This is a genomic window from Clostridium tetanomorphum, from assembly GCF_017873215.1.
In the GTDB taxonomy this organism is placed as follows: Bacteria; Bacillota; Clostridia; order Clostridiales; family Clostridiaceae; genus Clostridium_AO; species Clostridium_AO tetanomorphum.
Genome location: NZ_JAGGKA010000017.1, coordinates 1 through 57,671, shown reverse-complemented (window position 1 = coordinate 57,671; position 57,671 = coordinate 1). Strand labels below are relative to the sequence as shown.

At 28.4% G+C, this 57,671-nt stretch carries 57 protein-coding genes, 2 tRNA genes and 5 pseudogenes (1 of these 64 running past the window's edge); 38 read left to right on the top strand and 26 right to left on the bottom strand.

Annotated elements, in window-relative coordinates:
• Nucleotides 1-411, top strand: the 3' end of a protein-coding gene (locus tag J2Z24_RS15555; RefSeq protein ID WP_035145527.1) for a M20 family metallopeptidase. It extends 783 nt beyond the left edge of the window; the window shows 411 of its 1,194 coding nt (coding positions 784-1,194); its start codon lies off the left edge, out of view; it ends in the stop codon at nt 409-411.
• Nucleotides 412-530: 119 nt separating this feature from the next.
• On the opposite strand, the gene J2Z24_RS15550 is transcribed toward J2Z24_RS15555, so the two are convergent.
• Nucleotides 531-1,511: a DUF5667 domain-containing protein gene (locus J2Z24_RS15550; RefSeq protein WP_035145530.1), complete on the bottom strand. Its 981-nt coding sequence runs from the start codon at nt 1,509-1,511 to the stop codon at nt 531-533.
• 140 nt (nt 1,512-1,651) lie between these two features.
• Between J2Z24_RS15550 and J2Z24_RS15545 the strand changes: the two genes are divergently transcribed.
• Nucleotides 1,652-2,335, top strand: a complete 684-nt coding sequence (locus tag J2Z24_RS15545) for a sigma factor (RefSeq protein ID WP_035145532.1) — start codon at nt 1,652-1,654, stop codon at nt 2,333-2,335.
• Nucleotides 2,325-3,185 carry an anti-sigma-I factor RsgI family protein gene (locus J2Z24_RS15540; RefSeq protein WP_111947645.1) on the top strand — a complete coding sequence of 287 codons (861 nt, stop codon included), beginning with the start codon at nt 2,325-2,327 and terminating at the stop codon, nt 3,183-3,185. Before J2Z24_RS15545 ends, J2Z24_RS15540 begins: the two co-directional genes overlap by 11 nt.
• Before the next feature lie 95 nt (nt 3,186-3,280).
• Here the strand turns inward: J2Z24_RS15540 and surE are convergent, their stop codons facing one another.
• Complete coding sequence (gene surE, locus J2Z24_RS15535; protein ID WP_035149916.1) at nt 3,281-4,033, bottom strand: 5'/3'-nucleotidase SurE; 753 nt, start codon at nt 4,031-4,033, stop codon at nt 3,281-3,283.
• 124 nt (nt 4,034-4,157) lie between these two features.
• Here surE and J2Z24_RS15530 point away from each other — a divergent pair, with 124 nt between their 5' ends.
• Complete coding sequence (locus J2Z24_RS15530; protein ID WP_035149913.1) at nt 4,158-4,571, top strand: acyl-CoA thioesterase; 414 nt, start codon at nt 4,158-4,160, stop codon at nt 4,569-4,571.
• 122 nt (nt 4,572-4,693) lie between these two features.
• A pseudogene (locus J2Z24_RS15525) lies at nt 4,694-5,398 on the top strand (alanine/glycine:cation symporter family protein); the annotation flags it as partial.
• 138 nt (nt 5,399-5,536) lie between these two features.
• On the opposite strand, the gene J2Z24_RS15520 reads toward J2Z24_RS15525, so the two are convergent.
• Nucleotides 5,537-6,466 (bottom strand): DMT family transporter, encoded by a 930-nt coding sequence (locus J2Z24_RS15520; RefSeq protein ID WP_035149909.1) that lies wholly within the window; start codon nt 6,464-6,466, stop codon nt 5,537-5,539.
• 212 nt (nt 6,467-6,678) lie between these two features.
• Between J2Z24_RS15520 and J2Z24_RS15515 the strand changes: the two genes are divergently transcribed.
• From J2Z24_RS15515 to J2Z24_RS15500, 4 genes and pseudogenes are all read left to right on the top strand, one after another.
• Complete coding sequence (locus J2Z24_RS15515; protein ID WP_035149906.1) at nt 6,679-7,323, top strand: hypothetical protein; 645 nt, start codon at nt 6,679-6,681, stop codon at nt 7,321-7,323.
• A 21-nt stretch (nt 7,324-7,344) separates the two neighbouring features.
• Nucleotides 7,345-7,896: a hemerythrin domain-containing protein gene (locus J2Z24_RS15510; RefSeq protein ID WP_035149904.1), complete on the top strand. Its 552-nt coding sequence runs from the start codon at nt 7,345-7,347 to the stop codon at nt 7,894-7,896.
• A gap of 270 nt (nt 7,897-8,166) precedes the next feature.
• A complete protein-coding gene (locus J2Z24_RS15505) occupies nt 8,167-8,562 on the top strand; it encodes a hypothetical protein (RefSeq protein WP_372440090.1) in 396 nt (131 codons plus the stop codon).
• A 618-nt stretch (nt 8,563-9,180) separates the two neighbouring features.
• A pseudogene (locus tag J2Z24_RS15500) lies at nt 9,181-9,243 on the top strand (IS200/IS605 family transposase); the annotation flags it as partial.
• A 175-nt stretch (nt 9,244-9,418) separates the two neighbouring features.
• Here J2Z24_RS15500 and J2Z24_RS15495 read toward each other — a convergent pair.
• The 5 genes and pseudogenes from J2Z24_RS15495 to J2Z24_RS15475 form a co-directional block, all read right to left on the bottom strand.
• Entirely contained in the window at nt 9,419-10,018 is a 600-nt protein-coding gene (locus J2Z24_RS15495) for a manganese catalase family protein (protein ID WP_035149901.1), read from the bottom strand.
• A 3-nt stretch (nt 10,019-10,021) separates the two neighbouring features.
• Entirely contained in the window at nt 10,022-10,309 is a 288-nt protein-coding gene (locus J2Z24_RS15490; protein WP_035149898.1) for a spore coat protein CotJB, read from the bottom strand.
• A gap of 14 nt (nt 10,310-10,323) precedes the next feature.
• Nucleotides 10,324-10,566 (bottom strand): spore coat associated protein CotJA, encoded by a 243-nt coding sequence (locus J2Z24_RS15485; protein WP_085059125.1) that lies wholly within the window; start codon nt 10,564-10,566, stop codon nt 10,324-10,326.
• A 372-nt stretch (nt 10,567-10,938) separates the two neighbouring features.
• A pseudogene (locus J2Z24_RS21475) lies at nt 10,939-11,037 on the bottom strand (MerR family DNA-binding transcriptional regulator); the annotation flags it as partial.
• Nucleotides 11,038-11,134: 97 nt separating this feature from the next.
• A pseudogene (locus tag J2Z24_RS15475) lies at nt 11,135-11,428 on the bottom strand (winged helix-turn-helix transcriptional regulator); the annotation flags it as partial.
• Between the two features lie 134 nt (nt 11,429-11,562).
• Here J2Z24_RS15475 and J2Z24_RS21470 point away from each other — a divergent pair.
• The 3 genes and pseudogenes from J2Z24_RS21470 to J2Z24_RS15465 all read left to right on the top strand — a co-directional run.
• Nucleotides 11,563-11,712: pseudogene (locus J2Z24_RS21470) on the top strand (radical SAM protein); the annotation flags it as partial.
• Nucleotides 11,713-11,986: 274 nt separating this feature from the next.
• Entirely contained in the window at nt 11,987-12,589 is a 603-nt protein-coding gene (locus J2Z24_RS15470; RefSeq protein WP_035149893.1) for a TetR/AcrR family transcriptional regulator, read from the top strand.
• Nucleotides 12,590-12,618: 29 nt separating this feature from the next.
• On the top strand, nt 12,619-13,659 hold the full coding sequence (locus tag J2Z24_RS15465) for an amidohydrolase family protein (RefSeq protein ID WP_035149891.1): 1,041 nt from the start codon (nt 12,619-12,621) through the stop codon (nt 13,657-13,659).
• 279 nt (nt 13,660-13,938) lie between these two features.
• Here J2Z24_RS15465 and rlmH read toward each other — a convergent pair whose 3' ends face one another.
• The 6 genes from rlmH to J2Z24_RS21815 form a co-directional block, all read right to left on the bottom strand.
• A complete protein-coding gene (gene rlmH / locus J2Z24_RS15460) occupies nt 13,939-14,418 on the bottom strand; it encodes a 23S rRNA (pseudouridine(1915)-N(3))-methyltransferase RlmH (RefSeq protein WP_035149888.1) in 480 nt (159 codons plus the stop codon).
• Nucleotides 14,419-14,519: 101 nt separating this feature from the next.
• Nucleotides 14,520-15,020 carry an SEC-C metal-binding domain-containing protein gene (locus J2Z24_RS15455; RefSeq protein ID WP_035149886.1) on the bottom strand — a complete coding sequence of 167 codons (501 nt, stop codon included), beginning with the start codon at nt 15,018-15,020 and terminating at the stop codon, nt 14,520-14,522.
• A gap of 96 nt (nt 15,021-15,116) precedes the next feature.
• Complete coding sequence (locus J2Z24_RS15450) at nt 15,117-15,680, bottom strand: GerMN domain-containing protein (RefSeq protein ID WP_035149883.1); 564 nt, start codon at nt 15,678-15,680, stop codon at nt 15,117-15,119.
• A 15-nt stretch (nt 15,681-15,695) separates the two neighbouring features.
• Nucleotides 15,696-16,481 (bottom strand): MBL fold metallo-hydrolase, encoded by a 786-nt coding sequence (locus tag J2Z24_RS15445; protein WP_035149879.1) that lies wholly within the window; start codon nt 16,479-16,481, stop codon nt 15,696-15,698.
• 14 nt (nt 16,482-16,495) lie between these two features.
• Complete coding sequence (murA, locus tag J2Z24_RS15440) at nt 16,496-17,755, bottom strand: UDP-N-acetylglucosamine 1-carboxyvinyltransferase (RefSeq protein WP_035149877.1); 1,260 nt, start codon at nt 17,753-17,755, stop codon at nt 16,496-16,498.
• Between the two features lie 176 nt (nt 17,756-17,931).
• Complete coding sequence (locus J2Z24_RS21815) at nt 17,932-18,117, bottom strand: hypothetical protein (protein ID WP_035149873.1); 186 nt, start codon at nt 18,115-18,117, stop codon at nt 17,932-17,934.
• A 128-nt stretch (nt 18,118-18,245) separates the two neighbouring features.
• Between J2Z24_RS21815 and J2Z24_RS15430 the strand changes: the two genes are divergently transcribed.
• On the top strand, nt 18,246-18,794 hold the full coding sequence (locus J2Z24_RS15430; protein ID WP_035149870.1) for a 2'-5' RNA ligase family protein: 549 nt from the start codon (nt 18,246-18,248) through the stop codon (nt 18,792-18,794).
• Between the two features lie 23 nt (nt 18,795-18,817).
• Here J2Z24_RS15430 and J2Z24_RS15425 read toward each other — a convergent pair whose 3' ends face one another.
• Both J2Z24_RS15425 and J2Z24_RS15420 read right to left on the bottom strand, forming a co-directional pair.
• A complete protein-coding gene (locus J2Z24_RS15425) occupies nt 18,818-19,318 on the bottom strand; it encodes a hypothetical protein (RefSeq protein ID WP_035149868.1) in 501 nt (166 codons plus the stop codon).
• A gap of 118 nt (nt 19,319-19,436) precedes the next feature.
• Entirely contained in the window at nt 19,437-21,335 is a 1,899-nt protein-coding gene (locus J2Z24_RS15420) for a type I glutamate--ammonia ligase (protein WP_035149866.1), read from the bottom strand.
• Between the two features lie 270 nt (nt 21,336-21,605).
• Here J2Z24_RS15420 and J2Z24_RS15415 point away from each other — a divergent pair, with 270 nt between their 5' ends.
• The 3 genes from J2Z24_RS15415 (at nt 21,606) to J2Z24_RS15405 (ending at nt 23,438) form a co-directional block, all read left to right on the top strand.
• A complete protein-coding gene (locus J2Z24_RS15415; protein ID WP_035149864.1) occupies nt 21,606-22,268 on the top strand; it encodes a hypothetical protein in 663 nt (220 codons plus the stop codon).
• Nucleotides 22,269-22,334: 66 nt separating this feature from the next.
• Complete coding sequence (locus J2Z24_RS15410; RefSeq protein ID WP_173679885.1) at nt 22,335-22,745, top strand: DUF3783 domain-containing protein; 411 nt, start codon at nt 22,335-22,337, stop codon at nt 22,743-22,745.
• A 24-nt stretch (nt 22,746-22,769) separates the two neighbouring features.
• Nucleotides 22,770-23,438 (top strand): helix-turn-helix transcriptional regulator, encoded by a 669-nt coding sequence (locus tag J2Z24_RS15405; protein WP_035149861.1) that lies wholly within the window; start codon nt 22,770-22,772, stop codon nt 23,436-23,438.
• Nucleotides 23,439-23,496: 58 nt separating this feature from the next.
• Here J2Z24_RS15405 and J2Z24_RS15400 read toward each other — a convergent pair whose 3' ends face one another.
• Entirely contained in the window at nt 23,497-25,275 is a 1,779-nt protein-coding gene (locus tag J2Z24_RS15400; protein ID WP_035149859.1) for a SpoIID/LytB domain-containing protein, read from the bottom strand.
• 151 nt (nt 25,276-25,426) lie between these two features.
• On the opposite strand from J2Z24_RS15400, the gene J2Z24_RS15395 reads away from it, so the two are divergent.
• Nucleotides 25,427-27,226: a heme NO-binding domain-containing protein gene (locus J2Z24_RS15395; RefSeq protein ID WP_035149856.1), complete on the top strand. Its 1,800-nt coding sequence runs from the start codon at nt 25,427-25,429 to the stop codon at nt 27,224-27,226.
• A gap of 42 nt (nt 27,227-27,268) precedes the next feature.
• Here J2Z24_RS15395 and J2Z24_RS15390 read toward each other — a convergent pair whose 3' ends face one another.
• Both J2Z24_RS15390 and J2Z24_RS15385 read right to left on the bottom strand, forming a co-directional pair.
• Nucleotides 27,269-28,159, bottom strand: coding sequence for a radical SAM protein (locus J2Z24_RS15390; protein WP_035149923.1), 891 nt, complete (start codon nt 28,157-28,159; stop codon nt 27,269-27,271).
• A 97-nt stretch (nt 28,160-28,256) separates the two neighbouring features.
• Entirely contained in the window at nt 28,257-29,303 is a 1,047-nt protein-coding gene (locus J2Z24_RS15385; protein WP_372440091.1) for a YkvI family membrane protein, read from the bottom strand.
• 133 nt (nt 29,304-29,436) lie between these two features.
• On the opposite strand from J2Z24_RS15385, the gene J2Z24_RS15380 reads away from it, so the two are divergent.
• From J2Z24_RS15380 to J2Z24_RS15355, 6 genes are all read left to right on the top strand, one after another.
• On the top strand, nt 29,437-30,561 hold the full coding sequence (locus J2Z24_RS15380; protein ID WP_035149851.1) for a hypothetical protein: 1,125 nt from the start codon (nt 29,437-29,439) through the stop codon (nt 30,559-30,561).
• 84 nt (nt 30,562-30,645) lie between these two features.
• On the top strand, nt 30,646-31,578 hold the full coding sequence (gene mnmL / locus J2Z24_RS15375) for a tRNA modification radical SAM protein MnmL/YtqA (RefSeq protein WP_035149850.1): 933 nt from the start codon (nt 30,646-30,648) through the stop codon (nt 31,576-31,578).
• A gap of 89 nt (nt 31,579-31,667) precedes the next feature.
• Nucleotides 31,668-32,777: an ABC transporter ATP-binding protein gene (locus J2Z24_RS15370; protein ID WP_035149848.1), complete on the top strand. Its 1,110-nt coding sequence runs from the start codon at nt 31,668-31,670 to the stop codon at nt 32,775-32,777.
• Nucleotides 32,778-32,789: 12 nt separating this feature from the next.
• A complete protein-coding gene (locus J2Z24_RS21810) occupies nt 32,790-33,740 on the top strand; it encodes a PucR family transcriptional regulator (protein ID WP_035149846.1) in 951 nt (316 codons plus the stop codon).
• 84 nt (nt 33,741-33,824) lie between these two features.
• A complete protein-coding gene (locus tag J2Z24_RS15360; protein WP_035149844.1) occupies nt 33,825-34,562 on the top strand; it encodes a 2-phosphosulfolactate phosphatase family protein in 738 nt (245 codons plus the stop codon).
• 29 nt (nt 34,563-34,591) lie between these two features.
• On the top strand, nt 34,592-35,056 hold the full coding sequence (locus tag J2Z24_RS15355; RefSeq protein ID WP_035149842.1) for a helix-turn-helix transcriptional regulator: 465 nt from the start codon (nt 34,592-34,594) through the stop codon (nt 35,054-35,056).
• Between the two features lie 49 nt (nt 35,057-35,105).
• Here J2Z24_RS15355 and J2Z24_RS15350 read toward each other — a convergent pair whose 3' ends face one another.
• The 7 genes from J2Z24_RS15350 to murC form a co-directional block, all read right to left on the bottom strand.
• Complete coding sequence (locus J2Z24_RS15350; protein ID WP_035149840.1) at nt 35,106-35,510, bottom strand: hypothetical protein; 405 nt, start codon at nt 35,508-35,510, stop codon at nt 35,106-35,108.
• Nucleotides 35,511-35,620: 110 nt separating this feature from the next.
• Nucleotides 35,621-36,274, bottom strand: coding sequence for an HAD family hydrolase (locus J2Z24_RS15345; RefSeq protein WP_035149838.1), 654 nt, complete (start codon nt 36,272-36,274; stop codon nt 35,621-35,623).
• 216 nt (nt 36,275-36,490) lie between these two features.
• Nucleotides 36,491-37,837: a [Fe-Fe] hydrogenase large subunit C-terminal domain-containing protein gene (locus tag J2Z24_RS15340; RefSeq protein ID WP_035149835.1), complete on the bottom strand. Its 1,347-nt coding sequence runs from the start codon at nt 37,835-37,837 to the stop codon at nt 36,491-36,493.
• Between the two features lie 159 nt (nt 37,838-37,996).
• Nucleotides 37,997-38,072: transfer RNA gene (locus J2Z24_RS15335), tRNA-Pro, on the bottom strand.
• A 137-nt stretch (nt 38,073-38,209) separates the two neighbouring features.
• Nucleotides 38,210-38,285 (bottom strand) — tRNA-Pro (locus J2Z24_RS15330).
• A 93-nt stretch (nt 38,286-38,378) separates the two neighbouring features.
• Entirely contained in the window at nt 38,379-38,696 is a 318-nt protein-coding gene (locus J2Z24_RS15325) for a hypothetical protein (RefSeq protein WP_035149832.1), read from the bottom strand.
• Between the two features lie 87 nt (nt 38,697-38,783).
• A complete protein-coding gene (gene murC, locus J2Z24_RS15320) occupies nt 38,784-40,160 on the bottom strand; it encodes a UDP-N-acetylmuramate--L-alanine ligase (RefSeq protein ID WP_035149829.1) in 1,377 nt (458 codons plus the stop codon).
• Nucleotides 40,161-40,350: 190 nt separating this feature from the next.
• On the opposite strand from murC, the gene purR reads away from it, so the two are divergent.
• From purR to J2Z24_RS15245, 15 genes are all read left to right on the top strand, one after another.
• Nucleotides 40,351-41,169 carry a pur operon repressor gene (purR, locus tag J2Z24_RS15315; RefSeq protein ID WP_035149827.1) on the top strand — a complete coding sequence of 273 codons (819 nt, stop codon included), beginning with the start codon at nt 40,351-40,353 and terminating at the stop codon, nt 41,167-41,169.
• A gap of 99 nt (nt 41,170-41,268) precedes the next feature.
• The gene (gene spoVG / locus J2Z24_RS15310) at nt 41,269-41,556 is read left to right on the top strand and encodes a septation regulator SpoVG (protein WP_035149824.1); all 288 of its coding nucleotides are present in this window, start codon (nt 41,269-41,271) and stop codon (nt 41,554-41,556) included.
• A gap of 170 nt (nt 41,557-41,726) precedes the next feature.
• Nucleotides 41,727-43,097, top strand: a complete 1,371-nt coding sequence (gene glmU / locus J2Z24_RS15305; RefSeq protein WP_035149822.1) for a bifunctional UDP-N-acetylglucosamine diphosphorylase/glucosamine-1-phosphate N-acetyltransferase GlmU — start codon at nt 41,727-41,729, stop codon at nt 43,095-43,097.
• A 19-nt stretch (nt 43,098-43,116) separates the two neighbouring features.
• Nucleotides 43,117-44,073, top strand: coding sequence for a ribose-phosphate diphosphokinase (locus J2Z24_RS15300; protein WP_035149819.1), 957 nt, complete (start codon nt 43,117-43,119; stop codon nt 44,071-44,073).
• Nucleotides 44,074-44,258: 185 nt separating this feature from the next.
• Nucleotides 44,259-44,945, top strand: a complete 687-nt coding sequence (locus J2Z24_RS15295; RefSeq protein ID WP_035149817.1) for a response regulator — start codon at nt 44,259-44,261, stop codon at nt 44,943-44,945.
• A gap of 3 nt (nt 44,946-44,948) precedes the next feature.
• Entirely contained in the window at nt 44,949-46,355 is a 1,407-nt protein-coding gene (locus tag J2Z24_RS15290) for a sensor histidine kinase (protein ID WP_035149814.1), read from the top strand.
• A gap of 90 nt (nt 46,356-46,445) precedes the next feature.
• A complete protein-coding gene (locus J2Z24_RS15285; RefSeq protein ID WP_035149812.1) occupies nt 46,446-47,618 on the top strand; it encodes a S1C family serine protease in 1,173 nt (390 codons plus the stop codon).
• A 112-nt stretch (nt 47,619-47,730) separates the two neighbouring features.
• Nucleotides 47,731-48,297, top strand: coding sequence for an aminoacyl-tRNA hydrolase (gene pth, locus J2Z24_RS15280; RefSeq protein ID WP_035149808.1), 567 nt, complete (start codon nt 47,731-47,733; stop codon nt 48,295-48,297).
• Nucleotides 48,298-48,317: 20 nt separating this feature from the next.
• Nucleotides 48,318-51,836, top strand: coding sequence for a transcription-repair coupling factor (gene mfd / locus J2Z24_RS15275; protein WP_035149806.1), 3,519 nt, complete (start codon nt 48,318-48,320; stop codon nt 51,834-51,836).
• A gap of 103 nt (nt 51,837-51,939) precedes the next feature.
• Nucleotides 51,940-52,947, top strand: a complete 1,008-nt coding sequence (locus tag J2Z24_RS15270) for a peptidylprolyl isomerase (protein ID WP_035149803.1) — start codon at nt 51,940-51,942, stop codon at nt 52,945-52,947.
• Nucleotides 52,948-53,094: 147 nt separating this feature from the next.
• The gene (spoVT, locus tag J2Z24_RS15265) at nt 53,095-53,646 is read left to right on the top strand and encodes a stage V sporulation protein T (protein WP_035149800.1); all 552 of its coding nucleotides are present in this window, start codon (nt 53,095-53,097) and stop codon (nt 53,644-53,646) included.
• 170 nt (nt 53,647-53,816) lie between these two features.
• A complete protein-coding gene (locus tag J2Z24_RS15260; protein WP_035149797.1) occupies nt 53,817-55,370 on the top strand; it encodes a putative polysaccharide biosynthesis protein in 1,554 nt (517 codons plus the stop codon).
• Nucleotides 55,367-56,815 (top strand): bifunctional methyltransferase/pyrophosphohydrolase YabN, encoded by a 1,449-nt coding sequence (gene yabN, locus J2Z24_RS15255; protein ID WP_035149795.1) that lies wholly within the window; start codon nt 55,367-55,369, stop codon nt 56,813-56,815. Before J2Z24_RS15260 ends, yabN begins: the two co-directional genes overlap by 4 nt.
• Before the next feature lie 119 nt (nt 56,816-56,934).
• Nucleotides 56,935-57,210, top strand: coding sequence for a non-specific DNA-binding protein Hbs (hbs, locus tag J2Z24_RS15250; RefSeq protein WP_035149792.1), 276 nt, complete (start codon nt 56,935-56,937; stop codon nt 57,208-57,210).
• A 73-nt stretch (nt 57,211-57,283) separates the two neighbouring features.
• Complete coding sequence (locus J2Z24_RS15245; RefSeq protein WP_035149790.1) at nt 57,284-57,544, top strand: RNA-binding S4 domain-containing protein; 261 nt, start codon at nt 57,284-57,286, stop codon at nt 57,542-57,544.
• Nucleotides 57,545-57,671: the final 127 nt, after the last annotated feature.

The window sequence follows — 57,671 nt, the reverse complement described above, 5'->3', positions numbered from 1 at the left end:
AAAGAGATTGCAAGGGGAGCAGCTCTTATTACTGGAGCTGAAGTTAATATAATTCCATTTCAAAATTCAGTGGATAATCTATTAATAAATAAAGAGTTTGATAAAGAGTTTGAAGAAAGTATGAAATACTTAGGTATCAATATAAAAACTGAGAATGTTAAAGGAATAGGGTCAACAGATGCAGGAAATATTAGTCAAGTTGTTCCTACAATACATCCTTATATAAAGATAGGAAAAAGTGAACTGGTAGCACATACTAAAGAATTTTGTGATGCGGCTGTTTCAAAGGAAGGGGATAATGCTCTAATTATTGGAGCAAAAGCACTTGCCCTCACAGGCTTTAATTTGCTAACTAATAGGCAAAAAGTAGAAAAAATAAAAGAAGAATTTAAGAAAACAAAGGCGCTATAAATTAAATGGGGTTGTGGCAATAAGAGTAAATCTCTCAACATGTTGTGTTTGATATTAATTTACAAATAAGTATATTGTATGTAAATTTCTTAATGCGACAGCCCCACATGTCTTTTATATTATTTATTTTTTGTATTTTTATCTTTTCCTGATTTATTAGAATTGTTTTTTATGTTTTCTTTATGAATTTTTTTAGTATCTTTTTCACTAACATTATTTTCATCTATGGAAGTTTGTTCGTTTTCTAATTCTATTTCTGTTTTATCCTCAACATTAGTTTTAGAAGATTCTTTATCAATATCATCATTTATATTAGTATCTTTTTCAACAGTTTTATTTTTATTATTATGGTTATTATTTTTTATTTCTTCTTTCATTTTTTTAGTTACATCTTTTTTGTTCTTTATAGCTACTTCAAGCTTTCCCTTTTCAATTTCAAATTGAGCTTGTTTTTCTTTTAGTTCAGTTTGTAAAGTTTCTATAGCTTCTTCATTTTTGGACTTTTCAGCTTTTTTCAATTCTACTTTTAGAAGATTAACTTCTTTTTTTACATCATTAAACACATGTCTTTGTTTTATCATGGCATCTACAGCTTCTTTTTTAGCAGTTTGCATTTCTATAACTTTATTTATTGTTTCTTTAGCATTTTCGCCTAGTTTAGCTTGTATTTTTTTTAGTACCTCTATTGAATTTTTTTGTTTTAAGTTGATCTTGTCCTGTAAATCCTCTAGTTTAGTGTTTTCTTCTACACTTTTTTCATTATTGTTTATTGCATTATTTAGAGAGTCGGTAGCTTCTGTTAATTTATCATTAAATTCTTCAAGTGGTTTAGAAGCTAATTCATCCTTTCCTTTTTCAGATAAAATTTCACTTTCACCTAATCTTTCTTCAGCTATTTCGGATAAAAGTTCAATTTTTCCTTCTTCACTATTGGTAAAGTTTAGTTTTAAATTGTCTATTGCTTGGTCAATAGGATAGAAAATACTATCTGGTGTTATACCAGCATTAGTTTGGAATGATGTTTCATCAGCAGCTAATACAGTACCTCCTAAATTTAATGTTAATGCTGTGATAGTAAGTATAGTAGCAATTTTTTTCATAAAATTACCTCCTTCAAATTTATCTCAAATATATATACACTATTTATATGAGTTTTGATGGGGGAAAAATAAAAAAACTTGTAAATAAGAACCCCTTAAAAATATGAAATTATTTTGTATATAATGAATGAGGTGATTATATGGACCTTAAAAAGCAATTAGATAATGACAGAGATGCTTTTATAGAAAAAAATAAGAAATTCATATATGATACAACATATAATATATGTAAAAAAAGATTGCAGTGGGAAAATGATGACGAATTAAGCATTGCAATGATAGCTTTTAATAAAGCATGTGATAGTTATAATGAAAATAGAGGAAACTTTTTTAGTTATGCTAGAGTTTTAATAAAAAATGCGCTTATAAATTACTTTAAGAAGACTAGTTTAAAAACATATTTAATATTTAATAATGATGAAGATTTAAATTATATAGATTTAAAGAATTCATTAAATGCATATGAAATTAGAGTTGAGAATGAAAAAAGAGCAGAAGAAATAAAACTTTTTAGCATAGAATTAAGCAAGTATAATATAAGTTTTGGAGAACTTTCAAAATTTTCACCATCTCATAAAGACACCAAAGATAATCTATTAAATATAGCTATTAGATGTATAGATAATGATGAAATAATGATATATATTAGAAGAAATAAAATGTTACCAATAAAACAAATAGCAGTACTTACAGGAGCTAAAAAGAAGTTGCTGGAAAAATGGAGGAAATATCTAATATCACTTATATTAGTTCTATCAAATGATGAATATTTATATTTAAAATCTTATTTGGATTTAAAGGTGGGTGAGGTAATTGAAGGATAAAAAAGGAATAGTAATAGAAGTAAGAGAAAGAACTGCAATACTTATGAGTAGTCAGGGGGAATTTATAGAAGTAATGGTAAAAAAACAAAGACCTGAAATAGGACAAGAATATACGGGGGAAATGGTAAAGTATAATAAAAAATTTACACATTTTTATAAAATTGCAGCAGTAGCATGCTTTTTATTTGTATTAATCTCCAGTTCAATGGCATATGCATATTTTAAACCTGTGTCAACTATAGTATTAACTATAAATCCTAGTATTGAGTTAAAGGTTAATAGATTTAATAAAGTACTTAAAGTAGTTGGATTAAATAATGATGGGAAAAAAATTATAAATGAGGTAAATATAAAAAATAAATCTATAGACGATGCCCTTAATAATATATTAAAACAAGCTAAAGAAGATAAATTTATAAATGATTCATATATAAAAGCTGATAAAACAGTAAGTTTAGATATACAGGGGAGAAATGTAAATATTACATCTTTTAAAGAAAATATAATAAAGGATAAAATTAATATGGATGTAAAAGTTAATGGAGAAATTAAGGAACATTTAAATAATAACAACTCAAATAAGAACAAAGAAAAGGGTAAGGGTAATATTAGAAACATTGACAACAAAGAGAGTAAAAAAGAAAATAATAGTAATTTAAAAGAATCAATTAAAAATAAAAATAATAATAATAAAATAAAAGAAGAAAAAAATAATCCTGCTAATAAGAACAATGATTCTAATTTAAATAATAAGAATACACTAGAAAATAAGAATAGTAATAAAAAGAATAATAATCAGTTAAAAGGAAATGGTCATTTTAATAAAGAGAATGAAAAAAATAAAAAGTAAAGAGAAAAAGGGATATTAAGTTTAGATATGTAGTTCTATTCTTGATATCCCTTAAAATTATAAAATTTTAGAAAAAGGCTTAAATCTATTAGAGATTAGAACCAATTAGATACGGCACTTAATATTTTAAAATTAGTTAAGTCATAGTGAAGAGGTGTTACAGTTACGTAACCTTTTTTTAAGTAGTATATATCTGTATTTTCTATGTGTTTTGTATTAATTCTTCCACTTAGCTTAAGATTCATGTTCCCATTTTTGTCTATGCTTTCAACAAAATAGTTATCATAAGTTTTTCTACCCATTTCGCATACTTGAATTCCTTTTATTTCTTCTTCTGTTAAGCAAGGGACATTTACATTTATAACTAAATCATTTTTTATAGAATTATCTTCAGCAATTTTTATTATTTTAGAGGCAAATTTAGCAGCAGAATTGTAGTTGCCACAATTATTATTTAACTCAGCAGAGATAGCTATAGAAGGTATTTTATATATGGCTGCTTCAATGGCAGCAGATACAGTACCAGAATAAATTATATCCATGCCTAGATTTGTACCCATATTTGTTCCAGATATGACCATATCTATGGGTTTATTTAAAAGCTTATGAATAGCAACTCGCACGCAATCTGCTGGAGTACCAGAAATGCTAAAGGCTTTAGATTTTATATCTGGTAAGTCTACGTTCTTTATTATTAGTGGCTCTGAAATAGTTATAGAATGACTACAAGCACTCCTTTGAACACTAGGTGCTGCAATTATTAACTCATGATTTTTTTCTAATTCTTTTGCTAATATATGCAATGCTTTGGATTCAATTCCATCGTCGTTTGTTAAAAGTAATCTCATTATTCATATCCTCCATATAATTATTTATTGATACAACATTTTATAAAATGATATACTTACATATATAGTTTAATCAATATTTAATATAATTTGTATATTATTTTAAAAGAAAGTAGGTATAGAAATGTATATAAATAGAACTGAGCTAAAAGTTAGATATGTAGAGACAGATAAAATGGGAATAGTGCATCATTCAAATTACTACCCATGGTTTGAAGTTGGAAGGGGAGAGTTTATATTAGAATCTAAAATGAGCTATAAAGAATTAGAAGAGAACGGAATTATGATGCCTTTAGTAGAAACATACTGCAAGTATATTGAAGCAGCAAAATATGAAGATATTATAATTGTTGAAACATATATAAAAGAATTAACTGCTGCAAAGGTTATTTTTAATTATAATGTAATAAGAAAAGAAGACAATAAGCTATTAGCAAAAGGATATACTACTCAAGTTTTTGTAGACAATAGATTTAAAATAGTAAATCTGAAAAGGAAACATCCAGATGCATGGGAAAGATTAGTCGAATTATGCTAATAATTTATCTATATTAAAGAAAAAAGTCGTAAAATATAAAAAATGATATTTTTTTATTTTTTGATACAATTTTAATGTATATTTTAATAAAAATATTTAAATAAGAGGAGTGCAATTTAGTAATGGATATAGTTGGACAAATTATATCAAATATCAATAACATACTTTGGTCATATGTACTTATTGCAGTGTTAATTGTATTAGGATTCTATTTTAGCTTTAGAACAAAATTTGTACAGCTAAGATTTTTTAAAGAAATGTTTAGGCTATTAGCAGAACGAGCAGGTAATTCAATATCAGGTCAAAAAAGCAATGGAGTTTTATCTTTTCAAGCATTTTGCATCGGTACTGCCTCTAGAGTAGGGACTGGTAATTTAGCTGGAGTTGCTATAGCTATTGCGGTAGGTGGCCCTGGAGCAGTATTTTGGATGTGGATTATTGCATTAATTTGAGGCGCTTCAAGTTTTGTAGAAAGTACTCTGGCACAAATTTATAAAGTTAAAGATAAAGACAGATATAGGGGAGGACCAGTTTATTATATGGAAAAAACCCTAAATAAGAGATGGATGGGAATACTCTTTTCTATTCTTATAACTATAAGCTTTGGATTAGTATTTAATTCTGTGCAAGCTAATACAATTTCATTAGCATTTGAAGGGGCATTTGGCATAAATAAACTATTAGTTGGAGGAGTTCTAGTAGCCATAACAGCAGTTATTATATTTGGAGGTGTAAAAAGAATTGCTAAGGTTGCAGAAACTATAGTGCCAGTAATGGCTGTTGCTTATATATTAATTGCATTGTTTGTAGTTATAAAAAATATAACCTTTATTTAATATTAATTCAATTGATGGATTAACTAATGTTGAATATTGGGGAGAGACTAAGGAAAAGATTATAGAAACATAGAAAATTAAAGCCTGTAATAAGGCTTTAATTTTTTGCCAAATTTTTTAATGTATATTTCAAGAATTTAATTTTTCACTAAGTTTTTCAGAAGAAGTTATTGTTTTTTTATTAAATTTTAAAAATTCTAGCTTAGTTTCTGCAGTTATAATAGCAATAAATATAATTATACAACCTATAAATATTTTATATGTGAATTTTTCGCCAAGCAACACGCAGGATAATATGCTTCCAAATACAGCTTCTAAACTTAATATGATAGCAGTATGAGTAGCACTAGTATATTTTTGAGCTATGTTTTGTATTAAAAAAGCTATTAAAGTACTAAAGATAGCTAAATATCCAACTGGAATGATACCTTCTTTAGATATAGAGGCAGGAGAGCCTTCAATTAAAATCATGGAAATAAACGATAAAATTGATGCTATTAAAAATTGAATAAACGTTAGAATTATAGGATTATGATTTTCAGCAAAATGCCCTACAGAAACTATATGACAAGCAAAAAATAATGCACATATTAAAGTAAGCAAGTCTCCTAAATTTATATATATACTTCCATTTAATGTTAGTAAAGATATACCTAGTAAACATAAAAATGCTGATATTAAGTTATATATATCAGGTTTTCTACCGGATACAAGCCAATATATAAAAGGAACCATAACTACATTAGTACCTGTTAAAAAAGCTTGTTTACCAGCAGTTGTATATTGCAATCCAACGGTTTGTGTGGCAAAAGCAACATATAAGAAAAAACCAATAATAAATCCAGCTTTTAAATCTTTAATATTAATTTTTATTATTTGCTTAAAAAATATAACCCCAATTAATATAGATGCTATAGTAAATCTTAGTGTAGTTATAAAAAATGGAGAAACCGAATCTAAGGCATTTTTCGTTGCAACGAAACCACTTCCCCATATTATTGTAACTATTAACAAAGAAAAATCACCTAGTAAATCTTTTCTTTTAAATAAGGAGTTCATCCTATCAGCCTCCTAATATATAAAATTTAAGTACATAGAGTTTATTATATAGCAACAACTATTTTTTGTAAATATTGTGAAAGTTAATTATGAAAATCATTCAAACGTAACATAGGGTACGTATATTTTACTATTAACAGATTATAATTAACTTATAAATTTAAGAAATAAATCACAAAATAACTATATAAATTTTTTAGGAGGAGATTATTATGAGTTTATTTCTAGGAAAGATTCATTATTGGTTATTTGATAAGATAAGATGGTTTGAAGGATTAGAAAAAGAAATTGTAGATTGGGCTGAAGATAAAGGCGATTTTCCAATACATAACTGGAAGAATGAAATATATGGAAAATATGGAGAACCTACAGAAAATAAACCATTGGAAGACATAATAGATACATCAAATATTCATGGATGGTTACAAGATAAGATTGCTAGAGCTGAAGGAAGGCAGGCTGCATGGGTTACCAGAATAATAAACACTTCAGAAGAATATAAAAATGAATTAATCAATATTTTTAGAGTTCAAGGAAATAAACTTGGGAAAGAGTATGGTAAAAAATTTACTCCCTTGTTACCAGTAGAGGTATTTAACATATTAAATGATTTTATATTAGAAGGGATGCCATGTGATAGAGTTAATGAAGAATTAGAAAATGATGAAAATATATATAAATGGAGAATGAGAGTTTGTTTGCATACAGCTTATTGGGAAGAGGAAAAGGGCAATGTAGATAATTTCTATGAGTTAAGAGAAGAATGGATTAAGTCTTTTATAAGTGCTTTAAGTAATAATTTTATTTATAATGTGGAAGTATTAAATGATAAGAAGATATGTGAAATAAAAAAATAAAATAGAGAAAGGTGGATTAGTATGAATGCAATTGAGCTCATGATAGAAGAACATAAAAATATAAAAAGAATGCTTAAGGTTATAAGAGGTTATTGTTATAAAGTATTGAAGAATGAAAATGTAGATTATAATGACTTTTATAAAATAATAGATTTTGTAAGAAATTATGCTGATAAACATCATCATAGTAAAGAAGAAAATATATTGTTTACAATAATGGATAGACAATTTAATATGATAAAAAGTGGACCTATAATGGGGATGCTTATAGAACACGATATGGGAAGATTATATATGCAAAATTTGGAAAATGCTTTAAAGGAATTAGAAGGAGGTAATGAAGAAGCTAAATTAGATATAATAGCTAATGCAATTTCTTATACAGATTTATTAAATAGACACATAGATAAGGAAGATAGTACTATATATAAATTTGCTGATCGTTCATTATCAGAAGAAAATAAAAAAGAATTAAATGATAAATCTAAAGAAATCGAGAATATTGCTAAGGATAATAGCGTACAGGATAGATATATAAAGCTTATAGAAGAATTAGAAAGTAAGATTATATAGAGGAGGAAGATATAAATCTTCCTTATATAAATATTATTAGTTCACGGAAGTTTATTAGCATTTGTTGCAAAGATAAATCTTAAAAAAATATATCCAGCTCAAGTAGTAGCTTTTACAACAAGAAGTTAATAGAGATGAACTTAATTCAAATCATAAAGATGAATTAGAACTAAGTGTATGATATTAAGAATAGAGATAATATTTGCTGTAGTAACATTTGAGCTATTAGACACATATTATATAATGTCAATATTTAAAAGGAGAATATATATGTATTGCCCCTATTTTTATGATGAAGAGTATTTTGAATCAATGTTAAGATGTCCTTATAGACAACAATTTTCGCCAGGACCACCTCCATTTGGTGGAGGACCAGGTGGACCACCGCCATTTGGGGGTGGAATGCAAGGAGGTCCACCAAGTGGACCACCACCATCATTTACTCCATCTAAGAAGTCTGGGCCTGAGTTAAAAGCTGTGGATCCAGGAGCCATTAGGCCTTGTACCTTTAGATATATATATATATGGTTAGATAATGGAAGATCATTTTGGGCTTACCTTGTATATGTAGGAAGAACATCTGTTGCAGGGTGGAGATTGACTGGACGAAGATGGGTATATTTCGGAGTAGATACTAGAAGAATAGAAAGCTTTATTTGTTATTAAAATTTAATAAATACTTAGCTCATGTAGAAATACATGAGCTTTTATTGTTAAATAAAAAAACCTGGAAAGCTCAGTTTCTTCCGGGTATCGTTACTTACGTAAGCTTGAAGGGTTAGTCTTCTTCTGCTTTTTTTAGTCCAGGTTGATTGCCTATTTTTAATATCAAAATGACCGAAAGCAGAAATGTAAGTCCAAGACTTGCTGGGCAAAGCGGAACATTCCAGTTAACGGCAGCATCATAAGCCTGGTACTACAACATTCCCAATGCTGCTGTGATGGGATACAGGTTATAAATTACATTACTTCCTGCCTTAAATAACCCGCCATATCCATAGATAAAGGTGAAAATAATCTTGACATTAATACCTTTGAGAATATCGAGCCTCATGGTTTAAAAGCCATTCTAGAATTACCAATCAAGGACAGAATATAAAAGAGCTTTTAAAAAACAGAGTAAAGCATTGAATGAATTGAGCTTTTCCATCGTCTTGTAAGGACTGGCTGGCTTCGGATTTTTCATCCGTCATGTTACATTATCCGGCTTGGTTTTTACATCGTCTGGCTTGCTTGGCTCATTCTTTGCCATGCATTTTACCTCCGTCAAATACATATGATATATATGTAGATACAGTAGGAAAAAACAAAAAGGCAATACAAGAATATATAAAAAATCAGTTACAGTAAGATATAGTAAGTGATCAAATAAGTATGAAAGAATTTATTGACCCGTTTACAGGTGGCCACGACTATTTAAAGTATTTTTTTTAAGTAAATTCTAGTTAAAGTTAAGAATTGCTTAATAATTAAAATGCAGAGAAAATTATTTATTCTCTGCATTAAAAATTTTTTCATTTTATTATTTCATATAGTTAGGTTTTGGCATTACAAATAAATGAGGCTCTTGTAGATAATCTTGAACTATTCTTAGAGCTTCACCAAATCGTTGATAATGAACGACTTCTCTTTCTCTTAAGAACTTTAAAGGTTCTATTACATCTGGATCATCAGCCATCTGGATAAGATATTCATAGGTAGCCCTTGCTTTTTGCTCTGCAGCCAAGTCTTCAGTAAGATCTACAATAGGATTACCTTTAGATTGAATATATGCAGCAGTGAAAGGAACACCAGCAGCACTAACTGGATAGATACCTCTATCATGGTCTGCATAGTAAGCAGCCATACCTGCTTTTTCAATTTCTTCAACACTTGCTCCTTTTAATAATTGGTGAACTATTGAACCTACAATTTCTAGATGAGCTAATTCTTCCGTACCTATATCATTTAATGTAGCAATGGCTTGAGGAGTAATCATAGAAAACCTTTGACTTAAGTACCTTAAAGATGCAGCTAATTCTCCGTCTGGACCACCATATTGGGTTATAATTACTTTTGCCATTTTAGGATTAGGATTTTTAATTTTTACTGGATACTCTAATATCTTTTCATAAGTCCACATGTATTATCTCTCCTCTCCACAAAGTCTGAAATTAGCTTCATATTCCCAAGGCCATGGTTCATTTATCCACTGCCATGGACAAGGGCTTTGGGAGCTGTGCTCAGATAGCATTCCGAAGCAACTTTCATATTTTTTCTTTAATGCATTTGCGCTTACTACACACGAATTATATTTTGCAAGAGCTTCACCATCCGTTGGGTGAGTATTAAGATATAAGGAGAGGTCTTCAAGTACGAAATTTAAAGCACAGATTTGTCTTAAGAGATCCATCTTATCTATTTCTTTTGACATAAGTTACCCTCCTTTTATTTACACCCACAGTAGGGGGATTTTTTATTTTTTCCCTCATAAGGACTATAGAGCTCAGGAAAAACAGTACCATGTTTAAGCGCTTCTATAGGAGAGAAAAGAGTACAGAGTTTTTGATAAGGAACATATGCAGCAGCTAGTCTGACATTGCAAATTACAGTTTCCTGTGGAATACATTTGGGAATAGGCATACAAGCCATATTTGGCATATTAATTTCTGGTCTTATATTATGAGCCATATTTATATATTATCCTCCTTATTTGTTGCTCACATAATTACATTATATTGTATTTAAATAAAATTGTTACAATTTATGTATATAAATTATATATAAATAAAATGTTGCTTAAATTTTATTTAATTAAGCAAGATTGAATATATTTTTCTTACCAGAAGTTCATAAACAATAAATAAAAAGCCATATGAAATAATAACTACTAATATATATATTTAGATTTGTATTTATAAAAAAGTATGTAAAGAAACTAACAGATAGAAGATGCATGAAGTAATATGTGAATGAAGTTTTATTCAAATCATATTTACTATCAAAATCATACACTCTAAATATAATACTATCCTCATACTCTTCAAATAGAACTTTCATATTTCTAGGGACCTTTGAAATTAAATTGAGTTCTTCGTAAAGTCTTACTGTGTTGGGATGAACACCCAAAAATTTTGCTACTTGACCTGTAAAATACTGCATACATATATCCCCGAATCTAATATCAAGTAGAGATGGTCTAAAACTTACTTTAATTTTCATTTATCTAATATGTTCTTACTAATTTAACTTAATAAAATTACTTGTTATTCACTTCTTCTTGTTTTATATATGGATTCACATAACCTGGACACAAATGAGTTTGACTCCAGTCCATCATGGCATTCAAAACGGGAATAAAACTTTTTCCCAGTTCACTTAAAGTATACTCAACCTTAGGTGGAATTTCTTTGTAAATTTCCCGATGTAAAAAAACATCTTCCTCCAACTCATGAAGCTGTTTAGTAAGTATAGACTGTGTTATACCATCTAAACGACGTATTAGTTGGCCAAAGCGATGAACTTTATAAAAAGCTATATACCATAAAAAGACCGTACTTGAATAAATAAAACCTTTGCTGTAACATTTGAATCAGAAACGGAAGGCCGCTATTTTGAGACTCGGTTTATAGAAAAAATCATCACAAAGGAGCGATATACGTGCATTATTCTGGAAATATTTAGAAAATTACATATGAGGCATCCTCTCTATTAATTGAAGTAACAGCTGGCTGCACTCACCACAAGTGCAAATTTTGTACTCTCTATGATGACCTTCCCTTCAAATTTAGAATGTCCTCTTTGGAGGATATTGAAGCTGATTTGGCAGAAGTTCAGGCTGGGAATTGGTCCCAAGCAACAGAATTCCCTGCGACCTACAGGACGGAGGGAATGTTATTAAACAGGATTGATTTGATATATTCCACAAAGACTCATGATAAGACTCTTGACAAATGATAAATTTCATGCGAATATATGACTAACAGTCATAAAAATATGTTAAAGAGGGTAGGGAAATGGAGGAAAGAGAGAATAAGGTTTGGAAAAAAATTTTATTACATTTAATAGATTTTTATATCATGGAAATTGAAAAGAAAGGAAGGATGGCAGTATGCCGAAAGATACATTTTTTAATTTACAAGAGGATAAAAGAAGGAGAATAATTGATTCAGCTATGCGAGAGTTTTCCCAAGCTCATTATAACAGAGTTACTATAGATAGTATTGTCATTGGAGCCGGAATACCTAAAGGAAGCTTTTATCAATACTTTAGGAATAAAGATGACTTATACCAATATATCTTTAGTCAAATTGGAAATGAGAAAAAAAATATCCTGGAAAAAATCAAAAAGGATGTGGAAAAACTAGAGTTTAAAGATTATTGTATAAAAATGTTAGAAGAAGCAGGAAAATTTGAAAATATAGATCCACTGTTAGAGAAATTAAAAGATAAATTTATTAATGAATGTCCACAAGAATTAAGAAAAGAGGTTTTGAAAAACGAACTCCCTAAAAGCTATCGATTATTGGAAGAAGCTATAAGATTATACATGGACAAAGGCGAATTGAGAAAGGATTTAAAGGTGAATACATCAGCTTATATGATTACATCATGTGTTGTAAATTTAGAAAATTATGAGTTTGCAGATGAGGAAAGTATTGAGGATGCTATCAGTGATATGCTGGAGACTATTATTGAGGGAATGAAAAAATAAGATGGTTTTAAAGGAATGGGTTGAGTTGTATGATGAGCAAACAAGATTTTGTTAAGAAGGAAAAGTATTTAAAACTAAATGAAAAAGGTGATTTCATAATTGATTATTGTGAAAAACTAGACATCATTGATTTTCATACCCATATGTCCAATGTTCTACCCTTTAAGATTATTAATCCAAATACCAAGGGGAACACATTAAATTACAGAACCTTACCTGATATAGACAATATGGATTTGGCAGTACCTTACTGGACCAAAATTAGCACTGATGAAAAAAAGAAGGGATTATTATCGGTTTTAAAATTCTCTTTAGAAGGTTACAACATTTTTAAATATATTATCCATAGTGGAACCTATGAAAATTGTTTTAAATCTCAAGAAGAAAACATGATTAAAAGAAATGTCGTTCTTCCAATAAGTTCAAAGAAATATGACCGTTCTTTAGAAGCATTAAAAGTGGCTAAGGATTATCCAGATAGATTAACTGCTTTTTGTTCTGTATATCCTGGTGACCCTAAAATGACAGAAAAACTAGTAAAGTACAAAAGCTTAGGAGCAAAAGGATATAAGATTAAAATAACAGATATGGAATTAAAGAATAATTTTAAGCCGCTTATTGAAGTTTTCAAGGTATGCCATGAAGTAGGATTATCAGTACTTCTTCATACAGGTTCTTTAACCCATATAAAGAAAAGCAACACTTCAAACTTAATGTGGAAACTATTACAATCCACGCGAGTAGAAATTTATGGAGAACTGTTAAAGGAGTTACCAAGAGATTTTAAATTTATTTTTGGACATAGTGGTATTAGTGAATATAAGCTAGTCGCAGAGTATCTTAAGCAGTATCCAGCTACTTATACTGAGTTATCCTGTCAATCTACTGATAGTATTCAATATTTAATACAAGAAGTAGGCTATGAAAGATTATTATTCGGTTCGGACTGGCCAGCGTTACCTCAATCAATAACTCTTTCTAGAGTATTAGAGGCAACAGAGAACAATCAACAAGCTAGGGAACATATTGTCGTTAAAAATGCAGAAAAATTATTAAATGTCCATATTTAACAAAGGGACAGGTGAAGATTGCCATATATAAATCCACTCATAAGCACTCATAAGCATTGCGAAAAGATAGATGCTACTATCGGTGGAGCCCATCTTACTCAACCCTGCGTTAAAGAAATCCGAATCCAAGGTGCCCATACACGAAGTGGCAACCCAACTGAAATCGTTGAATACCAAGTTTTATACTTGTTATTGTATAGGAACTAAAGCGTTTCATGTTATGCGTGAAATTATTAAAAGTGCTTTACCCAATATTTAACCATGTCAAAAAAACTACAGTTATTTGTGATACGGTTCACCACTATTTATTCTAAAGCTTCTATACACTTGTTCTAATAGAATAACTCTCATAAGCTGATGGGGAAAAGTCATTTTAGAAAATGAGAGCTTGTAATCTGCTCTTTTTAGTACTTTATTTGAAAGACCTAAAGAGCCACCTATAATAAAGCAAATATCACTATTTCCATACAGCCCTTGAGATTGTATAAAGGATGCTAAATCTTCTGAAGATAGCATTTTACCGTCTATGGCAAGACATACTACAAAGTTAGTATCTTTTATATATTTTAAAATTTTTTCTCCTTCTTTTTCTTTTATTAGTAACTCATCTTTTTGGGATGCATTATCTGGAGTTTTTTCGTCTGATACTTCTATGATTTCCAATTTGCAATATCTTGTAAGTCTTTTGGAATATTCATCTATAGCATCTCTCAAAAACTTTTCTTTTATTTTTCCTACGGAAATAATAGTTATATTCATGTTATTTTCTCCTATAATACTGTTTAATTTAAAACATTATACAAAAAGCAAGCATATTGTGTTAATATATGCTTGCTTTTTGTAAAGGTAATTATAATTTTTTAGTTGTTACCACAACATTTTTTGTATTTTTTACCGCTTCCACAAGGACAAGGATCATTTCTTCCTATTTTGTCTTTATTAACAACAGTTTTTGAATTTTTCCAGTCAGTATGAATTTCTTTTCTCTTTTCTGCTGAAAATATTGCATCCCATTGAGGAAGGTTATATAGATAATCTGCCTTTGCATCTAGCATATTAAAATAAAGCTTTTCAAAATCTATAACTAAATTTAAATCAGTATTTTCCTCTACTTGCTCTAAGTCTATAGAATTTACAAGGCTTTCATTTATTCCATCTAAAAATCCCATGAAAAATATACTTGATGTTTCAAATTCAATAGCTAAATCTTTAATAGAACCTTTAATTTCCTTATTATGATTAGCTAATATTTTAGTATAGATATTCTTTTCAATAGCTCCGTATTCTTTCCAAAAAGCAGCTTCACCTTTCGTTTTCACATAATCGATAACCATATTTGTCCAATCTTTATATAAACTCATAAATAAATCTCCTTTAGTAAAAAATTTATAATTTATCTTATACACTATAAGATATTATAATAAAAATTTATTTTATATTCAATCTTCAAACTAAATTTATTTCTTTTTTGCATTATCCAAATCCGTTTTTCCTAAGGGTTTAGATATATCAAAATTTCCACCTAAAGTATCTATATTTTTATTTTCTACTAGTATTTTAACTTTTTCAATAGAAGATAAACTTGTTAATGACCAGATTAATCCTTTTAAGGAAGCTTCTTCTTTGTTAGACGACATTTTTGTTGAAGCTTCTTTACTTAAATTTACATAAGCTATCTTATCTTTTATTGAAAAACTTAATAGTCTAGTATTCTTTGGAAGAATAGGTCTTAATTTGCTATTTACAGTAGGACCTTTTATAAGTTCATGAATAATGAGTTCACCTATAAACTCATCTTTTTTTATTAATCTTTCCTCTTTTGCTATTTCAGATTGTTTATTGTCTTTTGAAGAGTCGAAATATAATTCTAAGTCTATGACATCATCTTTAGAATTAGGTAGAGTTATTTTTTCGATTTTTTCCTTATTTTGTATACTTAGTTTATCCTTTTTTTCACAACCACTAAGAATTAAAGATAAAGTTAATAGACAGCATATACTGATAATAACCCATTTTTTCATAATATTCACCATCCCTTAGAATTCTATATAATTGCTTGGCATATCTCGTTTGGCCATGAACAATTCTATATCTTTTTCTAACTCAACTCCGTTTTCCAATAATACACTTACTACAGTTTGATATGCTAATTCAGGATAATTGTTAGTTTTACTTAAATGGCCTAGCATTATTTTTTTATTCCCTTTAGCTATTAAGTCTACTATAGCATTGCCACAATCTTCATTAGATAAATGTCCAACATTACTTAGAATTCGTTTTTTTAATGGATAAGGATACGGCCCGAATTTTAACATTTCTACGTCATGATTACTTTCAATTAAGATTGCATCTGCATCTTTAAGGGCATATTCCACCTCTTTAGAAAAATGGCCCAAGTCTGTAGCTAAACAAAATTTTTTGTTTTCACTATATACAGCATAACCTTGGGGTGATACTGCGTCATGGGGAATCTTATAACTAATGATATCCATATCGTTAATGGTTACACATTCACTATCTATAAATCTAATATTTTTATCTTTGATTTTTCCTATATTGGACATCATAGACTTCCATGTGAGAGGATGAGTATAAATAGGAATATCATATTTTCTTGATAATACACCCACTCCTTTTGTGTGATCTGTATGCTCATGGGTTACAAATATTGCATCTATTTCGTTAGGATTTTCACCTATGTCATTTAAAGCTTTATCTATACTTTTACCTGGAAGACCAGCATCTATAAGTATTTTAGTATTCTTAGAAGAAACAAAAATACTATTACCACTGCTTCCGCTATATAAAGAACAAAAATTCATAATAATTCTCCACCTTATAAAACAGTAACTCTTTTTATTTCAGCACCTAATTTATTAAATTTATTTTCAATATTAGGGTATCCTCTATCTATATGTTCTATATTTAAAACTTCTGTTGAGCCTTCTGCAATAAGTCCAGCTATTATCATGGCAGCACCAGCTCTTAAGTCTGTTGCTTTAACTACTGCACCAGTTAATCTGTCTACACCATCTATAATAGCAGTTCTACCTTCTACCTTAATACTAGCACCCATCTTTTTTAATTCATCTACATGTTTAAATCTACTTTCCCAAATGCTTTCATTAATCATGCTTCTACCTTTAGAAATACATAAAATTGCACTCATAGGTTGTTGAACATCTGTAGGGAATCCAGGATAAGGTAGAGTTTTTACATTTACTCCTTTTAGATTTTTATTTGACTTAATAGTAACGGAATCACCGTTTTCTATGACCTCAGCGCCCATTTCTATTAGTTTAGCAGATATTGATTCTAAATGTTTTGGAATTACATTATTTATGGTAACTTCTCCACCACAAGCCGCGGTTGCTATCATATATGTACCAGCCTCAATTTGATCTGGAATAACACTATAAGAACAACCTTTAAGTTCTTCAACTCCTGTTATTCTGATAACGTCAGTTCCAGCACCTTTAATATTGGCACCCATAGTATTTAAAAAGTTAGCTACATCTACTACATGAGGTTCTTTAGCGGCATTTTCAAGTACAGTAGTGCCTTCTGCCAATGCTGCAGCTAACATAACGTTAATTGTAGCTCCAACACTAACTACATCAAAAAATATATTTGTACCTATTAATCTATCAGCTTCAACAGTAACAACACCATGTTCAATGCTAACTCTTGCTCCTAAGGCTTCGAATCCTTTTATATGTTGATCAATAGGTCTTACCCCTATTGGGCATCCTCCTGGCATTTCAACTCTAGCTTTCTTAAATCTACCTAGTAAAGCTCCTATAAGATAATAAGAAGCTCTCATCTTTCTAACATCTTCTGTATTAGCATCATAACTATTTAAAGTAGAACTATCTATTGTTATAGAAGTATTAGATACATTAACGTTGCATCCTAAACTTTCAATTATTCTTTCTATACAATGAACATCTTCTATATCAGGTGTATTATCTATTATACAAGTTCCTTTACTTGCCATTATAGCTGCTGGAAGAATTGCTACAGCAGCGTTTTTTGCTCCACTAATTTCTACTTTTCCATATAGGGGTTTACCACCATTTATTACTAATTTATCCATTCCCCGCATCCATCCTTATCTATAGATTTATATATTAAATTTACTTTTGTAAAGTTCAATTCTAAATTAATTTATTACAAACCTTATTATAACATAACTCCATATTATTTTAACATTTATTTTTAAAATGTGAATAGAATATAGAGAAATAAATAAAAAAATCCAAAGGGATTTTTTTATTTATTTGGATTTAAAGGAATTATATTAATTTTTTTCAAAACTATTATAACAATTACACTGTATAATTGTTGCTGTAGGATCATGTTTTCAAACTTGAATTTTACTAATACGCAATAATCGTCTTGTTTATGGTCATATTTGCACTCAGATACTGTACATGCTATACTATTATTGAGTTGCATAAATGCTCCCTCCCAAATGACAATTTTATTATTATTTATGAAAATCTTTATTACTCTACTGATAAGATTTTAATATGCATATAATTTATTTTTAAACATATATTAAATTTAAAAATTGGGGGATAGAAATGAAGTATTATTTAGTTGCTGTTTTTGATGGGGAATCTTATAACTATATGGAAGAAGTTCAAAAAAAATTATGTAAAAAATATAAAATATATAAGAATACACCAATGCTACATATAACGTTAGACGTTATAGAAGATCCAGACATGGAAGAATTGAGTAAATTAATTAATAAAATATTAAGGCCTTATAAAAAGTTTAAAGTAATGATAGATGGAGCAATCTGTTTTGATCCTCCATATAAATCTGTAAATTTAAAAGTGGAAAATAAAGGTTACATTATAAGATTAACTAGACATATAAATGAAATGCTAAAAATGCATGGATTTAAAGTAAGGGATAATATTGACAATTGGGATTTACATATTTCATTAGCTAATACTAATTATGCAATAAGAGAGTGGTCAAGCAGGGAATATTTGTCTGCTTGTGAATATACAAAGGGAAAACAATTAAAGAAAGTTGCTACTATAGAAAGAATAGAGTTATGGAAACCTATAAATAATAGAAGAGAAATGGTAGTAAAAAGTTTTCCATTAAGAGAATTTTAAGCTGGCAAATTCAATTTGCCAGCTTATTTATTAATATATCTTAGAAGTCTATTAAAAAGTGTATAAGTATTATTAGTATTTCTAAAATTGATTATCATATAAGTATTATTCTCAAATTTAATAAAAACATATGGGCCTTTATTGGAATGAATAAATAATTTAGATAATCCTATATCACTTAATTTAAAAAGACCTTTATGTACATTTCCTATTGAAATACCATGGGATTTAGACAATATATTAGGAAGAGTTTCTATTAAATCTACATTAAGTATTTCTTTAATATTGTGCGATTCTCCGTACATACCATTAATTTTTATATTCTCAGAACTTATTATAATTTTAGGTTCTATGTATGTGTATATTAATAAAAATACAGAGGATATAACAATTATAAAGAATAATATAAATTTTATGTTTTTTTCAGTCTTACTTATTTTCTTATTAGAATTTTCATCTTTAATTTTTAGAAGAAAACTTAATGCTACTAAAGTTGCAGTAAGTATGGTGGTAATGAAAGACATAAAAGACACCTCGCTTGCTGCTTATTATATTAAAATAAGAGTAAAACAGATTAAATTAGGCAATGTTTTTTATGGAAGTAATAGAAGTCTAGTAGAGATTCTACTAGACTTCTTAAAATTATATATCTAAAAGATTTTTCTTATAAGAAGAATATAAATTTCTTAATTTAGACATTTTATTATCTAGTTCTAACTGTAATTTAGAGAGCTCACTATAATTTTTATTATCTGCGGCTTCTTTTAATCTAGTAAATAAACTTTTAGTAGTATAGGTATCTTTCATAATATAGTGTCTTAGTTCATTTATTTTCATCCAATTTGATATATCTAAATCTAAGGCCTTATCTATAAAATGCAACATTTTATAACTTCTTATGTCTTCGGCATAATTATTTATAAGTCTATTAGTTATTTCAGTAACCCATCTGTTTATAGCTGTTAGCTTAAAACTGTTAATAATCTTATCTGTAAATATGCCACCATCTTTTAAAACTTTTATTTTATCTGGATATTTTTCAAAGGCTAATAAATTTTCATATACTGTAGCAGGGGCTTTCCCAAAATAAGTTTCTCTTTCTTCTTCAGTAAAATCTTCAAATACATCTTCTTCTGATCTGTAAGCTCTTTCTTTTTCTAGATATTGAGAAACTTCGCCAGCATTTTTTGAAAGTTCAGCTAATAAATCATCTTCTGATTTACTGTTTATAATAGCATATTTTATACCATCTAACATAGCTAAATAAAGTGTTGATATTACTAAGTAAGTATTAGTATGAGGATTAGGAGATCTTAATTCAAATCTAGTTGCTAAGGAGTTTTGTAAATCTCTTATAACACCAACAAGTACTGTTCTATTTCTAGACGGTATTTCTACAGAATGGCCTATAGATGTAACTATGCATATTGGAGCTTCAAATCCAGGTCTTAATCTTCTTAATGAATCATTTGTAGAAGAAACAAAAGGATTTATTACTTCATAATTTTTAAGTACTCCCATAAGAGAAGAATAACCTATAGCACTTAAAAAATGTTTTTTAGTAGTTGAGAATAAATTTATTTTTTTACCATTTTTTAATTTAGCGGCTATACCTATATGAACATGTTTTCCGCTTCCTGCAACTCCATCTACAGGTTTAGCTAAGAATGTTACATCTAAACCATTTCTTCTAAAGGACTCTTTAATTAATATTCTAGCCAATAATTCATTATCAGCACATTGAAGAGGATTAGAATATTTCCAATCTATTTCTAACTGTTCCATGATATGAGTTAATTTACCACTATCATCTAGCTTAGCTTTTACTCCACCTACCTCTTTATGTCCCATTTCTGGCTCTAGGCCATAATGTTCTAAAAGAAGTAATGACTGTTCTAAAGATGTTCGTACTACTCCTTTGGTTCTAGTCCAATATTGCTCATGGAGTACTTGAGAAGTTGATAGCTCTTCTATTTCAGCTTTATCGTTAGGTGTTTTTACCCAAAATTCTAATTCTGTTGCAGAAGTAACCTGTATGTGATCTATGTCTTCATACTTTATACCAAATTGAGACAAGGATTCTGGATAAGTTTGAAATAAGTTCATTAGGGAAGATGTAAAGTGCTCAATTGAGTTTTTTAGAAGGTGTCTAGAATCTATTGCTTTATTATCGTGATATAGATAACAAGGTATACGAAGAGTACCAACAGGTTTATTGGTTTCTAAATCTATATGTTCGTAGTTATAATCCACAAACCAGTTTACATCTAAGTCTGCAATCATGTCTACTTTTGCATTGTTTAAGCTTGCTATACCAGGAAAAGACACTGATGAACCGTCAGTTTGTACAGCTCCCTTTAAGAAAGTAGATATATCTTCTAAGAAAAGAGATACTGGTATTTTTTCATCTGTATCATTTCCGGCTAAGTCAACTCCTACAAAAGATACAAATTTAATTTCAGTATGTGAATTAAGTAATGAATGGAGAATTTCTTCTGAGTGCTTTTCTTTTGGTATCACGTAGATTAAGTCTTTTAGCATTTTAAACCTCCTTAATAATAAAGAAAAATTATATATTTTTAAATATTTACATTTATCTAACTTAATATACCCTTGATTTTATAATTATTATAAATCATTGTCAATAAGAAAATGAAAGCTTAAGAGAAAGAAATTGCAAATAAAACCTTATCATAAATATAAAAAATAATAGTAAATAAAATATACTTTTTACTATAAATTTTTTCAAAATAAGGTATAATGTAATAATGATAGTAAAGTTAATAATATGTGTATAGAGAGTGATATATTATGAATAATTCAATTAATCCTATTAAGCAAAATATAAGAGTAAAGCAATATTTGGGATGGTTTATAACATTTACATTTCCATTGGCTATAAAAGAATTAATGGAGATGACAAATAGGCCAATAATAGCTGCTGCTTTTTATTGGTTTATTTGTGGAATATTATTAAGATATACTATGGAGCAAAGGTTGCCTTATTTTAATCCCAATTATAAAAAGGTAAAAAGAGAGATAATTTTATTATTTTTAGTAACTTTTCTATGTGGATATCTATACGTAGATTGGATAGGGTACTCTAAAGTTATGATTAATAGAAATTTAGTAATGAATATGTTTATATTTGCTTTGTTAAATGGTGCTTTTGAACATTTAGTATGGATAAATATATTTGATTTAGCAGGTAGTAAATTAAAAATTAATGGTTTTATGGCAGCGTGTATATACACAGTATTAATACATATACTTTTCTGGAGTAAATTTATGCCTATTCCAGGACTAGACAAGGTATTATTTTTACTCAGTGAAGGACTTATGTTTATTATTCCGTTTATTATATATGTAAAAACTGAAGATATAACTATTTGGAGTATACAACATATTATATATAACTTAATTATAGTAATATTTGGTGGATTTGGAGCTAATTCATTTATATATATTAATTAAGATATTTTTATATTAACTATAAAATATTATATAATTAAATAAATAAGTAGAATCTAGAAGGAACATATGAGTAAGGAAGGGAGTGGATTTGTGTTGAAAAATGATAAAGCTATATTAGTTTATGGATTAGATGAGGATGATAAAAAAATAATAAGTAAATTAATAGAGTTAAATAACCTTTCTCAATATATAGAAATTAAAAAAAGTATGGCAAATATGACTTTAAAGGATATTTTAAATGGATTGAATCTACAAATTTTCGATAACGTGTGTGTACCTGAAGATAAGGTTATTTTATTTAATAATTTTAGTGATAAAGAATTAGAAAGTGCAATACAGTTAATTAGAAGTGAATTTAATAAAGTACCTATTCTTGCGGTAGTTACTCCTACTTCCATAGAGTGGACTTTTAAAAATTTAATTGAACATTTAATAGAAGAAAGAGAATGGTTTAAGAATAACAATAAAGTTAAGTAATATAAGTTCTAAGGGGTGTTTAAAATGAGTAGATTAGGAGAAAAAATAAAGAATTTAAGAATAGAATGTAAAATGTCACAAAAACAATTAGGCAAAAAACTTGGAGTATCAGAAAGTTTCATAAATGATGTAGAATTGGGAAGAAAAGTTATAAATGAAAATTTAATTAGTAGAATAGAGAAAATTTTAGGAAAAGGATTAAATGATCTAACTATTTCTTTTGAAGAAGAAGTTTATAAAGATGAAAAGGAAAATAAATATAATTCTTTACCTAAAAAAGAGGAAGTAAAAGAATTATGGAGTGAAGCATTTGGCTCAGTTCTTAAAAATGTACCAATATATAAATATGATTTAAGTAAATCCATAGGGTGGAGGCAGTTACCGTTAAAGGGAAATAAAATAGAAGGTTATGCTCAGGATAAGGTATTTTTCATAGAAATACAGGATGATGATATGATAGGATTTAGAATAAGTAAAGGAGATTTGGCATTTGCTCATGTAATTCATGAAATAGAGAATAATGCTATTTGTTTAGTTCAACATGGAGATGAAAGAAAAATAAGACAAATAAAGAAATTGGATAGCAATAAAATTCTTCTTATAAGCAATCCTAATAGTGTAAGAGCAGAAACTGTAGAAGCAAGAGAGTTAAAGCCTATAGCAAAGTTAGATAAACTAGAAATAGTTTTATAAATTAAAACTTATATAAAAATAAAAGAGAAAACCATGGTGATTAAACACCATGGCTTTTTTAATATATTTTTTCTAGTTCTATATTTTTATAAAATTTATTTAATATTTCAGTATATTTTTCACCATTCTTTGAAAGACCTATAGCGCCAAATTGGCTCATTCCAACACCATGACCATATCCGCCGCCATATATTATAAACCCATTTTCCATTTTATCTATGGCAAAGAATGAAGAAGGAAGAAAGTTAGTGTTTACCAAAGGATCACCTTTATGTCTTATGATTTTGATTGGTTCTCCACAAAATCTATCATTACATCTTATGGCACTTCTTATATTGTAATCACCTTTAACTTTTATTAATATGTTTGAAAATTTAAAAGATATAGTTATAGCATTTCCGAAGTAACTTCTCTTATCTACTATTATATCTTGTAAATTTTCAAGTTTAGGAAAGGTTTTTAACTTCTTACTATCTTGAAATATTTCAATAAAATCATTTCTATTATCAAATATGATTTTTAATGACTTAACTAAACTTTTTTCTAAGGTATTTTTTGAGAAGTATGCATACCATCTAAAATAGGGAGAGTCACTGTCTATTGATTTTAAATTTTTGTTTTTATAGAAACTTAGCCATTGCTTTTCAGAGCTAGGAAGTTTCATACTAGGATAAATATAACTTCCTGTAAAATAATATTTTTTATCTTCACTAGATTCATCAGCATTAAACCAAATATCTTCATAGGCAGTACCAACCCCTGCTGAAGAAGAGTAATATTTAGCATCAATAGGATTTTTATTATAAGTCATAATTAATCCTGAAGTTTCTTTTACTGCCGCATTAGATAAATCATTACATTTGATATTATTGTAAACTTGGCTTTGTGTACTGTCATCAACATAAAATCCTAAGTTTGCAAATCTATTTTCAAGCATATCGGATATAGCATAAGTTCTAGCACATATGGCTTGACATTTAAGTGCTTCTATTCCGCCAAAAGAAGGCATTTCGGATGGTACAACTTTGTATAAATATTCTTCAAGATTAACTTCATTAGTAACTAAAAGTCCATCTTTAAATGGTAAAAATTCCATTTTGCCAGAGTAAACAGGAGTAAAGTAAGGATTACCTCTTTTTAAGTTATTTATTTTAAATTCTCCACCTTTTATATAAACTCTATTTTTAAATATCTTTTTTTTGTCATTTAATTCAACTATTATTTTATTGTCACTATATTTGATTGAAATTTTAGAATTTTTGATAAGCGGTATAAAGTAATTCTCCCTTATATTATATAAAGTAGAATTATTCATACAAGTTAGATCTATTTCATTATGATAAATAGATTTAAAATCATTAGTTCTTATGCCAACTCTCATATATGAAAAATTTATAGGAGAAATAATGAAAGTCTTAAAATTGTTTTTTTTATCTATATAACTTTTTAAATTATTTTGCCCCACTATTAGATTTTTATCTGTACAAACTGCAACAGCATTATTATGTAAATAATAATAATAAGGATTTTTAGATAACTTTTTAGTTCCTGATTTTTCAAAATCATAATAATCATTATCTTTAATCATTACTCTTTCCGTTAAAGGATTAAGTTTAGTAACTTCTAATACTTTAAATAAATTATATTTATAATTAATTACTGAACCTATGGGATATGATTCAGGAAACTTAACTTTATATAACTTGTTTCCTAAGTATACCTTGGAATAATTATAAGAAGATTCTGCTATAACTACATGTTCTCTTTCTCTAGGAATAAATAATGTACATAATAATGCTAATATAAATAATAAACATATTGTAATAAATCTTTTCATATATACTCACCTCTACTATTAAATTATATTCAAATTTATAATATTTATATTTTGTAAAAAGGTATCTTATGAGGTATAATTTAAATTAGTTAGTAAATTTTAAATTGGCAGTAATTTTTATAGAAAAAGTTAGTGATTAGGAGGAAGAAATATGAAAGGTACCGTAGTTGCCACATGGTTAAGAACGTGCAGAAAACTTTATGATGATAACACAGTAGATAAAGCTATGGAATCTGTTGGATGGAATAGTAATAGAATTTTTACTCCGATTGAAAATGTGGAAGATGACAAAGTTAAGAATGTAATAGGATATATTGCTAAGGAAAAAAATATAGATATAAAGAATCTTTGGAGAGAAATAGGTAAAGATAATATAATTGCTTTCCATAGAGATTTTCCGGCTTTTTTTGAACATGAGAATTTATACTCGTTTTTTAGATCTATGTTTGATGTACATGTAGTAATGACTAAAAAGTTTCCAGGAGCAAAACCACCTCTAGTAACTATAGAACCTATATCTAGTAAAGAAGCTATATTCTTATATAAATCTGATAGAGGAATGTTTGATTATTTTTTAGGACTAACAGAGGGTAGCAAAAGTTATTTCAAGGAAAATATAGATATAGAAGAAATAGAAAGAACTGGAAATTCTCTTAAATTAAAATTAAAATTTGAAAAAGATATTTATTATAAAAAAACTTTTAAATTTAATAAAATGATGTCTCTAGGTTTTATAAAAAGTATAGGAGGAAAAGTAGCTTTATTTACATTTGTAGCAGCTTTAATTAGTAATATTGGTATAATAGGAGCAGAAAATGTTATTAAAGTATTTATTCCTTCAATAATAGCAGCTTTAGCAGCATATATATCAGCTTCACTACTTATGATGCCTAAAGAATATATAAAGACTGAATTAGAAAAAATTATAGAAAACAAATATTTAGAGGACGGAGATATTGTAACAGGTGATTTTTTTGAAGAATTATTTAGTTTAGTAAAGAATCATAAAGATGTTATAAAAAAGGACTTCGTTGGGTTTAAAGGTGTTACAGATGAGATGAATACTTTTGTTGACAATATAGATATTATTTCGAATTCTATGAGTCATACTTCAGAGGAAATATCAGGCGTAGTGGAGCAAGTAGCAAATTGTGCAGTTAATCAAGCGGATAATACTGAACATGCAGTATCAGTATTAAATAATAATATAGAAAACTTAAAAAACATAGTGGAAAGTGAAAATAATAATAAAGGGGAATTGGAAGAAGCACTAAATAAAATAAATAATAGCTATAAATATGTTGATAATACTAGTAAAAATATAATGGTGACTTTAGAGAAATTCCAAGAAGTAAGGGATAAAGGATTAGAACTACAAAATAAGGCTAAGGATATAACTAACATAGTATCTATAGTATCACAGATATCAGAACAAACTAATTTGTTGGCTTTAAATGCTTCTATAGAGGCAGCACGTGCAGGAGAACAGGGTAAAGGATTTGCAGTAGTAGCAGAAGAAGTAAGAAAACTTGCAGAACAAACAAAGAATGCTGTAGAAGAAATTAATTTAAATTTAGTAACTTTTGCAGAGGAAACTAAAATACTATCAGATAAGATAGATGTACAATATGATACACTTCAAGGTGAAACTAAGAGCCTTGAAAATGTAAGAGATATAAGTTATGAAGCTACAACTTCAGTACAAGCTGTTGCTTCTTCTATGATTAAAACTATAAATGATCTAAATAAGGAAGCAGATTCAATAGGTAGCGTATTTGAGAATATAGAATCTTTAGCAGCTATTGCAGAAGAAAATTCAGCGTCATCAGAAGAAGTAAGTGCCAATGTTTCAAATTACACTAACGAAATAAAGAAGTTAGTAAATAGTATACATGAGTTTAAAGGTATAACAGAATCTTTTAAAACTGAATTAAGTAAATATAAAATTTAATTAAATATAGGCAAGAGCTCAATTTATTGAGCTCTTGCCTATTTAAATACCTTTTAAATCAAATTTAGGTATAAAACTTTCTTTAACTGTTCCTTCTTCTTGGATAAATGCGTTTTTAATGCCAAGTGATAGGCAGTAATCAATAAACGTATCATAATGTTTTGGATTTACAGGTTTATTTATTTCAGGATAATTAATTGATTTATTTAAAGGTGTATATTGATTCATAATACTTATATATACTGAGTCTTTAAATGTAGTATATATATAATCTATTATTTTTTTTGAATCAAATAACAATCCAGGTAGCATCATATGACGTATTATTACTCCTTTTGTCATTATACCATCTTTATTAAAATTAGGAGAGCCTACTTGTTTTACCATTTCTTCTATAGCTTTTGAAGCATATTGGAAATAGTTTTTCACTCCAGAATACTTTTCAGAATATGTGTTATTATAATATTTAAGATCAGGTAAATAAACATCTATATATCCATTTAAAGCTTTAATTGTGCTTAAATTCTCATAGCTATTTGTGTTATAAACTATAGGTATTTTTAATCCGGTTTTTTTAGCTATTTTTAAAGCATCTATGATTTGTGGTACATAATGGCTTGGAGTAACTAAATTTATATTGTGAGCGCCTTTATTTTGTTGGGTTAAAAATATTTGAGATAATTTTTCTATAGAAATTTCTTTTCCTACGCTTTCTTGACTAATTTGGTGGTTTTGACAAAATACACAATTTAGGTTGCAGTTTGAGAAAAATATAGTACCAGAACCATTAGTGCCAGAAATGCATGGCTCTTCCCAATGATGTAATGATGCAAGGGCTATTAGTATATTTTTTCCACTTTTACAAAAACCTAATTCATTATTTAACCTATTAACCCTACAGTTTCTAGGACATAATTCACATTTAGATAATATGTTAAGCAAAATAACACCTCATTTTTACACAATAAAATAATTTGTTTTCAACATATAATTATACAACTATAAATAAAGCAATGAAAATAAATATTATCTATTTATCCTTTAAGTAAAATATAAAACATTGAATTATAAATATTAAACTTATTAAACCGAAAGCAGGATAAAGAAAAGTAATTAATTTAACAAAACCTATTTGAGATATTGGAATAGCTATACATAATATTAGTATGCAGCATTTCTTATAAGATATTTTAAAAACTTGTTCTATAGTTTTACTAACACTATATATATCAGAAACTTCTGTAGAAAACATTTCACACCATATTATAGCTAATAACATAATTTGAATGATTCTACCAAATCTATTTGCTACATATAAAAGAGGAACTTCATATTCAAAAATATAAGGAATATTAACAATTAATAATAAGTTTATTATTAATGATAATATGGTAAGGCCTATAGCACCTAATGCTAAACCTGAGAAGATATACCTTTTTTTAGGAATTTCTTTAGTTAAAGGAACAATTACTCCAGTGGAAGAAAGAAGATTAAAGCAACAGTATAATAAACTGGAGAAAATCCAATTATTCTTATAATGTGGAACGGTTTTTACATATGTAAAACTCATTCCTTCATAGAAGAAGATATAGAGTATAAATAAAGTTATAATTACAATAGTGAGTGAGGGAACTATTATTGAATTTATTTCAATAAGCCCCTTTGTGTCTCGCAGAAGAACTATAATGGACATAATACTCATAAGTATTATGCCTACCCATTTATTAAGTTTGAAATATTGATGGATTAAGGCACCACTACCAGCTAAAATTATAGCAGCTCCACTTATTAAAAACATCCCAGTAAGAATATCTGTAACCCTACCAAGAAAACCTGGACTTACAAGAGATATAAGTTCATTATAAGAATTCAGCTTATATTTTATGCTTAAATGGATTATTACATAGCCTGTTAGTATATATAGAATACCGCAAATTACTATACCTAAAAAGCTTTTATATCCATATGTAGAAAAAAATTGAGTTATCTCTTGGCCAGAAGCAAGTCCAGCACCTACGATTGTTCCAATAAATACTGCTGCGATTTGAAAAATTAGTGTTAATTTTTTTAACAATATAATTCTCCCCCTAATAATTAATAAAATAGTGTTCCTTATAAATATATAAAGATTTTTACAAATAATGATTTTACAAATTAAAAATTTATTTTTGTGGGAAACTATAAATGAATATATAAGGGAGGAATAGAATATGCGAAAGAAAAAATATTTTTTATTCATTATATCATTGTTAATAATTATAAGTTTTATATCTTGTAAATCAGAAAATAAAAATAAAGATACACAAAAAGATATTGAAAAAACTTTTGATATTAAAGCAGCTGAAAATATAGTAAATGGTTATATGGGTTATTTGCTTAAAGAAGACCATGAAAATGCATCTAAGTTTTATTCTAAAGAACTTGTGAAAAGTTTGCCTAAAATTAATAAAGGGCCATTGAAAATAAAAGGATACAATATAGACCAGATAAATGAAATTGGCAAATCAGGATTGTTTAAAATAAAAGTGACTACAATAAATGCTACAGAGCCTTATACTTCATTAGAAGAATATACGATAAAGGTTATAAAAGAAGAAACAGATTATAAAATTGGTGATATAAGTATTATGACAGAAAAAGAGTCATTTATTAGAAATGGTAAATTAAGAATAAGAAGCAAAAATAATGTGGATACCAATTTACTTATAGATCCTAGCGGTATACCTAACTATGCTTTTACAAAAGATGATAAAGCTAAAACTAATAAGATAGTAGTACCTAAAAAAAATTATGGAACTATGATTTTTGCATATAATGGATATAGTATTGCTATAAGCACTTATGATAAAAATGCTTTTGCAGGAATAATAAAGATAGATGAGAGTATGTCCGTACAAGGAGGCCAAAAACCTGGAGGCATGGAAGGAGGACAGCAAGAAGGAGGTGATGGAGGCGCAGGAGGTACAGAAAAGGGAGCTAGTGGATTAGTTAAAGAAAAGCCTGTAGGAAAAGAGTTTACCCCATTAGATTTGCTAAAAGATTGTACTATAGAATATATGACATTTTCTGGAGATGAAAAATTTATTTTGATTCAATACAAAAGAAATGGCCAGGGAAAATGTATTAGGGTTTATAATACAGAAAGTGGAGAAATTATTCCATATGAATTTCATAAAAATTATCCAATAGATAAAGTAGATGTAATATTTTCTTCTTTTGATAAAGAAGTTTTAAATTATGAAGTGCTTCCTAGAAGTGCTTCAGATAAGAGCGTTGGGGAATATATTGGTAGATGGCAAATGAGTCTAAAAGATTTTAAAGTTAAAAAGATGTAGATAACTTCATATATTGAAAGAGATATACCCATAGACTATAATGTTTATGGGTATTATCAAATTAGAAGATTGGAGTATTTATATATGATAAAAAAATGGGGAGATAAAAGATATTATAGTTTAAATTATTTTTTAAGAGATAAATTTGGATGTAAAGTGTTCAAAATATCATTAGATGCAGGTTTTTCTTGCCCTAACAGAGACGGGAAAATAAGTAATGGAGGATGTATATTTTGTAGTGAAAGAGGTTCAGGAGATTTTGCAGGGAATAGAGAATATTCTATAAGTGAGCAATTTCATCATATAAAAAGTATTATGAAAAATAAATGGAAGGATGGAAAATATATAGCTTACTTTCAGGCATACACAAATACATATGCACCTATAGATATTTTAAGAGTGAAATATGAAGAAGCACTAAAAGAAGATGATGTAGTGGCATTGGCTATTGCTACTAGGCCAGATTGTTTGGATGAAGATGTGTTAGATTTACTAGAGGAATTAAGTAAAAAAACATATTTATGGATAGAGTTAGGGTTACAAACTGCTAATGACCGCATAGGGAAACTCATAAATAGAGGATATGATCTAAATGTTTTTGAGAGTGCATTAGATAGATTAAGAAAAAGAAAAATAGATGTAGTAGTGCACAGTATATTTGGTTTACCAGGAGAAAATAGAAAAGATATGATTAATACTATTAAATATTTGTCTTCAAAAGATATACAGGGAATAAAGATACATTTGCTACATCTTATGAGAGGAACTCCATTAGTGAAATTATATGATCAGGGAGGTTTTCAGCTTTTAGAACAAAAAGAATATATAGAAGCAATATGTGATGCTATAGGATTTCTTAGAGATGATATAGTAGTTCATAGACTTACAGGAGATTCGCCAAGAGACCTTTTAATAGGCCCTAAGTGGAGTTTGAAAAAGTGGGAAATATTAAACTCTATAGATAAAGAATTAGAAGTTAGAGATATATATCAAGGATTGTATTATCATACAAATTAATGCTGTTAATTTTGGAATTTATGTAAATAGAAATAAGGTTATCAAAGTGCTAGAATGATAGTATAAATATTCTTTAGGGGGAATGTTGAGTGGCAAACTTATCATTAAAGCATATGTTCAAAATATATCCTGGAAATGTAGTAGCAGTAAAGAATTTTAATTTAGATATAAAGGACAAGGAGTTCATTGTCTTTGTTGGACCTTCCGGTTGTGGTAAGTCTACTACTTTAAGGATGATAGCTGGTTTAGAAGAAATAAGTAAAGGGGAATTATACATTGATGATAATCTTGTAAATGATATAGCGCCAAAGGATAGAGACATAGCAATGGTTTTCCAGAATTATGCATTATATCCACATATGACAGTTTATGATAATATGGCATTTGGATTAAAATTAAGAAAAATACCAAAAGCGGAAATAGATAAAAAAGTTAAAGAGGCAGCAAAGATACTTGATATAGATCATTTACTAGATAGAAAGCCTAAAGCATTGTCTGGAGGACAGAGACAAAGGGTTGCTTTAGGAAGAGCTATAGTAAGAAAGCCAAGGGTATTTTTAATGGATGAACCCTTATCAAACTTAGATGCCAAACTTAAAGTACAGATGAGAACTGAAATATCAAAGCTTTATAAAAAATTACAAACTACTTTTATATATGTAACTCACGATCAAATCGAAGCTATGACTATGGGAACAAGAATAGTAGTTATGAAGGATGGAGTAATTCAGCAAGTAGATACACCTCAAGAAATATATGATCATCCAACTAATATGTTTGTAGCAGGATTTATTGGAAGTCCTCAAATGAATTTTATAGATTCAAAAATAGAAGAAAAGAATGGGAAAATATATATAGTATTTAAAGAAGATTCTATATTATTACCAGAAGACAAAGGAAAAATAATAAAGGAAAAGGGATATTTAGGTAAGGAAGTAATAATGGGCGTAAGACCAGAAAATATTTATGATAGAGATGAATTTATAGAACAACATAAAGATGCTTCTCTAGAGGCAGATGTAGAAGTGACAGAACTTATGGGAGCAGAAACTTATATATATCTTTCAAAAGATAACATTAATTTAACTGCAAGAGTTAGTGGAAATTCTAAAGCTAAGGCAGGAGATAGATTAAAAATAGCAGTGGATTCAAACAAAATACACTTATTTGATAAGGAAAGTGAAATTACAATACTATAGGAGGCTAGTAAGGTGCATAATTTTTTACAGTACTTACAGAGAGTGAATGAAGAATCTAAAATTAATTTTAAGCTAATGTGGGAAAATGGAGTATGTATATATAACAGTTTACCAATAGAAAAAAATGAAGAAGATCTATGTTTTCATGTAGATTTAGGGGATAAATTAGCTAATATGTATATACCCTTAACATATAAAAATTGTGCACTACTTTTAAAGTTTTCTCTAGAAAGTAAATTTAAAGAATTAAAATCAGTTGAAGAGGAAGTTTTATATAGTTTATTAGACAATAAGGAAGTAATAGAGGATAAAGTACAAAAATGGATACCTTTTTTGTATAATGATAGTGATATTTTTTTATTGAAGATAAAAGGTGATATTAAAAAAGCATTAAGTATAATTAAGGAATTATATTTAAATGAGAAAGCTTTATGCATCATTTTTCAAGATAATATAGTAATAGTGGGATGTTTTGAAGAGCCAAAGGAGCATGCCAAAAGTATTAAAAACTCTATAGAAACAGATTTGTATTGTAACTGTGTGATAAGTGTCAATGGTAAGATAAATAATATTTTTGATTTAAGAAAGTGTTATAATGAGTGTAAGGAAAGCTTATTTTTAGGAGAAAAGTTCTCGTTAAAAGAAAGTATTTTAAATTATGATAATACACTATTTGAAAAAATAGTATATAATGTAAATCTTAAAGTAAAAAATGAATTGATGATAAGATTTAGTTATAAATTTGATCATTTTGATGGGGAGATAATAACTACCATAGAAGAGTTTATTAAATCTGATCTTAATATAAGTGATGCTGCAAAAAAGTTATTTATTCATAGAAATACTTTGATATATAGGCTAGATAAAATATACAAGGAAACAGGGTTTGATATTAGAAATTTCAAAGAAGCCTCCGTATTTATAATAGCATTTCTTGTATGGAAAGAAATAAATGAGAGGTAGTAGCATCTAGGGTTTGTATAACAATTTTTAAAGTGTTAATATATTTATTGAAGTATAAATTTCATTTATGATGGGGGAATAGTTATGAAAATAGATTTAATAATTTCAGCAGATGATATAAAGAAAGAAAAGGTAATAGATAAATCTATAGTTGTAATTGATATGCTTAGAGCTACTTCAGTTATAGTAACAGCTATGAACAATGGATGCAAGGAAGTTATACCTGTTATAACCATAGAAGAAGCTTTATCTATAGCTAATAAAAATAAAGATAAGTATATACTAGGAGGAGAGAGAAAAGCTTTAAAAATAGAAGGATTTGATTGCTCTAATTCACCTTTAGAATATACACCAGAAGTAGTGCTAAATAAAACTTTAGTAATGACTACAAGTAATGGTACTAGGGCTATAAAGGGAAGTGAAGGGGCTAGAAATATACTTATAGGAGCATTGATAAATGCTAACGCAGTAGCAAAAAGGTTAATAGAATTAAATAATGATATAGTAATAGTAAATGCTGGAACTTACGGACAATTTTCTATAGATGATTTTATGTGTAGTGGATACATTATAGACTGTATATTAAAAAGCAGTAAAGCTGAACTTACAGATATATCCAAAACTGCACATTATACTTATAAAGGAAGTCCAGATTTGGAATTTATAAAATTTGCAAGCCATTTTAAACGAATAGAAGAACTAAATCTTTATAAAGATTTAAAATATTGCTGTAATAAGGATATTATAGATATAGTGCCAGAATACAAGGAGGGAAGTATAAAATTATATATAAATGGAGATATTAAAGAAAAAATTGTATAACATTTATTTGGAAAAAGAGGAGAGCTTTTATGACTAGAGATGAGTTTATTAGCAAGGCGAATGAGAAAGTTAAGTTAATAAGAAATGAAAAAGGTTATACCCAAGATAAAATGTCAGAAGTATTGGGTATGTCAAAGAAAACTCTAGTTCAAATAGAAAAAGGACGAGGTAGCTTAGGATGGCAAGGTTCTGTAACATTATGTACTATATTTAAAGATAGTGAAATATTACAAATGACTTTTGGAGGTGATCCATCAGATTTAATTCTATCATTAGCCTTTAATAATTATGAAGGTAAACATGAGAGAACTTTAGGGGGAAAAATATGGTGGAGAAATTTAAAGGAAGAAAAAGGATTAATCATTCAACAAAATATTATATCTAATCATTATAGAATATTAGATAGTAGTAATAGAAGAATAACATCTTCTTTTGATTTGGAATATATAAAAAAAAGATTTAATGAATTATCTTTAGAGCAAAACATGTGGTAAACTTCAATTAGTTAAAATAAAACTAAGTAAAGCTTACCACATTTTATTATTAAATGGTCCATTGAATATTATCTTCTTCAACCCATCCTTTTGAGTTAATTTTATCTTTAGATGAAATCCAGACTTCATACCAAATTTTGTTGTTTATTTCTGCGCAATCTTCAATTTGAACAAATGTGCCTTCCTCTAAGTTCATAAGTATAATGGAATTATCTAAAGGATACAAACATAGATTGCAATTAACTTTTATAGTTCCGGAAGTATTTTCGGGAGTCTTATATTTTATTATTAAAGTGTCTAAGCACTTGGTCTTTTTGTTTATTTTATTTTTTAATTCGTCATATTGTTTTTTTAGAAGTATAAATTGTCTTTTTTGTAATGATAGTTTATTATTAAAATAATATAGAAGGTATAGAGAAATGCAAAGTAAAATTAGCAATAAAAATGCAATCAAAAAAATCTCTCCTAAAAAGTATTTACTAATATTTTATTCATAAGTTATATAAAATTGAACAAATAAATAAAGATTGATAAATAAAAATAATTTATCAATCTTTACAAATATTAAACGGCTTTAGTTAATTCATCGTATTCAACTATATATAGGTCTGCTTTGTTCATGATATCATCTTTTTGAGATTCGGAATATAAATCATGAACTCCAACCACTTTCATTCCAGCAGATTTTGCACCTATTACTGCTGGAAGTATATCTTCAAATACAATACACTGTTCGGGTTCTACTTCTAATTTTTTAGCGGACAATAAATATACATCAGGAAAATTTTTCCCCCTATTTACTTCACTTGTAGTTGTAATACAATCGAAATAGTTATATATATTATTATTTTTTAGAGCTACTTCTAATAACATGTCACAATTACTAGTAGCTAGTCCAATCTTAATACCTTTGGCTTTAAGTAAACGTAGAAATTCTTTAGCACCAGATTTTAACTTTACATTGCTAGTGTATTCTTTTAAAGCTATTTCATTCCATTCATTTTTAATTTCTTCGATACTATCTTTTAAATTGAATCTCTCTTTAAAGTATTTAGCGGTTTCACTAAAACTCAAATGTTCTATATTTTGCCTTAGATCATTTGGAAATTCAATATTTCTTTTTCTCAAATATTCTATATCTATAGTTTCCCAAACCCACATTGAATCTATAAGTGTTCCATCCATATCAAATATAGCTGCCTTTATATCTTTAAACATAAAATTTACAATCCTTTCTATATTGAAGTATAAAAACTACATAGTAATCTTTTGTAATATAAATAAAAGGTTATAGAATACAGATAAGTGCAAGTTTTAATCATTAGCGTTAGAAAAAGTTTTGAATTTAAGATTTCTAGTAGTGTAAAAGAAAGATATCATTATCTGTATTCTGTGCACTGTCATATATATTTTAAAAAAGTATATACTACTTTTTTAAAAGTCTCTTTCGAAAATTTCAATTTTTTCTTTTTCTTTAAAATCCTCTATAGAGGTTATACCTATTTTATGTAATATTTCTTTCATACAATCACTATCAACAGAAACTTTTATTTCTGATTTATCCGCAAAACTATCCACTGCTTCTTTACCCAATTCTTTTTTTAAAATAGCTTTAGGACCTCCAACGCAACCACCTACGCACCCCATGCCTTCTATGAAGTTAGCTACTATTTCACCATCTTTAATTTTAGATAAAATATCTTTACATTCTTTAACACCATTTGCTTGAACAGTTTTTAATAGTTTATATTTATTTGGGAATAATCGTTCAATTGCTTCGCCCACTGCAATAGATACACCACCAGTTCTACCATATAACCTTCCACCTCTAGAAGCATACTCAGTAGATAGATCTTCTTCTAATTCACTAGGGTTAATACCCAATGAATCAAATATATCTTTAAGTTCTGTAAAGGTAAGCACAAAATCTATATCGCCAATTAAATCTTTTTCTTTTGCTTCAGCTTTTTTAGCTACACAAGGACCTACAAAAACTACTTTACATTCTGGATTAATAGCTTTTAATACTCTTCCAGAAGCTATCATAGGAGAAACAGATGGCGATACATATTTTACAAGATCATGGTAAACTCTTTTTAGCATTCCAACCCACATGGGACAACAACATGATGTTATCATGAAGTCATTCTCACTTTTTACAAAATGGTCATATTCAACAGCTTCTTTTAGAGTTAACATATCAGCAAAGAATGCTACTTCTACCATATCAGTAAATCCCAATTTTTTAAAGGCTGTTCTTAGCTGATTTATATTAATGTTTTCACCAAGCTGACCAACAATTGCAGGAGCTACAGCAGCAACAACAGTAGCTTTGCTTTTTAATAGATTTAACAAAGGTAAGAATTCTACTTTATCTAGTATTCCACCATTTGGACAACTTTCAAGACACATGCCACAATCTAGGCACAGCTCATTGTTAATATAAATATTATTATTTTCAGGATTTCTGACTATAGCGTTAACTGGACAAGATTTTTGACAAAGAGTTTCACTAGATTCATTTGAACAATTTCCAGAACAAGAATTAAATTTGCTAATAACTTTATGATTAGGAGTATAATTTTTTATAGCTTCTTCTAAATTTTTAGAAAAATTTTCGTTTAAGTCAACTTCTACACCGCAAAGAGAAGATATAATATAGGCAAGTTTATTTTTATCTAAATTCTCTTTATAAATTAACTCTTCTACTTTATTGTTAAGCTTATCTTGGTGATAGGCTCTTACAAGTTCTTTAAATATTTTTCTATAATCATCTTTCACTATATGACAACTCCTTTTCTTGAGCAAAGCTAATTATTATTGCTATTATATCATAAAAATAAAATAAATAAAGTGGATGTATTTCACCCACTATTTTGTAATTATTTTATCCATTATTTAATGTTTGTATGTATAGAAAATCACAATAAATTTAGCTTATGGTCGGGGTAACAGGGATTGAACCTGCGACCTCATGGTCCCGAACCACGCGCGCTCCCGTCTGCGCTATACCCCGTTACCATTATTATACATAAATGAAAAATTAAATTCAATAGGAATATAGATAGAACTTTAAATAAGAGTTATGGGAGATGAAAGAAATATTCAATTAATTAATTATAAAAAAAGAGTTGTTATGAAAATAACAACTCTTGGTCGGGGTGACAGGGATTGAACCTGCGACCTCATGGTCCCAAACCACGCGCGCTCCCATCTGCGCCACACCCCGAAGTACATTAACATTATAGTTTATTTATAGATAAAAATCAATAGATAATTTAATTTTACTTAGGAGAAAAAGGGGTAACACATAGTAAAGTGTTTACCCCTTTTTTTTGTTTTTATCTCCGCTACCTCTTGTTGGTACAGTAGACATTATAAATCCAACTAATAAAGACAATAATGAAGGAGCTACTACATTTACATACGCTATAAATCTAGTTTTATATAGAATAAATGCTGTTAGCCCAGTTATAACTACTGTAATAATGAAGAGATATATTATAAATTTAGAAAGAGAACTAAAGAATTTCTCATATAATCTATGTCTTGTAGGGCCACTTAGTACATTTTTAAAAACAAAGTAAGATGCAAAAATTAATACAATATTTATTGCAGCCGAGATTAAAAAATTTCTCACAAAAAACACCTCCAATAAGACTTATATTTAGTGTTACCATATTGGAGGTGTTTTACACCCTTATAATTATAAAAAATTATAGTCGAGTTAATTGTTAATAAACATTTCGCCAACTTTGTATATATCTCCGGCACCAACTGTTAGTAGTAAGTCACCAGGTTTTAGTTCATTTTTTAAATAATTTACTATATCTTCAAAGCCGTGAAGATTTATACAGTTAACATTTTTTTCTCTTAATTTATTTCCTAATTTGTCTGAGCTTACTATACCTGTATCTTGTTCTCTAGCAGCATATATATCTGCTAGTATTAATTTATCTACATCATAGAAACTTTCCGTAAATTCATTGAATAGAGTATGAGTTCTTGTGAAGGTATGTGGTTGAAACACACACAATATTCTATTGTGAGGATAGTTTTTTGCAGCACTAAGGGTTGCTTTTATTTCAGTAGGATGATGAGCATAATCATCTACTATGGTTATATCATTCTTTATTCCTTTAAGCTCAAACCTTCTATGAGTTCCATAAAAACTTTCTAATCCTTCTGTAATAAATTCATTTTTTATATTAAGAATTAAAGATATACTAATACTAGCTAAAGCATTTAATATGTTATGTTTACCTGGAACATTGAGTTTTACTTCAAATAGTTTATTATTATTTTTAATTACATCAAAAGAAGCACAACCTTTGTCATCAAACACTATGTTTTTTGCTTGAATATCACCTTTATTAAGTCCATAAGTTATTTTATTACATTTGGCCTCTGATAAAACTTTGTCCATATTATCATCTTCTGAACAAGCTACTAAATATCCGTCATTAGGAATCAACTGAACAAATTTTATAAATGTATTTTGTATATCATAAATATCTTTATAATAATCTAAGTGGTCTGCGTCTATATTTAATATAACACCTATATAAGGAAAAAATTTGAGGAATGAAGCTTTATATTCACAGGCTTCAGTTATAAAATATTCACTTTTCCCTGTTCTAACGTTACCATCTATTATATCTAATTCACCACCTACTAAAATAGTTGGATCTAAATTAGCTTTAAGAGTTATGTGAGATATCATTGAGGTAGTGGTAGTTTTGCCATGAGTACCTGAAATAGCTATATTAAATTTATGATTCTCCATTAACTTTCCAAGGAATTCTGCTCTATCCATAGTAGGAATATTCATTTTATTGGCTTTTACAAGTTCAGGGTTATTTTTTGATATAGCTGCAGTATAAACTACTAAATCTACGTTATCTAAGTTGTTTTCATTATGGCCGATATATATATGAGCACCCATTTTACAAAGCTTATTAGTTATAGAAGATTCATTCATATCAGAACCAGAAACATTATAACCTCTCTCTAATAATATTTCTGCTAATCCACTCATGCTTATTCCACCTATACCTATAAAATGTATTTTTATGTTTTTATTTTTCATGAAATCAAGTGACAATATTATCATCTCCTTAAAAATTAACTCCATTTAATAATTATATACAAAAAAGAGGGAAAAAAACACTTTAATATTATTTATATTATATTTTTATCAAGTATTGATTATAATCATGTTTTAGAATAGAATATGAATAATAAGATAAATTAATAATAAAATAATTCGTAAATTTAGATAGATAGGTGATATAATGGAAAAGTTTACTAGAAACCAGAGAATATCTGCAATAACTAAAATGTTAATTGAAAATCCAAACAAAATAATAAATTTAAATAAGTTTACTGAAATGTTTAATGCAGCAAAGTCTACTGTAAGTGAAGATTTAATTGCTGTTAAAGATATTTTAACTAAGCTGTCAATAGGAAGGATTGAAACTATTCCAGGGGCAGCAGGTGGAGTTAAGTATGTTTGTGGTATATCTAAAGAACAAAGTATAAAATTTGCTGAGGAATTATGTATTATTTTAAAAGATAGAGAAAGAATAATACCAGGGAACTTTCTCTACGTTACAGATTTGATGTTTAATCCAGAAGTAATATATAAGGCTGGAACTATATTAGCATCTACATTTAATAATTCTAAGATTGACTATGTTGTTACTGTTGAAACTAAAGGAATACCTTTGGCATATGAAGTTGCTAGAATGCTTGGAGTACAGTTAGTGGTTGTAAGACGAGAAAACAAAGTAACTGAAGGTCCTACTGTTAGTATCAACTATGTGTCAGGATCAACTAATAGAATACAAAATATGTCGCTTTCTAAAAGAGCTATCAAACCTGGAAGTAAATGTATATTTATTGATGATTTTATGAAGGCAGGAGGAACAGCTTTTGGCATAATAGATTTATTAAAAGAGTTTGATAGTGAATTAATTGGAATAGGTGTATTAGTAGATAATGTTGATATAAAGCAAAAATTAGTTAGTGAATACATGTCTATTATAGAATTTAATGGATTGGATGAGAATAATAATGCTATTTTAGAACCATCTTTAAAAATCAAATTATAAAATTTTCTAAAAATTTTATAATTTTTTTGAAATAAAGAAGGAAAAATAAAAAACGTAGAGAATATTATATGTACATAAGCATCTCGGAGGTGGATTAATATGGAAATAACAGATGTAAGGGTTAGAAAGATTGCTGCTGAAGGCAAAATGAAAGCCATTGTGTCAGTAACCTTTGATAATGAGTTCGTTGTTCACGACATAAAGGTAATAGAGGGACAGAATGGTCTATTTATAGCTATGCCAAGTAGAAAGACTCCTGATGGAGAGTTTAAAGACATAGCGCATCCAATTAATACTCAGACAAGAGAGAAAATACAAAAGGCTATTTTAGATGAGTATGAGAAAGTAAAGGATGAGGTAGTTGTAGAAGGAGATTCTGAACAATAAAATTTTAAAGAGTAAAAAGGAGTAGTGATACTCCTTTTTATATTTGGCAAATTTTCTGAAAATCCAGTATGAGGTTGCAAATATTATACATATAAAATATAATAGTATAGGATGATTTTAAAAGCAAAAAGGAGAATTATGTAAATATATGCCCATAAAGAGGTGGTAAAATGTATAATTGTGCTGTATTATTAGCAGCAGGAGAAGGAAAAAGAATGAAATCTGCTATACCAAAGGTTCTTCATAAAGTATGTGGTAAAGAAATGATTAATCATGTTATAGACATTATGCGTGAATCTGGTATTAACGATGTAAATGTAATCGTTGGAAAAGGAGCAGAAAAAGTAAAGGAAAGTACTAAGTCTAGAAATGTGTCTTATTCACTTCAAGAAAAACAGTTAGGAACAGGGCATGCAGTTAAATGTGCAAAAGAATTTTTATTTAATAAAAAAGGAACAGTTGCTATATTTACAGGAGATGCACCTTTAATAACTGCAGATACAGTAGAGAAATTACTAAATTTCCATGAAAGTAATAATTATAAAGGGACAATACTCACTTCAATAGTCGAAAATCCCTATGGATATGGAAGAATAATAAGAAAAAATAATGGAGAAGTAAACAAAATAGTAGAGCATAAAGATTGTTCAGAAGAAGAATTAATGATCAATGAAATAAATGCTGGTATGTATTGTTTTGATATAGAGTCACTTTTAAGTAGTGTTGACAAGCTATCTAATGATAATGCTCAAGGAGAATACTACTTAACAGATATTATTGAGATACTAAAAAAAGATGGAGAAAAAATTGGAGCTATTCCAGTACCTTTTGAAGAAACTATGGGGGTTAATTCCAGACTTCAATTATCAGATGTAGAAAAGATAATGAGAAAAAGGATAAATGAGAAGCACATGGATAATGGAGTAACTTTGATAGATCCAGAAAATACTTACATTGATTGGAATGTAAAAATTGGAAATGATACTATAATATATCCTGGAAACTTGATACAGGGAGATACAATTATCAAAGAAGATTGTATTTTATATCAAAATTCAAGAATAAAGGATAGCTTAATTGAAAGTGGAGTTACAATACAAAGTTCAGTTATATTAGAAAGTCAGGTAGGAGAAAATACAACAGTAGGACCTTTTGCTTATATAAGACCTGAAAGTGTAATAGGAAAATCAGTTAGAATAGGGGACTTTGTAGAAATTAAAAAGTCAACTATAGGAGATAATACTAAAGTATCACATTTAACTTATATAGGTGATGCAGAGGTAGGGGAAAAGTGTAATTTTGGTTGTGGAACTGTAGTTGTAAATTATGATGGACAGAAAAAATATAAGACTATTATAGGCAATAATGCTTTTATAGGATGTAATACAAATTTAGTTTCCCCTGTGAAGGTTGATGATAATTCATATATAGCAGCGGGATCAACTATAACAGAAGAAGTTCCTAAAAATTCTTTAGCAATAGCGAGAGCAAGGCAAATAAATAAAGAAGAATGGGTAACAAAAAAAGGATTTAAAAAATAATACCAAGGAGGTTCACGGAATGATAAGCCATGGAAAAAGTATCAAAATTTTTACTGGTAATGCAAACAAGAAATTAGCACAAGATATAGCAGATATATTGGGAGTGCCATTAGGTGATGCAAAAGTAGGAACATTTAGTGATGGAGAAATATGTGTAGATATTAATGAAACTGTAAGAGGAATAGATGCATTTATAATCCAGTCAACTAACGCACCTGTCAATGATAATTTAATGGAATTACTTATAATGATAGATGCATTTAAGAGAGCATCAGCAGGAAGAATAACTGCAGTAATTCCTTATTATGGATATGCAAGACAGGATAGAAAAGCAAAAGCTAGAGATCCAATTACTTCTAAATTGGTGGCAGATCTTTTAACAGCTGCGGGAGCTGATAGAGTTTTAACTATGGACTTGCATGCTGCGCAGATCCAAGGATATTTTGATATTCCAGTAGATCATTTATTAGGAGTACCTATATTAGGTAAATATTTCGCTCAAAATGGATTTGATCAAAGAGATGATGTAGTAGTTGTATCACCTGATCTTGGAAGTGTTACTAGAGCAAGAAAATTTGCAGATAGAATCCATGCACCAATAGCTATAATAGATAAGAGAAGACCAAAACCAAATGTATCAGAAATTATGCATGTAATAGGAGATATAAAAGATAAGACTTGTATATTGATTGATGATATGATAGATACTGCTGGGACTATAGCAAATGGAGCTAATGCATTAGTAAAAATGGGAGCTAAGGATGTATATGCTTGTTGTACACATGCAGTTTTATCCGGACCAGCTATAGAAAGAATTAATGAATCAGCTATAAAAGAACTTATAATGTTAAATACAATTGAACTACCAGATCATAAAAAGAGTGATAAATTCAAGACTTTATCTGTAGCTCCTGTATTTGCTGAAGCTATAAGAAGAATATATGAAGAAATATCAGTAAGTAAATTGTTTGATTAATAGAAATTATGGGCATAAAAGATTTGTAAATCTTTTATGCCTTTTTTATTTTTAGGGAATTATAATATAGATGATAAGTAGTAAATAATTTGTAACATTTTAATAATATACTATTAAAGTAATGCTAGTATGTGATAAATTAAAGATAATACATTGTTTGTATATAGAAAGAGGAGGAATTTAATATGGAAGGTAAGATAGGTAAAATATTAATTGTAGATGATGATGAAAACATATGTGAAGTAATAAAGATGTATTTAGAGAGTTCAAACTATGCTACTAGAATAAGTAATGATGGAAAGGATGCACAGGAAGCATTTTTAGAATATAAGCCTGATTTGGTGCTTCTAGATATAATGCTACCTCATACTGACGGTATAGATGTTCTAAAATGGATAAGAAAAGACCATGAAACACCTGTAATAATGTTGACAGCAAAAGGAGAAACTTTTGATAAAGTATTAGGATTAGAATTAGGAGCAGATGACTATATAGTAAAACCATTTGAACCTAAAGAATTACTTGCAAGAGTAAAAGCAGTTTTAAGGAGATATAATTTAGAAAATGATAATAGAGAGGCATTAAATTTTGACGATTTAGTTATAGATATAAATTCTTATAATGTTATATTTAATGGCAAAGAAATTAAGATGCCACCAAAGGAATTTGAGTTATTATATTATTTAGCTAGTAATAAAAATAGAGTATTTACTAGAGAACAGTTATTATGTGAAGTATGGGGATATGACTACCCTGGAGATTCAAGAACTGTAGATGTACATGTAAAAAGGCTTAGGGAAAAGTTGGAAAAAGGATCTAATTGGCAAATAGAAACAGTGTGGGGTGTTGGATATAAATTTGAGGTGAAATAATATATGAGAAAAGGATTATTCTCAAAATTAGTAGCAACTTTTACTGCGATTATAAGTATAAGCTTTATTGTAACTGCTGCAGTTTTATCTTATTGGTTTGAGAGCTATTATTTTGATCAAAGGAAAAAACAATTAATAAATGAATCTCAATTTATAAGTGTAGCTGCTGTTAAATATTTAGATGGAAATATGTCTAATGAACGAGTTGCAGAGATGCTTTCAAATATAGGGAATTATTTGTCTACCAATATATGGATAGCTGATAATTATGGTATTATTTATGCTGTATCTAATAATAAATATAAAAACTTAATTGGGAAGCAGATTTTAACTAATGAGTTAGAAGAACTTAGATTTGGAAAGAGTATTGAGAGAAAGGATATATATGCTAGTATATTCGCTGTGCCTGTGCACACTTTTGTAGTTCCTATTTTTTATAAAGATATGTTTAAAGGAGCTATAATAATGCACACTTCAATAGATGAAATAAGAGAACCTTTAAAAAAGGTATATAACATAATATGGTTATCTGCCATATTAGCCATAATCGGATCATTCTTTATAATATATTATTTTTCACAGAAAATAATTATTAAACCTTTAGGGAAAATAAATTATGTAGCAGATAAAATATCAAAAGGAGAAGTAGATAAAAGGGTATACTTACAATCAGGGGATGAAATAGGTGAGCTTGCCAGATCATTTAATTTAATGGCTGAGTCTTTAGAGAAGATAGAAGATAATAGAAGACAGTTTATTTCAAATGTATCTCATGAAATACGTTCACCCTTAACTTCTATAAAAGGATTTATAGGCGGTATTCTGGATGGAATTATTCCACAGGATAAAGAAAAATATTATTTGGCTTTAGCCTATGATGAAACTCAAAGGTTGACCAGATTAGTTAATGATCTTTTGGATCTATCAGCTATTGAAGCAGGGCAACTAAAATTAAGAATTGAAGAAGTGAATATAAACGAGATTATAAGACTTACTGTAATTAAGTTTGAACAAAAAGTTAAAGAAAAAAAGTTAAATGTAGATGTCTGTTTGCAAGAAGATGATTTATATGTTGTAGGTGATAAAGATAGATTAACACAAGTAGTGACTAATCTTATAGACAATGCTATAAAATATACTAAAGAGGGTGGAAGTGTAGAAATAAAAACTAAATTAAAAGCAAATAAGGTTTTAGTGTCTGTTTTTAATAGTGGAACTCAACTAAGTGATGAAGATAAGAAATATATTTGGTCAAGATTTTATAAGGCAGATAAAGCAAGATCATCTAAAATAAGTACAGGACTTGGATTATCTATTGTAAGAAGTATATTAACACAACTAGGAGAAGATGTATGGGTAGAAAATAAACAAAATGGAGTTATGTTTACTTTTACCTTAAAAAAAATATAGAAATTTTGTAATGAATTAATAACATTTTGTTCATAGCAATGTAAAATTGACATTATATAATTTCTTTATAAGATTAGGAGGTGTTATAGTATGGATGATTATAAATTTAATGAAGTAAAAGATGTAAGATGGGAAAGCATAAATCCGGAGGATGGAAATATTAAGTTTAGAAGAAATAAAGCAAAGGGTAGAATATACAGATTTATGACATTGATAGCCATTATAGTAGTATCAGCTGTTTCAGGTGGAATAGGTGGAGCTTATATAGTTAATCAAAAATATTCTCCTCAGGAAAATCAGTATAAAACCAATAATAATTTGTCAAAACAAAATGTAGCTAGTGTAGAATTTTCCAAAAATGCTATAAATAAAGTTGCTGAAACGGTAGGTCCAGCTGTAGTAGGTATAAATAATAAGGGAGAAAGTTTTTGGGGAACTATTAGCCAAGGAAGTGGATCAGGAATAATATTTGAACCAAATGGATATATAGTAACAAATTATCATGTTATAGAAGGGGCTACACAAGTGTCTGTTAAATTGTCTAGTGGTAAAGTATTACCCGCTAAACTTGTTGGATTTGATAAGAGATCTGATTTGGCAGTTATTAAAATAGAAGCCAATAATTTACCTGTGGCAAAATTTGGAGATTCTTCTAAGGTAAGAGTAGGAGATATAGCTGTAGCTATAGGTAATCCTCTTGGAGAAGAATTTGCAGGGTCTGTAACAGCAGGAATTATAAGTGCACTTAATAGAAAAATGCAATATGATGGAGCAGTATATAAAGTATTACAGACAGATGCAGCTATAAATCCAGGTAATAGTGGAGGAGCCTTATGTAATGAAAATGGTGAAGTAATAGGAATTAATAGTCTTAAAATAGGGCCAGAAGCTAAAGCAGAAGGAATGGGATTTGCTATTTCTATTAATGAAGCTAAAGGAATTATAGATTCTCTTATGAATTATGGTAAAGTAAAAAGACCAGCATTAGGAGTAAAAGGTCAATCCGTTAGTTCTAAAGATGGAAAGATAAAAGGATTTTATGTAAATGAAGTTATATCTAACTCAGGTGCAGCAGCTGCAGGTATAAAGCCAACAGATGTAATAACACAGGTGGATAAGATCAAGATAGAAAGTTTTGAAGATTTAGCAGAAGTATTAGATAAGCATAAAATAGGAGATTCAGTATCTTGTAAGGTATGGAGAAATGGATCTAATGTGGAATTAAAAGTAATACTATCTGAAATGAAAGAGACTGATAGATAATTAATTATAATAAAATGGTTATAATAATAAAGAGACTTTAAAGTCTCTTTATTATTTGTACTTTATAGTATAATATATAATTATTGCATTATTTTTAACGGAGGAATGAAAAATGTTTCTAATAGTTGGACTAGGAAATCCAGGAAAAGATTATGAAAATACTCGTCACAATATAGGATTTGATGCATTAGACCGATTAGCTTTAAAGTACAATATAAATATAAGTAAAGTAAAATTTAAAGGAATGTATGGTGAAGGAAATATACAAGGACAAAAGGTGATATTACTAAAACCTATAACTTATATGAATTTAAGTGGCGAGAGTATAAAAGAAGTAGTGAATTTTTATAAACTTAATCATAAAAATATTATTGTAATTTATGATGATGTAGATTTAGAAGTAGGAAGGTTGAGAATTAGATTAAAAGGAAGTTCAGGAGGACATAATGGAATTAAAAGTATAATATATCATCTTGAAACAGAGGAATTTATAAGGCTAAGAGTAGGGGTTGGGAAGGCAGAAAATGATATGATATCCCATGTTCTTGGCAGATTTTCTAAAGAGGATAGGAGTATAGTAGAAAAATCATTTGATGCTGTAGCAGAAGCTGTAGGCACTATAATTAAGGAAAATCCACAAAGTGCTATGAATAAATTTAATAGTTTTAAAGCAGAGTAGTTTAACGAGGTGAAATATAAATGAGATTAAGTGGTGTCTTAAAGCCGCTAAAGAATAGTTCGGAGTTTAAGATAATAAAAAATAGTATTGACAAAAGAAAATTTCCATTAGGTATATTTGGTTTATCTGAATCGTCTAGAAGCTATATATTAAAGGGAATGTATGATGAAATAGACAAGCCTTTATTGATATTAACCCATAGCGATGTGGAAGCAAGAAATATATATGAAGATTTAGCATTATACATAACAGAAGCTTACTATCTACCAACAAAGGAGGTAGTTTTTTATAATATAGATGCTATATCTGGAGATTTAAGATGGGAAAGACTAAAGGTAATAAAGAATATATTACATCAAGGGAAAAAAGTAGTTATAGCATCTATAGAAGCTATAGCTTCATCTTGCATACCTATGAACTTATATAAGAAATACTCTTTTAAGTTTTCAGTAGGAGATATATTGGATTATAAAGATTTGGGAGAAAAGCTTATACATTGTGGGTATGAAAGAGTAGATTTGGTTGATAGTAAGGGACAATTTTCTATAAGAGGTGGAATATTAGATATATATCCACCAACTTCAATGGAGCCATATAGAATAGAATTATTTGGAGATGAAATAGATTCTATAAGAACTTTTAATACTGAATCACAAAGAAGTATTGACAAAAAAATGTGTATAGAAGTATTTCCAGCTAAGGAAATAATATTAAACAAGGATAATATAGAAAATGCTTGTGAAAATATACAAGAAGATTTAAAAGTACTATTAAATAATTTTAAAAGTTCTAAAAATAAAGAAGCATATGAAAAGTTGAAAATTATTATAAATAAAAATCTTGAAAGCTTAAAACAAAATTGGAATTTTGAAACTATTGATAGTTATTTACCGTATTTTTATGATAAAATGACCTCATTTTTGGATTATTTTCAAGAATGGTTTATAGTTATAGATGATGTGCAAAGATGCGAGGGGAAATTAAATAGTGTTTATTTTGAATTTGAAGAAAATTATAAAAGTTTTCTTCAAAGAGGCGATATATTGCCTAAACAAGCAGAATTACTTATTCCTAAGAATGATATATTAAATACTTTAGAAGAAGGTAAATTATTGACACTAAGTTCAATACCTAAAGCATTGAGAATTTTACAGCCTAAAGCTATAATTAATTTTTCGGAAATAACTCTTCACAATTATCATGGGCAGCTAGATTTACTAATTGAAGATATAAAAGAGAAGAAACAACATGGGTATAAAATATTAATACTTTCAGGAACAAGGCCCAGAGGAGAAAGACTAGTTAATACTTTAAGAGAAAGAGGTATTGAAAGCGTATATAAAGATATTGTTGAAGACATTAGTCCTGGAGAAGTTGTTGTAACTTTTGGAAGCCAGTTAAAGGGGTATGAATATCCTGACTTAAAGTTGTGTATTATATCGGATAAAGAAGTTTTTGGAGAAGCTAAGAAGAAATCAAGTAAAAGAGTAAATAAAAAAGGCTTAGGTAAAATTAGAAGCTTTGCAGAGTTAAAGCCAGGAGATTATGTAGTGCATGTAAATCATGGAATAGGAATATACAAAGGAATAAAACAATTAGATATAGGTGGTCATAAAAAAGATTATTTAGAGTTAAGCTATTATGGCGATGATAAGTTGTATGTTCCTGTAGAGCAACTGGACATGGTGCAAAAATATATAGGTAGCGAGGGTAATGCTCCCAAAATTAATAAGCTAGGTAGTGCTGAATGGACAAAAGCTAAGACAAAAGTTAAAAAATCTATAGAAGAAATAGCGCAGGATTTAGTAAAGTTATATGCTGTTAGATCCACCTTAAAAGGATATAGATTTTCAAAAGATACTGTATGGCAAAGGCAATTTGAGGAAGAGTTTCCATATGAAGAAACTCCAGACCAAATAACAGCTATAGAAGATATAAAGAAAGATATGCAATCCGATAAGGCTATGGACAGGTTGCTTTGTGGAGACGTTGGTTATGGTAAAACTGAAGTAGCATTAAGAGCTGCATTTAAAGCTGTTATGGATGGTAAGCAGGTAGCTTTATTGGTGCCAACTACTATTTTAGCACAGCAGCACTATAATAATTTAGTACAAAGATTTTCAGATTTTCCTGTTACAATAGACATGATAAGTAGATTTAAGACTCCAGCTCAACAAAAAAAGACTATAAAAGCAATTAAAGAGGGAAGAATAGATATATTGATAGGTACTCATAGAATATTACAAAAAGATTTACAGTTTAAAGATTTAGGATTGCTTATTATAGACGAAGAACAGAGATTTGGAGTAAAGCATAAAGAGAAAATAAAATCATTGAAAAAGAATATAGATGTGCTTACTTTAAGTGCTACTCCTATACCTAGAACCCTTCATATGTCATTAGTTGGAGTTAGGGATATAAGTATTATTGAAACACCTCCTGAAGAGAGACATCCAATTCAGACTTATGTAGTTGAATATAATGATCAATTAATAAGAGATGCCATACTAAGAGAAGTCAATAGAGGTGGGCAAATTTATTTTGTATATAATAGAGTAGAAAGTATAAAAGAGATGGAAAGCTATTTATCAAAGCTTATACCAGAAGCGAGAATTGGGGTAGCCCATGGACAAATGCAAGAAAGAGAATTAGAAAGCGTTATAATGGATTTCATGAAAAATGAGTATGATATATTGTTAGCTACCACAATAATAGAAACAGGAATGGATATACAAAATGTAAATACTATGATAATTTATGATGCTGATAAAATGGGATTATCACAATTGTATCAATTAAGAGGTAGAGTAGGAAGAAGTAATAGAATAGCATATTGTTATTTGACTTATAAGAAGGACAAAATTTTAACAGAAGTAGCGGAAAAGAGACTAAAAGCTATAAAAGAATTTACAGAACTAGGTTCAGGATTTAAAATAGCTCTAAAAGACCTTGAAATAAGAGGTGCAGGTAATATGATGGGATCTTCACAGCATGGACATATGGCGTCAATAGGATATGATCTATATTGCAGAATGCTTGAAGACACTATAAAGAAGTTTAAAGGAGAAATAGATGAAGAACCTATTGAGACAACAGTAGAACTAAAGCTGGATGCATTTATACCTACAAATTATATAAAAGATGAAACACAGAAGATAGAAATATATAAGAAGATTGCAGCTATAAACTCTAATGAAGACTTCATGGATGTTCAGGAAGAATTAGAGGATAGATTTTCAGATGTTCCTCCTTCAGTTCAAAATCTTATGGATATTGCATATATAAGAAGTATAGCTAAAGGAGTAGGTATAGAAGAGATAAAGGAAAAAGGAGAGGAAGTCTTAATAAGGTTTGACAATAAGGAAAGATTAAATCAATCTATATGTGTTGGAATAAAAACTAAGTATAATAAAGTGATAACATTTAAATTTGGTGATAAGCCTATGTTAGGATATAAGTTGAGTAACATAAAGAAAGAGGACTTATTAGCTAATTTAAAGGAATTTATATTGTTCATAGAAGAGACATGTAAAGTTTAAATATTATTAACTTTTTACATGGACATATAGGCTTAAATAGTTTGCAATAAATTGCAAAAATGATTATAATTATTAAAGACTAATATAGAGTGGGGGAATAATAGTGAAGAACATAAGAAAATTAATTGTGACATCAATACTAGGCATGTTTGCAATTTCAACAGTAGGATGTGCTATGATAGAGAAAACACCAGAAGCAATAAATAAAAGTATAGTTGCAAAAATTAACAATGAGACTATAACAAGAGGACAGTTAGATGCATATCCTATGGTAGCTGGACAATTACAACAGATGAAGCAGCAATATGGGGAAAATTATGCCAATAACGCAGAAGTGAAGGAACAAATTTCTCAGGGAAAAAAGCAAGCACTTGATCAAATGGTAACAGAAAACTTAATATTACAGCATGCTAAAAATGAAAAGCTAGTTGATGATAAAAAAATAGATGAAGAAGTAGATAAGGTTATAAAAGATGTAATAAAAAATAATTTCAAAAATGATAAAAGTAAATATCAAGAAGAATTAAAAAAATCAGGAGTTTCAGAAGAGAATTTAAAAAATTTCTATAAGACTCAATTTATAATAAAAAAAGTAAGAGATGGAATAGTAAAAGATGTAAAAGTTAGTGATGAAACAGCTAAAAAAGAGTATGATGATAACATATATAAGTATTTAGAGAAACAAAGTAAATTCCATTCTGCGCACATATTAGTAAAAACGGAAGAAGAAGCTAAAAAGGTTAAAGATAGATTGAATAAAGGAGAAGATTTTGCAAAAGTTGCTAAAGAAGTTTCTGTTGATGGATCAAAAGATAAAGGTGGAGATTTGGGAACTGCAGAGTATTCAGCTTTTGTTAAACCATTTGTAGATGCTGTAGTTAAATTAAATAAAGGTGAAATATCAGGGCCAGTTAAAAGTCAACATGGATATCACATTATAAAATTAATAGATAAAGAACCTATAACTATTAAAAAGTTTGACTCAGTAAAAGAACAGATTAAAAAGGATTTATTGGAACAAGAACAACAAAAAGTATTTGCAGATAAATTAGAACAGTGGAAGAAAGAAGCTAAGATAGAAACAAAAAAATATGAAAAGAATATTATATAACTAAGCATGTTGTATAGAAAAATCCTGAAATTTAAATTTCGGGATTTTTTTAAATTACAAATGTGTATAAAATTTCATAAATAGAAAGATAATATTAATACAAGTTGTATTAAACAAATAAATATATTTTTAAGGGAGGAAAGATTTATGAAGGCAACAGGTATTGTTAGACGTATAGACGATTTAGGAAGAGTAGTTATTCCAAAGGAAATAAGAAGAACTTTGAGAATAAGGGAAGGAGACCCTTTAGAAATATTCACTGATAGAGAAGGAGGAGTAATATTAAAGAAATACTCACCAATAGGAGAATTAAGTGAATTTTCAAAAGGATATGCTGAATCATTACAGCAAACAGTGGGAAATATAGTTCTTATATGTGATAAGGATAGTATTATTTCTATTAGTGGTGCTCAGAAAAAAGAATACTTAGACAAAAAAATAAGTGGAGAACTTGAAAAAATTATAGAAGAAAGAAGAACAGTATATTTCAGTGAATCTTCAGAGTTTATATCTCTTTATGATGATGAAGAAATAGATGGTAAGTACAAGGCTGAAGTTATATCACCAATAATAGCAGAAGGTGATGCAATTGGAGCTGTTATCATAGTATCTAAGGAAGAAGGGAAAAAATTTGGTGATGTAGAAATAAAATTAGCTGAAACTGCATCATCCTTCTTAGGAAAACAAATGGAACAATAAATGACAAAACATACATTAATTCATTATTAAAATGGCAGCATGTCTGCCATTTAATTCTTTTTGTTCCATAAAAATTATTGACATACATAATGAAAAATATTCAATAAAAGGTAATAATATTTCCGAATTTAAAATAAATAATACTTAGAAGTATTTCGGAGGTATTAGGTATGGAGAAACAATCCCTTATAAAAGGTACTGCTATTTTAGGTATGGCAGGAATATTTGCTAAATTTTTAGGCTTATTTTTTAGATGGCCATTAATAATGCTTATAGGAGATGAAGGAGTAGGTTATTATCAAATGTCCTATCCTCTCTACATGTTTTTTATAGCAATAGCTTCAGGAGTGCCTGTGGCTATATCAAAGCTTGTATCAGAAAGAAAAGCTATAGGTGATAATCATGGTATTATTCAAGTCTTTAGAAAGTCTATGCTTTTAATGATTATATTAGGTGGAGGTTTTACAGGAATAATTTTAGCATTATCAAAGAAATTAATTATTTTTTTTAGATGGGATTGGAAGGCATATTATTCTTTAATAGGAATTGCTATAGCCCCTATATTTATTTCCATAATGAGTGCATTTAGAGGCTTTTTTCAGGGATTACAGAATATGAATCCAACTGCAGTATCTCAAATTATTGAACAAGTAGGTAGAGTAATCTTTGGTATAGGACTGGCTTTTATACTGTTACCTAGGGGAATAGAATATGCAGCAGGAGGAGCGGCTTTTGGAGCAGCAGCAGGAGGAATATTAGGTGGAGTATATCTGCTATTTAAATATTGCTCAGTAAGACAAAGAATTAGCATAGGAAAAGTAAAAGACAATGTAGATATATTAACCAGATTGATATATATATCTGTACCCATATCATTAGGAGCTACTGTGGGAAGCGTAATGAGTTTAATTGACTCGGCATTAGTTCCTCAGAAGCTTTTACAAGCTGGATTTGATTATAAAGAGGCAACTATATTGTATGGTCAGCTTACAGGAAAAGCATTTGTTCTTGTAAATGTTCCGTTAACTATTTCTATGGCATTATGTGCTTCAATAGTTCCTATAATAGCTGAGTGTTATATTCTAAACAGAAAGTATGAATTAGTAGGAAAAGTTCATTTAGCTATTAAATTTTCTATGGTAATAGGAATTCCATCATTTTTAGGATTATATTTTCTTGCATTACCAGTAATGCAGCTGTTATTTCCAGGCCATAGTGAAGGATTTGAAATATTAAAATATTCATCTATATCTATACCATTTATAGTTATTTCACAAACCACTACTGCTATATTACAGGGGGTTGGCAGATATATAAGACCAGTAATAAATCTTATGATAGGATGCATAATAAAAACAATGCTGACTATTATTCTTGTGCCAATTCCTAATATAAATATATATGGTGCAGTAATAGGATCTATATGTGGCTACTTAATAGCAGCACTTCTTAATATGAAAGTTTTAAGAAAGACTCTTAATATATCTATAAATTATTATAATATATTGGTAAAGCCTTTATATGCTTCGGTACTAATGATAATCTCAGTTTTAGTTATTTATTCATATACTTATAATTATACCTTAAGTAATATAATTGCATGTTTAGCAGCAGTATTTTCTGGTATATTAATATATAGTATACTAATTATTGTAATGAGAATATTTAGTTATGACTATTTTAAAAATAAGCTGTTAAAATACAAAAGGAGAGGTATAAAATGATAAAAGTTGTAGGACTAGGGCCTGGATCAAAAGAAGCTCTTACTTTGGGTACTATGGAAGTTTTAAAAAATGCTAATAAAATTTATTTAAGAACAGAAAAACATCCTACAGTAGAATATTTAAAAGGTCTTAATATAGACTTTGAAACTTTTGATAAAAAATATGATAGTATGGATAGTTTTGATGAAGTTTATAATTCAATTGCAATGGATATAATAAAAGCATATGATCAATATAAAGATATTGTATATGCTGTACCTGGGCATCCACTAGTAGCAGAAAAGTCTGTTAATAATTTAATAAAACTTTGTAATGAAAAGGAAATTGAGCTAAAAATTTTTCCAGCGGTAAGTTTTATTGATGCTATAATTGAGAGACTAAAAATCGATCCTATAGAAGGAATAAAAGTAATTGATGCCTTTGATATAACAATGCAGGTTCTAGATAAAAGGATAGGTACCATAGTAACACAGGTATACAATCCATTTATAGCTTCAGAAGTAAAGTTAGCTCTTTTAGAATATTATGATGATGAGGAAGAAATATATTTTATAAGAGCAGCAGGAATAGAGGGACTAGAGAATATAAGAAAAATAAAGTTATATGAATTAGATAGACAGTCAGATATAGACTATTTAACATCTCTATATATACCTAAAAGTTTAAACAACACCAAAGATTTTAATGATTTATTAGATATAATGGAAAAATTAAGAGGAGAAGATGGATGTCCATGGGATAAAGAACAAAATCATGAATCATTAAAGAAGTATCTTATAGAAGAAAGCTATGAAGTTTTAGAAGCTATTGATAAAAAAGATGATAATATGATTATAGAGGAACTAGGAGATGTATTACTTCAGATTGTATTTCATGCCCAGATTGGAAAGGAAGAAGGTTTTTTTAATATAAATGATATAATTAAAGGAATTTGTGATAAAATGATAGAAAGACATCCACATGTATTTGGGAATGTAGAAATTTCTTCTTCTGAAGAAGTGTTAGATAATTGGGAGGAAATAAAAAAGGAAGAAAAAGGGTACAAAACCCATACAGATGAGTTAAAACATGTAGCAAAGACTTTACCTTCACTTATAAGAGCTGAAAAAATTCAAAAAAAGGCTTCCAAAATTGGATTTGATTGGGATAAAGTGGAGGATGCTTTAGATAAGGTATTAGAAGAATTTTATGAGGTAAAAGATGTATATAAAAATAATAATAGGGAAAAAATATTAGAAGAAGTTGGAGATTTAATATTTGCAGTGGTAAATGTAGCAAGATTTCTTGACATAGACCCCGAATATGCATTAAATTATACTATAGACAAATTTATTAATCGCTTTGAATACATAGAAAAATCTGTATTAAGCAAGGGGTTTAAAATGGAAAATATGACCCTTGAAGAAATGGATGAGTTATGGGAAAAAGCGAAAAAAAATAATTAAAAAATCTTTATAAAAATTCACAATTAAAAAGAAGGAATTTTTAAATCAGTGAAGAATATGCTATTCTATAGCAAATAAGCTATTTTAGAGCATACTCAATATTAAGGAGGTAAACAAAGGTGAACAAATCAGAATTAATTACAAGTATGGCAGAAAAATCAAAACTAACAAAGAAGGATGCTGAATTAGCTTTGAAGGCATTTATAGAAAGTGTTGAAGAAACACTTGAAAGAGGAGAAAAGGTTCAGTTAGTTGGATTTGGAACTTTTGAAACTAGAAAAAGAGCTGCAAGAATAGGAAGAAATCCAAAAACTAAGGAAGAGATAAATATTCCAGAATCAACAGTTCCAGTATTTAAACCTGGTAAAGAATTTAAAGATAAAGTTAATAAATAGTTAAGTCTTTTGTATTCATTCAAAAAACCTAGGTGCAAATCTAGGTTTTTTGTGTTTTAGGAGGAATATAGATATGAGATTAGATAAATATTTGAAGATATCAAGAATAATAAAAAGAAGAACTGTAGCTAAAGAAGCTTGTGAAAGTGGACGTGTTCTTATAAATGATAAAGTAGCTAAACCAGGTACAGAAGTTAAAGAAAATGACATTATAGAAATTAAATATGCAGAGAGATCATTAAAGGCTAAAATAATTAATATATCAGAACACGTAACAAAAGAAAATGCAAAAAATATGTATGAGATAATATCTGGAGTAGAAGATATTGAATAAAATATAATATAAATGAGATAACACCTCAACCTAAAGGGGCTGTCGCACTATAAAATTAGTGTGACAGTTTTTTTTGCATAAAAAAATAAATCTCCCACTCGGAAGAGTGAAAGACTTATGGTAAAAT

Excerpts from the sequence above, each read along its gene's own strand:
- surE (WP_035149916.1), bottom strand. The coding sequence starts at position 4,033 with ATGAGATTACTTTTAACAAACGACGATGGAATTGAATCCAAAGCATTG.
- pth (WP_035149808.1), top strand. The coding sequence starts at position 47,731 with ATGTTTCTAATAGTTGGACTAGGAAATCCAGGAAAAGATTATGAAAAT.
- J2Z24_RS15400 (WP_035149859.1), bottom strand. The coding sequence starts at position 25,275 with ATGAAAAGATTTATTACAATATGTTTATTATTTATATTAGCATTATTA.
- J2Z24_RS15260 (WP_035149797.1), top strand. The coding sequence starts at position 53,817 with ATGGAGAAACAATCCCTTATAAAAGGTACTGCTATTTTAGGTATGGCA.
- J2Z24_RS15355 (WP_035149842.1), top strand. The coding sequence starts at position 34,592 with ATGACTAGAGATGAGTTTATTAGCAAGGCGAATGAGAAAGTTAAGTTA.
- J2Z24_RS15450 (WP_035149883.1), bottom strand. The coding sequence starts at position 15,680 with ATGAAAAAATGGGTTATTATCAGTATATGCTGTCTATTAACTTTATCT.
- rlmH (WP_035149888.1), bottom strand. The coding sequence starts at position 14,418 with ATGAATATAACTATTATTTCCGTAGGAAAAATAAAAGAAAAGTTTTTG.
- J2Z24_RS15425 (WP_035149868.1), bottom strand. The coding sequence starts at position 19,318 with ATGTCTTTCATTACCACCATACTTACTGCAACTTTAGTAGCATTAAGT.
- murA (WP_035149877.1), bottom strand. The coding sequence starts at position 17,755 with ATGGATAAATTAGTAATAAATGGTGGTAAACCCCTATATGGAAAAGTA.
- J2Z24_RS15515 (WP_035149906.1), top strand. The coding sequence starts at position 6,679 with ATGAGTTTATTTCTAGGAAAGATTCATTATTGGTTATTTGATAAGATA.
- J2Z24_RS15405 (WP_035149861.1), top strand. The coding sequence starts at position 22,770 with ATGAGTAGATTAGGAGAAAAAATAAAGAATTTAAGAATAGAATGTAAA.
- J2Z24_RS15465 (WP_035149891.1), top strand. The coding sequence starts at position 12,619 with ATGATGAGCAAACAAGATTTTGTTAAGAAGGAAAAGTATTTAAAACTA.
- J2Z24_RS15410 (WP_173679885.1), top strand. The coding sequence starts at position 22,335 with ATGAGTAAGGAAGGGAGTGGATTTGTGTTGAAAAATGATAAAGCTATA.
- J2Z24_RS15530 (WP_035149913.1), top strand. The coding sequence starts at position 4,158 with ATGTATATAAATAGAACTGAGCTAAAAGTTAGATATGTAGAGACAGAT.
- J2Z24_RS15510 (WP_035149904.1), top strand. The coding sequence starts at position 7,345 with ATGAATGCAATTGAGCTCATGATAGAAGAACATAAAAATATAAAAAGA.
- J2Z24_RS15545 (WP_035145532.1), top strand. The coding sequence starts at position 1,652 with ATGGACCTTAAAAAGCAATTAGATAATGACAGAGATGCTTTTATAGAA.
- mfd (WP_035149806.1), top strand. The coding sequence starts at position 48,318 with ATGAGATTAAGTGGTGTCTTAAAGCCGCTAAAGAATAGTTCGGAGTTT.
- J2Z24_RS15485 (WP_085059125.1), bottom strand. The coding sequence starts at position 10,566 with ATGGCTCATAATATAAGACCAGAAATTAATATGCCAAATATGGCTTGT.
- J2Z24_RS15520 (WP_035149909.1), bottom strand. The coding sequence starts at position 6,466 with ATGAACTCCTTATTTAAAAGAAAAGATTTACTAGGTGATTTTTCTTTG.
- J2Z24_RS15415 (WP_035149864.1), top strand. The coding sequence starts at position 21,606 with ATGAATAATTCAATTAATCCTATTAAGCAAAATATAAGAGTAAAGCAA.
- J2Z24_RS15395 (WP_035149856.1), top strand. The coding sequence starts at position 25,427 with ATGAAAGGTACCGTAGTTGCCACATGGTTAAGAACGTGCAGAAAACTT.
- J2Z24_RS15505 (WP_372440090.1), top strand. The coding sequence starts at position 8,167 with ATGTATTGCCCCTATTTTTATGATGAAGAGTATTTTGAATCAATGTTA.
- J2Z24_RS15290 (WP_035149814.1), top strand. The coding sequence starts at position 44,949 with ATGAGAAAAGGATTATTCTCAAAATTAGTAGCAACTTTTACTGCGATT.
- J2Z24_RS15285 (WP_035149812.1), top strand. The coding sequence starts at position 46,446 with ATGGATGATTATAAATTTAATGAAGTAAAAGATGTAAGATGGGAAAGC.
- J2Z24_RS15295 (WP_035149817.1), top strand. The coding sequence starts at position 44,259 with ATGGAAGGTAAGATAGGTAAAATATTAATTGTAGATGATGATGAAAAC.
- J2Z24_RS15470 (WP_035149893.1), top strand. The coding sequence starts at position 11,987 with ATGCCGAAAGATACATTTTTTAATTTACAAGAGGATAAAAGAAGGAGA.
- J2Z24_RS15345 (WP_035149838.1), bottom strand. The coding sequence starts at position 36,274 with ATGTTTAAAGATATAAAGGCAGCTATATTTGATATGGATGGAACACTT.
- mnmL (WP_035149850.1), top strand. The coding sequence starts at position 30,646 with ATGATAAAAAAATGGGGAGATAAAAGATATTATAGTTTAAATTATTTT.
- yabN (WP_035149795.1), top strand. The coding sequence starts at position 55,367 with ATGATAAAAGTTGTAGGACTAGGGCCTGGATCAAAAGAAGCTCTTACT.
- J2Z24_RS15420 (WP_035149866.1), bottom strand. The coding sequence starts at position 21,335 with ATGCTAAAAGACTTAATCTACGTGATACCAAAAGAAAAGCACTCAGAA.
- J2Z24_RS15380 (WP_035149851.1), top strand. The coding sequence starts at position 29,437 with ATGCGAAAGAAAAAATATTTTTTATTCATTATATCATTGTTAATAATT.
- J2Z24_RS15550 (WP_035145530.1), bottom strand. The coding sequence starts at position 1,511 with ATGAAAAAAATTGCTACTATACTTACTATCACAGCATTAACATTAAAT.
- J2Z24_RS15455 (WP_035149886.1), bottom strand. The coding sequence starts at position 15,020 with ATGAGTTTATATAAAGATTGGACAAATATGGTTATCGATTATGTGAAA.
- J2Z24_RS15245 (WP_035149790.1), top strand. The coding sequence starts at position 57,284 with ATGAGATTAGATAAATATTTGAAGATATCAAGAATAATAAAAAGAAGA.
- J2Z24_RS15445 (WP_035149879.1), bottom strand. The coding sequence starts at position 16,481 with ATGAATTTTTGTTCTTTATATAGCGGAAGCAGTGGTAATAGTATTTTT.
- spoVG (WP_035149824.1), top strand. The coding sequence starts at position 41,269 with ATGGAAATAACAGATGTAAGGGTTAGAAAGATTGCTGCTGAAGGCAAA.
- purR (WP_035149827.1), top strand. The coding sequence starts at position 40,351 with ATGGAAAAGTTTACTAGAAACCAGAGAATATCTGCAATAACTAAAATG.
- J2Z24_RS15360 (WP_035149844.1), top strand. The coding sequence starts at position 33,825 with ATGAAAATAGATTTAATAATTTCAGCAGATGATATAAAGAAAGAAAAG.
- glmU (WP_035149822.1), top strand. The coding sequence starts at position 41,727 with ATGTATAATTGTGCTGTATTATTAGCAGCAGGAGAAGGAAAAAGAATG.
- J2Z24_RS15490 (WP_035149898.1), bottom strand. The coding sequence starts at position 10,309 with ATGTCAAAAGAAATAGATAAGATGGATCTCTTAAGACAAATCTGTGCT.
- spoVT (WP_035149800.1), top strand. The coding sequence starts at position 53,095 with ATGAAGGCAACAGGTATTGTTAGACGTATAGACGATTTAGGAAGAGTA.
- J2Z24_RS15430 (WP_035149870.1), top strand. The coding sequence starts at position 18,246 with ATGAAGTATTATTTAGTTGCTGTTTTTGATGGGGAATCTTATAACTAT.
- J2Z24_RS21815 (WP_035149873.1), bottom strand. The coding sequence starts at position 18,117 with ATGCAACTCAATAATAGTATAGCATGTACAGTATCTGAGTGCAAATAT.
- J2Z24_RS15495 (WP_035149901.1), bottom strand. The coding sequence starts at position 10,018 with ATGTGGACTTATGAAAAGATATTAGAGTATCCAGTAAAAATTAAAAAT.
- J2Z24_RS15300 (WP_035149819.1), top strand. The coding sequence starts at position 43,117 with ATGATAAGCCATGGAAAAAGTATCAAAATTTTTACTGGTAATGCAAAC.